Origin of the sequence: Rhodococcus opacus (assembly GCF_012396235.1) — a bacterium.
Lineage (GTDB): Bacteria > Actinomycetota > Actinomycetes > Mycobacteriales > Mycobacteriaceae > Rhodococcus_F > Rhodococcus_F opacus.
The window spans coordinates 1-57,671 of the sequence record NZ_JAAXPA010000011.1 but is presented as its reverse complement, the minus strand read 5'-3'; the positions used below and the strand labels follow the sequence as shown (position 1 = coordinate 57,671).

Annotated in this window: 52 protein-coding genes and 2 pseudogenes (1 of these 54 running past the window's edge); 27 read left to right on the top strand and 27 right to left on the bottom strand. The window is 68.9% G+C overall.

The features are described from left to right. The 5 genes from HGB39_RS16685 to HGB39_RS16665 form a co-directional block, all read left to right on the top strand. A protein-coding gene (locus HGB39_RS16685; protein ID WP_009480507.1) for a GuaB1 family IMP dehydrogenase-related protein crosses the window boundary here: on the top strand, nt 1–431 show its 3' end. The gene continues 1,006 nt to the left of window position 1, outside the view; only the last 431 of its 1,437 coding nucleotides appear in the window; the start codon falls outside the window, past its left edge; its stop codon occupies nt 429–431. 306 nt (nt 432–737) lie between these two features. Next, nucleotides 738–2,108 (top strand): hemolysin family protein, encoded by a 1,371-nt coding sequence (locus HGB39_RS16680; RefSeq protein WP_005566225.1) that lies wholly within the window; start codon nt 738–740, stop codon nt 2,106–2,108. After that, a complete protein-coding gene (locus tag HGB39_RS16675; protein ID WP_005566222.1) occupies nt 2,101–3,189 on the top strand; it encodes a hemolysin family protein in 1,089 nt (362 codons plus the stop codon). The genes HGB39_RS16680 and HGB39_RS16675 overlap by 8 nt, the downstream gene beginning before the upstream one ends. Before the next feature lie 4 nt (nt 3,190–3,193). Next, nucleotides 3,194–4,054, top strand: coding sequence for a hypothetical protein (locus HGB39_RS16670; protein ID WP_005566221.1), 861 nt, complete (start codon nt 3,194–3,196; stop codon nt 4,052–4,054). After that, nucleotides 4,051–5,388 carry a CoA transferase gene (locus HGB39_RS16665; RefSeq protein ID WP_064080641.1) on the top strand — a complete coding sequence of 446 codons (1,338 nt, stop codon included), beginning with the start codon at nt 4,051–4,053 and terminating at the stop codon, nt 5,386–5,388. Before HGB39_RS16670 ends, HGB39_RS16665 begins: the two co-directional genes overlap by 4 nt. Here the strand turns inward: HGB39_RS16665 and HGB39_RS16660 are convergent. Then, nucleotides 5,372–6,001: a maleylpyruvate isomerase family mycothiol-dependent enzyme gene (locus tag HGB39_RS16660; protein WP_005571008.1), complete on the bottom strand. Its 630-nt coding sequence runs from the start codon at nt 5,999–6,001 to the stop codon at nt 5,372–5,374. The two genes, HGB39_RS16665 and HGB39_RS16660, sit on opposite strands and share 17 nt — an antisense overlap. 90 nt (nt 6,002–6,091) lie before the next feature. Between HGB39_RS16660 and HGB39_RS16655 the strand changes: the two genes are divergently transcribed. Together HGB39_RS16655 and HGB39_RS16650 are read left to right on the top strand one after the other, a co-directional pair. Then, on the top strand, nt 6,092–6,559 hold the full coding sequence (locus HGB39_RS16655) for an OsmC family protein (protein ID WP_007300684.1): 468 nt from the start codon (nt 6,092–6,094) through the stop codon (nt 6,557–6,559). Then, nucleotides 6,556–7,587 carry a nucleoside hydrolase gene (locus HGB39_RS16650; RefSeq protein ID WP_005571017.1) on the top strand — a complete coding sequence of 344 codons (1,032 nt, stop codon included), beginning with the start codon at nt 6,556–6,558 and terminating at the stop codon, nt 7,585–7,587. Before HGB39_RS16655 ends, HGB39_RS16650 begins: the two co-directional genes overlap by 4 nt. On the opposite strand, the gene meaB is transcribed toward HGB39_RS16650, so the two are convergent. Genes meaB through mutA form a run of 3 tightly spaced genes read right to left on the bottom strand, consistent with a single transcriptional unit; the run spans nt 7,576 to nt 12,759 of the window. Continuing rightward, on the bottom strand, nt 7,576–8,580 hold the full coding sequence (meaB, locus tag HGB39_RS16645) for a methylmalonyl Co-A mutase-associated GTPase MeaB (RefSeq protein WP_005255064.1): 1,005 nt from the start codon (nt 8,578–8,580) through the stop codon (nt 7,576–7,578). The two genes, HGB39_RS16650 and meaB, sit on opposite strands and share 12 nt — an antisense overlap. 1 nt (nt 8,581) lies before the next feature. Then, nucleotides 8,582–10,846: a methylmalonyl-CoA mutase gene (gene scpA / locus HGB39_RS16640; protein WP_005571018.1), complete on the bottom strand. Its 2,265-nt coding sequence runs from the start codon at nt 10,844–10,846 to the stop codon at nt 8,582–8,584. Next, nucleotides 10,843–12,759: a methylmalonyl-CoA mutase small subunit gene (gene mutA / locus HGB39_RS16635; protein ID WP_064080642.1), complete on the bottom strand. Its 1,917-nt coding sequence runs from the start codon at nt 12,757–12,759 to the stop codon at nt 10,843–10,845. Before mutA ends, scpA begins: the two co-directional genes overlap by 4 nt. Nucleotides 12,760–12,876: 117 nt before the next feature. On the opposite strand from mutA, the gene HGB39_RS16630 reads away from it, so the two are divergent. The 6 genes from HGB39_RS16630 to HGB39_RS38730 all read left to right on the top strand — a co-directional run bounded on the left by HGB39_RS16630 (nt 12,877) and on the right by HGB39_RS38730 (nt 16,555). Beyond that, a complete protein-coding gene (locus HGB39_RS16630; protein WP_005255060.1) occupies nt 12,877–13,698 on the top strand; it encodes a PaaI family thioesterase in 822 nt (273 codons plus the stop codon). A 49-nt stretch (nt 13,699–13,747) separates the two neighbouring features. Further along, the gene (locus HGB39_RS16625) at nt 13,748–14,458 is read left to right on the top strand and encodes a TVP38/TMEM64 family protein (protein WP_248949883.1); all 711 of its coding nucleotides are present in this window, start codon (nt 13,748–13,750) and stop codon (nt 14,456–14,458) included. A gap of 59 nt (nt 14,459–14,517) precedes the next feature. Beyond that, nucleotides 14,518–15,099, top strand: coding sequence for a hypothetical protein (locus HGB39_RS16620; RefSeq protein ID WP_005255056.1), 582 nt, complete (start codon nt 14,518–14,520; stop codon nt 15,097–15,099). Then, nucleotides 15,096–15,623: a hypothetical protein gene (locus HGB39_RS16615; RefSeq protein WP_064080644.1), complete on the top strand. Its 528-nt coding sequence runs from the start codon at nt 15,096–15,098 to the stop codon at nt 15,621–15,623. Before HGB39_RS16620 ends, HGB39_RS16615 begins: the two co-directional genes overlap by 4 nt. Nucleotides 15,624–15,790: 167 nt before the next feature. Further along, the gene (locus HGB39_RS38735) at nt 15,791–16,378 is read left to right on the top strand and encodes an acyl carrier protein (RefSeq protein WP_064080645.1); all 588 of its coding nucleotides are present in this window, start codon (nt 15,791–15,793) and stop codon (nt 16,376–16,378) included. A gap of 12 nt (nt 16,379–16,390) precedes the next feature. Beyond that, nucleotides 16,391–16,555, top strand: a complete 165-nt coding sequence (locus HGB39_RS38730) for a hypothetical protein (RefSeq protein WP_064080646.1) — start codon at nt 16,391–16,393, stop codon at nt 16,553–16,555. A 56-nt stretch (nt 16,556–16,611) separates the two neighbouring features. Here the strand turns inward: HGB39_RS38730 and HGB39_RS16605 are convergent. Beyond that, nucleotides 16,612–18,413, bottom strand: a pseudogene (locus HGB39_RS16605) (transposase). Between the two features lie 464 nt (nt 18,414–18,877). Here HGB39_RS16605 and HGB39_RS16600 point away from each other — a divergent pair. The 3 genes and pseudogenes from HGB39_RS16600 to HGB39_RS16590 all read left to right on the top strand — a co-directional run bounded on the left by HGB39_RS16600 (nt 18,878) and on the right by HGB39_RS16590 (nt 21,664). Then, a pseudogene (locus HGB39_RS16600) lies at nt 18,878–19,911 on the top strand (transposase). Between the two features lie 405 nt (nt 19,912–20,316). Next, on the top strand, nt 20,317–20,922 hold the full coding sequence (locus HGB39_RS16595; RefSeq protein WP_267204546.1) for an aminotransferase class I/II-fold pyridoxal phosphate-dependent enzyme: 606 nt from the start codon (nt 20,317–20,319) through the stop codon (nt 20,920–20,922). Nucleotides 20,923–20,926: 4 nt separating this feature from the next. Continuing rightward, nucleotides 20,927–21,664 (top strand): thioesterase II family protein, encoded by a 738-nt coding sequence (locus tag HGB39_RS16590; protein ID WP_064080648.1) that lies wholly within the window; start codon nt 20,927–20,929, stop codon nt 21,662–21,664. On the opposite strand, the gene HGB39_RS16585 is transcribed toward HGB39_RS16590, so the two are convergent. From HGB39_RS16585 to HGB39_RS16575, 3 genes are read right to left on the bottom strand one after another with little or no spacing between them, the layout of a single operon-like run. Then, nucleotides 21,645–22,847, bottom strand: a complete 1,203-nt coding sequence (locus tag HGB39_RS16585; protein WP_005571979.1) for an SPFH domain-containing protein — start codon at nt 22,845–22,847, stop codon at nt 21,645–21,647. The two genes, HGB39_RS16590 and HGB39_RS16585, sit on opposite strands and share 20 nt — an antisense overlap. Beyond that, on the bottom strand, nt 22,848–23,279 hold the full coding sequence (locus tag HGB39_RS16580; protein WP_043792851.1) for an NfeD family protein: 432 nt from the start codon (nt 23,277–23,279) through the stop codon (nt 22,848–22,850). An 8-nt stretch (nt 23,280–23,287) separates the two neighbouring features. After that, entirely contained in the window at nt 23,288–24,127 is an 840-nt protein-coding gene (locus tag HGB39_RS16575) for a DUF3097 domain-containing protein (protein ID WP_039952851.1), read from the bottom strand. A gap of 67 nt (nt 24,128–24,194) precedes the next feature. Here HGB39_RS16575 and HGB39_RS16570 point away from each other — a divergent pair, with 67 nt between their 5' ends. After that, a complete protein-coding gene (locus HGB39_RS16570; RefSeq protein WP_005571991.1) occupies nt 24,195–25,004 on the top strand; it encodes an Rv1486c family protein in 810 nt (269 codons plus the stop codon). Here the strand turns inward: HGB39_RS16570 and HGB39_RS16565 are convergent. From HGB39_RS16565 to HGB39_RS16530, 8 genes are all read right to left on the bottom strand, one after another. Continuing rightward, nucleotides 24,970–26,073 carry a ferrochelatase gene (locus tag HGB39_RS16565; RefSeq protein ID WP_064080649.1) on the bottom strand — a complete coding sequence of 368 codons (1,104 nt, stop codon included), beginning with the start codon at nt 26,071–26,073 and terminating at the stop codon, nt 24,970–24,972. The genes HGB39_RS16570 and HGB39_RS16565 overlap by 35 nt on opposite strands. 41 nt (nt 26,074–26,114) lie before the next feature. After that, nucleotides 26,115–26,912, bottom strand: a complete 798-nt coding sequence (gene inhA, locus HGB39_RS16560) for an NADH-dependent enoyl-ACP reductase InhA (RefSeq protein ID WP_005241845.1) — start codon at nt 26,910–26,912, stop codon at nt 26,115–26,117. A gap of 48 nt (nt 26,913–26,960) precedes the next feature. Continuing rightward, a complete protein-coding gene (gene fabG1, locus HGB39_RS16555; RefSeq protein ID WP_050998704.1) occupies nt 26,961–27,710 on the bottom strand; it encodes a 3-oxoacyl-ACP reductase FabG1 in 750 nt (249 codons plus the stop codon). 63 nt (nt 27,711–27,773) lie between these two features. Continuing rightward, nucleotides 27,774–28,754 carry a VWA domain-containing protein gene (locus HGB39_RS16550; RefSeq protein ID WP_005255039.1) on the bottom strand — a complete coding sequence of 327 codons (981 nt, stop codon included), beginning with the start codon at nt 28,752–28,754 and terminating at the stop codon, nt 27,774–27,776. Next, nucleotides 28,751–29,725 (bottom strand): DUF58 domain-containing protein, encoded by a 975-nt coding sequence (locus tag HGB39_RS16545; RefSeq protein WP_054248890.1) that lies wholly within the window; start codon nt 29,723–29,725, stop codon nt 28,751–28,753. The genes HGB39_RS16550 and HGB39_RS16545 overlap by 4 nt, the downstream gene beginning before the upstream one ends. Then, nucleotides 29,722–30,897 (bottom strand): AAA family ATPase, encoded by a 1,176-nt coding sequence (locus HGB39_RS16540; protein WP_005565743.1) that lies wholly within the window; start codon nt 30,895–30,897, stop codon nt 29,722–29,724. Before HGB39_RS16540 ends, HGB39_RS16545 begins: the two co-directional genes overlap by 4 nt. Nucleotides 30,898–31,101: 204 nt before the next feature. Then, on the bottom strand, nt 31,102–32,601 hold the full coding sequence (locus HGB39_RS16535; protein ID WP_211281171.1) for an NlpC/P60 family protein: 1,500 nt from the start codon (nt 32,599–32,601) through the stop codon (nt 31,102–31,104). A 381-nt stretch (nt 32,602–32,982) separates the two neighbouring features. After that, complete coding sequence (locus HGB39_RS16530) at nt 32,983–33,588, bottom strand: Rv1476 family membrane protein (protein WP_005565745.1); 606 nt, start codon at nt 33,586–33,588, stop codon at nt 32,983–32,985. A gap of 306 nt (nt 33,589–33,894) precedes the next feature. On the opposite strand from HGB39_RS16530, the gene acnA reads away from it, so the two are divergent. Continuing rightward, nucleotides 33,895–36,699 carry an aconitate hydratase AcnA gene (gene acnA, locus HGB39_RS16525; protein WP_005565746.1) on the top strand — a complete coding sequence of 935 codons (2,805 nt, stop codon included), beginning with the start codon at nt 33,895–33,897 and terminating at the stop codon, nt 36,697–36,699. A 207-nt stretch (nt 36,700–36,906) separates the two neighbouring features. Continuing rightward, the gene (locus tag HGB39_RS16520) at nt 36,907–37,473 is read left to right on the top strand and encodes a TetR/AcrR family transcriptional regulator (protein WP_005241827.1); all 567 of its coding nucleotides are present in this window, start codon (nt 36,907–36,909) and stop codon (nt 37,471–37,473) included. Between the two features lie 25 nt (nt 37,474–37,498). Here the strand turns inward: HGB39_RS16520 and HGB39_RS16515 are convergent, their stop codons facing one another. Further along, nucleotides 37,499–37,714, bottom strand: a complete 216-nt coding sequence (locus HGB39_RS16515; protein ID WP_005255033.1) for a helix-turn-helix domain-containing protein — start codon at nt 37,712–37,714, stop codon at nt 37,499–37,501. Between the two features lie 73 nt (nt 37,715–37,787). Continuing rightward, entirely contained in the window at nt 37,788–39,419 is a 1,632-nt protein-coding gene (locus HGB39_RS16510; protein ID WP_005565747.1) for an ABC-F family ATP-binding cassette domain-containing protein, read from the bottom strand. Nucleotides 39,420–40,052: 633 nt separating this feature from the next. Here HGB39_RS16510 and HGB39_RS16505 point away from each other — a divergent pair. After that, a complete protein-coding gene (locus HGB39_RS16505; protein WP_005565748.1) occupies nt 40,053–41,201 on the top strand; it encodes a lycopene cyclase family protein in 1,149 nt (382 codons plus the stop codon). A 40-nt stretch (nt 41,202–41,241) separates the two neighbouring features. Further along, entirely contained in the window at nt 41,242–42,129 is an 888-nt protein-coding gene (ku, locus tag HGB39_RS16500; RefSeq protein WP_443706314.1) for a non-homologous end joining protein Ku, read from the top strand. Between the two features lie 65 nt (nt 42,130–42,194). Here the strand turns inward: ku and HGB39_RS16495 are convergent, their stop codons facing one another. From HGB39_RS16495 to HGB39_RS16465, 7 genes are all read right to left on the bottom strand, one after another. Continuing rightward, complete coding sequence (locus HGB39_RS16495; protein WP_005565751.1) at nt 42,195–42,614, bottom strand: metal-sulfur cluster assembly factor; 420 nt, start codon at nt 42,612–42,614, stop codon at nt 42,195–42,197. Then, nucleotides 42,611–43,126, bottom strand: a complete 516-nt coding sequence (gene sufU, locus HGB39_RS16490) for a Fe-S cluster assembly sulfur transfer protein SufU (protein WP_043789308.1) — start codon at nt 43,124–43,126, stop codon at nt 42,611–42,613. Before sufU ends, HGB39_RS16495 begins: the two co-directional genes overlap by 4 nt. Then, nucleotides 43,123–44,382: a cysteine desulfurase gene (locus tag HGB39_RS16485; protein WP_005565753.1), complete on the bottom strand. Its 1,260-nt coding sequence runs from the start codon at nt 44,380–44,382 to the stop codon at nt 43,123–43,125. Before HGB39_RS16485 ends, sufU begins: the two co-directional genes overlap by 4 nt. 6 nt (nt 44,383–44,388) lie before the next feature. Further along, nucleotides 44,389–45,198 carry a Fe-S cluster assembly ATPase SufC gene (gene sufC / locus HGB39_RS16480; protein WP_005255023.1) on the bottom strand — a complete coding sequence of 270 codons (810 nt, stop codon included), beginning with the start codon at nt 45,196–45,198 and terminating at the stop codon, nt 44,389–44,391. A 45-nt stretch (nt 45,199–45,243) separates the two neighbouring features. Next, nucleotides 45,244–46,473, bottom strand: coding sequence for a Fe-S cluster assembly protein SufD (sufD, locus tag HGB39_RS16475; protein WP_005565754.1), 1,230 nt, complete (start codon nt 46,471–46,473; stop codon nt 45,244–45,246). Continuing rightward, complete coding sequence (gene sufB, locus HGB39_RS16470; RefSeq protein ID WP_005565756.1) at nt 46,473–47,933, bottom strand: Fe-S cluster assembly protein SufB; 1,461 nt, start codon at nt 47,931–47,933, stop codon at nt 46,473–46,475. The genes sufD and sufB overlap by 1 nt, the downstream gene beginning before the upstream one ends. A gap of 95 nt (nt 47,934–48,028) precedes the next feature. Beyond that, on the bottom strand, nt 48,029–48,778 hold the full coding sequence (locus HGB39_RS16465) for a helix-turn-helix transcriptional regulator (protein ID WP_269591226.1): 750 nt from the start codon (nt 48,776–48,778) through the stop codon (nt 48,029–48,031). Between the two features lie 132 nt (nt 48,779–48,910). On the opposite strand from HGB39_RS16465, the gene mptB reads away from it, so the two are divergent. From mptB to HGB39_RS16440, 5 genes are all read left to right on the top strand, one after another. Continuing rightward, the gene (gene mptB, locus HGB39_RS16460; RefSeq protein ID WP_005565761.1) at nt 48,911–50,695 is read left to right on the top strand and encodes a polyprenol phosphomannose-dependent alpha 1,6 mannosyltransferase MptB; all 1,785 of its coding nucleotides are present in this window, start codon (nt 48,911–48,913) and stop codon (nt 50,693–50,695) included. A gap of 6 nt (nt 50,696–50,701) precedes the next feature. Continuing rightward, nucleotides 50,702–51,646, top strand: a complete 945-nt coding sequence (locus HGB39_RS16455; protein WP_037203409.1) for an ABC transporter ATP-binding protein — start codon at nt 50,702–50,704, stop codon at nt 51,644–51,646. Continuing rightward, on the top strand, nt 51,643–52,443 hold the full coding sequence (locus HGB39_RS16450; RefSeq protein WP_005565765.1) for an ABC transporter permease: 801 nt from the start codon (nt 51,643–51,645) through the stop codon (nt 52,441–52,443). The genes HGB39_RS16455 and HGB39_RS16450 overlap by 4 nt, the downstream gene beginning before the upstream one ends. Further along, the gene (locus tag HGB39_RS16445; RefSeq protein ID WP_005565767.1) at nt 52,440–53,885 is read left to right on the top strand and encodes a hypothetical protein; all 1,446 of its coding nucleotides are present in this window, start codon (nt 52,440–52,442) and stop codon (nt 53,883–53,885) included. The genes HGB39_RS16450 and HGB39_RS16445 overlap by 4 nt, the downstream gene beginning before the upstream one ends. A 69-nt stretch (nt 53,886–53,954) precedes the next feature. Continuing rightward, nucleotides 53,955–54,917 (top strand): COX15/CtaA family protein, encoded by a 963-nt coding sequence (locus tag HGB39_RS16440; RefSeq protein ID WP_005565769.1) that lies wholly within the window; start codon nt 53,955–53,957, stop codon nt 54,915–54,917. On the opposite strand, the gene HGB39_RS16435 is transcribed toward HGB39_RS16440, so the two are convergent. Continuing rightward, complete coding sequence (locus HGB39_RS16435) at nt 54,914–55,279, bottom strand: hypothetical protein (RefSeq protein ID WP_005565772.1); 366 nt, start codon at nt 55,277–55,279, stop codon at nt 54,914–54,916. The two genes, HGB39_RS16440 and HGB39_RS16435, sit on opposite strands and share 4 nt — an antisense overlap. Before the next feature lie 80 nt (nt 55,280–55,359). On the opposite strand from HGB39_RS16435, the gene HGB39_RS16430 reads away from it, so the two are divergent. Then, nucleotides 55,360–56,325: a quinone oxidoreductase family protein gene (locus tag HGB39_RS16430; protein ID WP_005565774.1), complete on the top strand. Its 966-nt coding sequence runs from the start codon at nt 55,360–55,362 to the stop codon at nt 56,323–56,325. Between the two features lie 34 nt (nt 56,326–56,359). Here the strand turns inward: HGB39_RS16430 and HGB39_RS16425 are convergent, their stop codons facing one another. Then, the gene (locus HGB39_RS16425) at nt 56,360–57,343 is read right to left on the bottom strand and encodes a heme o synthase (RefSeq protein ID WP_005255013.1); all 984 of its coding nucleotides are present in this window, start codon (nt 57,341–57,343) and stop codon (nt 56,360–56,362) included. Nucleotides 57,344–57,671: the final 328 nt, after the last annotated feature.

Sequence of the window (57,671 nt, the reverse complement as noted above, 5' to 3'; positions counted from 1 at the left end):
GAGGCGTCCGTCACCCCCGCGACGTCGCCCTCGCCCTCGCCGCCGGCGCGTCGAACGTGATGATCGGGTCGTGGTTCGCGGGCACCTACGAGTCCCCCGGCGACCTGCGGGTGGACCAGTCCGGCAACGCGTACAAGGAAAGCTTCGGCATGGCCTCCAAGCGTGCGGTCGCGGCGCGCACCGCCACGGACACCGCGTTCGACCGGGCCAGGAAAGGCCTGTTCGAGGAGGGTATCTCGAGTTCCCGGATGCGCCTGGACCCGGAACGCCCCGGCGTCGAGGACCTGATCGACCACATCTGTTCGGGTGTGCGCAGCACCTGCACGTACGCGGGCGCGCGGACGCTGGCGGAACTGCACGAGCGGGCCGTTCTCGGTGTGCAGTCCGCCGCCGGGTTCGCCGAGGGCCGCCCGCTGCCGGCCGGCTGGTGACGACCGCATCCTGATGTGCCGGTGGGTGTCCTGTTCCACGGAACCGGACATCCACCGGTATCATGGGTCGCTCAACCACACCAGTTCTCGGCGCCGGACCCGTCCGGGCCGTCGAGGCCGAACGAGAGGACTCCGGTGCCCGCGGCACCCACACACGAAGCAAGCGCCCCACCCGCCGTCTCCGGGAGTGCCGTCGCCTCCTGCTCCGTGGAATCGGATTCCGATTCCGCCGGTTCGGAGGGCTCCTCTAGCGAGCCGGGTGACAAACCCGGCGACCCCCGTTCCTCAGCTCGGCGGCGTTGACACATGGACATCGCGCTCAGCATTCTCGCTCTGCTCGGCTTTCTCGCCCTGACCGCGGGCACCGCGTTGTTCGTGGCGGCCGAGTTCTCCCTCACCGCCCTCGAACGCAGCACTGTCGACTCGCACGCCCGCGACGGTGACCGCCGGGCCCGGCAAGTGCAGCACGCCCACCGCACGCTGTCCTTCCAGCTGTCCGGGGCGCAGCTCGGCATCACCATCACCACGCTGATCACCGGCTACCTGTCCGAGCCGGTCCTCGCCCGGTTCATCACCCCGGTGCTGTCCGCGATCGGGTTCAGTGAATCCGCTGCCGCGGCAACGTCGTTGGTGATCGCACTCGTCCTCGCGACCTCCTTCTCGATGGTGTTCGGCGAGCTCGTGCCGAAGAACCTCGCCATCGCCCACCCCCTGCCCACGGCACGTGCGACGGCCGGCATGCAGGCGGCGTTCTCGCTCATCTTCAAGTGGGCCATCAACGGGCTCAACGGATCCGCGAACTGGCTGGTGCGACGCCTCGGCATCGAACCGGCCGAGGAGCTGCGGTCGGCGCGGTCCCCGCAGGAACTCGGGTCGCTCGTGCGGACGTCCGCGCAGCGCGGCGCCATCGACAAGGGCACGGCGCTGCTGGTGAACCGATCGTTGCGGTTCGGGGAACGCACCGCGGAGGAACTGATGACCCCGCGCGTGAAGATCGAGACCCTGTCCACCACGGACACCGTCGCCGACCTGATCGACACCGCCTCCCGCACCGGGTTCTCCCGCTTCCCCGTCGTCGACGGGGACCTGGACGACGCCGTCGGCGTCGTCCACATCAAGCATGCGTTCGCGGTGCCCGCCCACCGTCGGCGCACCGCCCGCCTCAACTCGCTGGCCCAGAAGGTCCCGGTGGTGCCCTCCAGCCTGGACGGTGACGCCCTGATGGAGCGGATCCGGTCCGACGGCATGCAGGTCGCGTTCGTCGTCGACGAATACGGCGGCACCGCCGGGATGGTCACCATGGAGGACCTGATCGAGGAGATCGTCGGCGACGTCCGCGACGAGCACGACGAATCCGAGATCGACGTCCAGCGGGTCGGTGACGGCTGGTCCTGCTCCGGGCTGCTCCGCGTCGACGAGGTCTCCGACACGACCGGCTACACCGCACCCGAGGGTGAGTACGAAACCCTCGGCGGACTCGTCCTCACCGAACTCGGGCGGATACCCGACGAGGGCGACGAGGTGGAACTGCCACTGCCCGAGGGCGCGCACGACCCCGGCGGCCGGTGGGTCGCCACCGTCACCCACATGGACGGCCGGCGCATCGACCGGGTGCTGCTCACCCCCAAGCCCGACGAGACCGGCGACACCGACAGCGAGGAGGACGACGATGAGTGACCTCTTCGGTGTGCTGCTCACCTTCGTGCTGCTGGGAGGCAACGCCTTCTTCGTCGGCGCCGAGTTCGCGCTGATCTCGGCCCGCCGCGACCGGCTCGAGGCCCTGGAGTCGCAGGGCAAGAAACGCGCCCGCACCGTGATCACGGCGGGCGAGAACCTGTCGCTGATGCTCGCGGCCGCGCAGCTCGGCATCACCATCTGCTCGATCCTGCTCGGCAAGGTCGCCGAACCGGCGATCGCGCATCTCCTCGAGGTCCCGCTCCACGCGGTCGGCCTGCCCGCCGGGCTGCTGCACCCGGTGGCGTTCACGATCTCGCTGGCGCTGGTCGTGGTGCTGCACATCCTGCTGGGTGAAATGGTGCCGAAGAACATCGCGCTCGCGGGCCCGGAGCGGACGGCGATGCTGCTGGTCCCGGTGCACCTGCTGTTCATCAAGCTGGCCCGCCCGCTGATCTCCTTCTACAACCTGTGCGCCAACCTGACGCTGCGGTTGCTGCGGGTGGAGCCGAAGGACGAACTCGACGTCACCGTGTCGGCGGTGGAACTGTCCGAGATGATCGGCGAGTCCCGGTCCGAGGGACTGATCGACGCGGAAGAACACCGTCGGCTCACCCAGGCGCTGGAGACCACCGACCGCACGGTCAGCGAGGTGATGATCCCCCTCGACAAGGCCCGGACCATACCCCTGTCGGAGGGCGGAACCCGGCTCGGCGCCATCGAGCAGGCCGTCGTCGAGACCGGGTACTCCCGGTACCCGGTGCGCGCCGACGACGGCTCACTGGTCGGGTACCTGCACCTCAAGGACGTGCTCGACGACATCCTCGACGAGGAGGCCGGACCCGACACCGTGATCCCGCGGTCGGACATCCGTCCGCTGCCGTGCATGTCGACCACCACCCCGCTCGCGGAGGCCCTGGCGAGTCTGCGCCGCGCCAGCTCCCATCTGGGGGCGGCAGCGGACCCGTCCGGGCAGATCGTCGGCATCGTCGCCCTCGAGGACCTCGTCGAGGAATACGTGGGCACCGTCCGCGACGGCACCCACCGCGTCAACGGCGTCAATCCGGGACAGCGATCGAGCTGATCGGATGGACGTTCTGGATGCGTCGGAGTGGATCCCTCGCCGCGACCGGCACCGGGCGAGGGTGTCCGCCCTGATCGGACCGCACCTGGAGCGCCGGGAACGCGGCGAGACCCACCCGGTGATCGACTTCCTCTTCACCTATTACAGCTACCGGCCGAATCAGCTGCTGCGCTGGCACCCTGGGTGGGGAACGGTCCTCGCCGGCGGGGACGAGTACGCCGAACTCCGCGGGTATCACCGCACCGACGCCGGGGTCACCGTCGACCCGGAGTTCCTGAAGCGCCGCTCGGACACGGTCTCCTTCACCACACGACTGATGGAGGCGACCGCCGCGCGTCCCACCCACCTGTCCTGCTTCGGCCTGCACGAGTGGGCGATGGTCTACCGATCGGACGAGGTTCGGCACGACAGCATCCCGCTGCGGCTCGGGCCGGGCGGCACCGACTCCGTCGTGGAGTCGCTGCACCTGCGCTGCACCCACTACGACGCGTTTCGGTTCTTCACCCCCGCCGCCGAACCGCGGAACAGTGAGCCGTTGACCCGCGAAGACCAGCTCGGGCGGGAACAGCCCGGGTGCCTGCACGCGTCCATGGATTTGTACAAGTACTGCTACAAGCTGGCGCCGATGATCGACTCGGACCTGACCGTCGACTGCTTCGAGCTGGCGCTCGCCGCACGGGAACTCGACATGCGGGCCAGCCCGTACGACCTGACCGCCTACGGGTACACCCCGATCCCGATCGAGACCCCGCACGGCCGCGCCGAGTACGTCCGGGAGCAGTCGGCGCTGGCCGCCCGCGCCGCACCGCTTCGTGCCGCACTGCGTGACCGGTGCCGCCGGTTGCTCGCTACCGTGAGCCCATGACTCTCCCGGGCTACGACCGCTACTGTGCCGAGATCGTCACGCAGACCGAACTCCCCGGTGATTACCTGGCGGCCCGCCTCCCCGTCCTCACGTTGGCGGCCGGTTCGGTAGCCGCGCTCACCGGTGCCGTCGACCGGTTCGACAGCGCGGTGGGCCGCGACCCCCGGCCGTGGCGGCTCGATCCCGAGCGGATCGCCGCCTCGTTCGCGAGCGACCGGCTGCTGCGGGTGTCGGGCGCCCCGGTGTCCGGTTTCGCGGAGCTGTCGGGGTTCTTTGCGGCCGCGGACGGCTGGGTGCGGACCCACGCCAACTACCCGCATCACCGCGCGAGACTGCTGGCGGCACTCGACCTCCCCGAGGACGCCGGCCGCGACTCGGTGGCCGCCCGGGTCGGGAACCTGACCGCCGCCGACGTCGAGGACCGTGCCGCCGCGGCGCAGGCCATCGCCGTGCGCGTGCGGACCGCGGCGGAGTGGGCGGCGAGCCCGCAGGGTGCGGCCGCGGCGTCCGGCGACCTCGTGTCCACCGTCGTGCACGCCGCGAGCTCCCGTCCCGGGACACGGCAACGCTCCCGCCGGGAATCCGCCCGGGGGCCGTTGGCGGGGGTGAAGGTCCTCGACCTGACCCGGGTGATCGCCGGTCCGGTCGCCACCCGCACGCTGGCGCTGCTCGGCGCCGACGTGCTGCGGATCGATCCGCCGGCGATCCCCGAGATCGTCGTGCAGCACCTCGACACCGGGCAGGGCAAGCGGTCCGCGCTGCTCGATCTGCGGTCCGCCGACGGCAGGCTGGTGTGGGACAGCCTGCTCGCCGAGGCGGACGTCGTCGTCACCGGGTACCGGCCGGGCGCGCTGGACGGTCTACTCGACGATGCCCCCGACCATCTGGTGCGGGGACGGGTGTGCGCGTGGGGCGGCTCCGGCCCCTGGGCGCACCGCCGCGGCTTCGACAGCATCGTCCAGGCGGCGTCGGGGATCGCGACGATCGAGGGCGGCGACGACACCCCGGGCGCGCTGCCCGCGCAGGCACTCGACCACGCGACCGGCTATCTGCTCGCCGCCGGCATCGTCGACGCCCTCGCCGCGGGGCACGTCGACGGGCGCGGCCGCTCCGTCGACGTGTCACTCGCCCGCACCGGCGCGTGGCTGCTGGCCGCGGACGGCCGATCCGAGGATCCGCCGCCGGCCGCGGTGCCCGGGCCCCGGTGCCTCACCGCGCACGGCGACGTGGTGACAGCCCGTCCCGCCCTGGCCGACTTCGACGACTACCCGTTCCCGGCCCGGCCCTGGGGTGGCGACACCCCCGGCTGGTTCGGTGTCACACCGTCGCCGTGAACCGCGGGCTCGGTTCCCCGGTCAGATGTCCCGGCGGCAACCGGCGTCCGCACAGCACGAGGAGCAGGTCCTGGGCGGAACCGCGCAGCGGCGCGCCCGCACCGTAGGTCCAGGCTCGGTCGTCCGCCGTCAGCTGCACGCCCGCCAGGTCGGTGCCGAAGTACTTGACGTGCTTCGGGCCGACGCCGCCGAGGACCCGGTCGAGGCGGTCGTCCGGGACCCGCCTGCCCAGGCCGAGCGCCACCGACACGTCGAGACCGTGGATCACGTCGTGGGACAGTGCCCCCTCCAAGCCGCCGCCCGGCGGCTTCCACGGGTGCGCGACGTTCTCCTCCAGGGTGTGCAGCAGCGCGTCGGCGGTCAGGGTCCGTGCGTCCTCGCGGGCCTGCGCGTCCGACATCCGGTTGAAGTTGCCGCGCGCCTTCACCATCTTCAGCAGGATCCGCGGCGTCGACAGGCGGTACGGCATGGTGATGTGCGCGATCACCTCCCGGCTGCGCCACCCCGCGCACAGCGACGGCGCGTCCCATTGCTCCGGCGTCAGTCGCGCCAGCATCGACGCCAGGTCGCGCCGCTCCCCTGCGACCCAGTCCGGTGCCGTGTCCCGTGCCATGTCCGTCTCCTCCGGTCGCCGTGTCGTGCTCTACGTAGGCAGACCGTGCCCGCCGGCGAAACTCATCGCGCAGCCGTGAAGAATGGTCGGGTGAGCACACACGACTACACGCTGACGGTCACCTGGACCGGCAACCGCGGCGCGGGAACGTCGGGCCCGGACGCCTACGACCGCGACCACGTGATCGCGGCGGCCGGGAAACCCGATCTGCCGGGCAGCGCGGACCCGTCGTTCCGCGGCGACGCCACCCGCTGGAATCCGGAGGAACTGCTCGTCGCGTCGCTGTCGCAGTGCCACATGCTCTGGTATCTGGGCCTGGCCGCCGCGGCCGGTGTGGTCGTCGTCGACTACCGGGACGACCCGACGGGCACGATGGTCGAACACCCGGACGGGGCGGGCGAGTTCACCGAGGTCGTGCTGCATCCCACGGTGACCGTCGCGGATACGGCGATGGCCGCGCGCGCCGAGTCGCTGCACGCCCGGGCGCACGCGAGGTGCTTCATCGCCCGGTCGGTCGCGTTCCCCGTGCACCACCGGCCGACGGTGGTGACGGCGTGAGCAGGCAGCGGCTGATCGTGGACGTCGACACCGGCATCGACGACTCCCTCGCGCTGCTGTACCTGCTGGCCAGTCCCGAGGCGGAGATCGCCGGCATCGCCAGCACCGCGGGGAACGTGCCCGTCGAACAGGTCGCGGCGAACAACCTGAACTGGCTCGCCCTGTGCGGCGCACCCGACATCGAGGTGGCGCTCGGCGCCCGGGTGCCACTGGACTGCCCGCTGCGCACCACCGAGGACACGCACGGACCCCAGGGCATCGGGTACGCCGTCCTCCCCCCGTCCGGGCGGTCGCTGTCGGAGCGGGACGCCACCACCTTGTGGGTCGACCTGGTCCGCACCCACCCCGGCGAGCTGACCGGGTTGGTGACCGGGCCGCTGACGAACCTGGCCCTCGCGATCCGCGAGGAACCCGCACTGCCCCGGTTGCTGCGGCGACTGGTCGTGATGGGTGGGGCGTTCAACCACCCCGGCAACACCACCCCCACCGGTGAATGGAACGTGTCGGTGGATCCGGAGGCGGCCAAGGAGGTGTTCGACGCGTTCTCCGGGCTGCCGGAGGGCCGGCGTCCGATCCTGTGCGGACTGGACGTCACCGAGACGATCGAGATGACACCGGACCACGTCCGGCGGCTGGCGGAGGCGGCGGGAAGCGCACCCGCCGAGATCATCTCCCCCGACGACGGACCGCAGGTGCGCTCGACCGCCTCCAACCCGGTGATCCGGCACCTGTCCGACGCCATCCGGTTCTACATGGACTTTCACCGCACCCACGACCAGGGTTTCCTGGCGCACATGCACGACCCGTTCGCGGCGGCGGTGGCGTTGAACCCGGCGATCGCCCGCACCCGACCCGCTACGGTCGACGTCGAACTGCACGGCCGGCTCACCCGGGGCGCCACGGTCGCCGACTGGGTGGGTCACTGGAACCGGGAACCCAACGTCGACATCGCGGTGAGCACCGACCCGGCCGCGTTCTTCGACGATCTCGTCGACCGGGTCGGGCGCTTCGCGAAATCAGTCGGCTGACGCGTCCGGGCCGTCGAACGCGTCGAGGATCTCGGCGGCGGCCAGGGCCGCCGTCAGGGAACCGTCCCGCACCCGCTGTTCGATCTCGCCGCGGATCGCCTTGACCCGGGTGTTGGACGCGAGCCGGCGCAGCAGCTGGTCGTTGACCATCGTCCACGTCCAGTCCACCTGCTGGCGGCGCCGGTTCTCCTCGAACTGCCCGGCCGCGGTCAGCACCTCACGGTGCCGGCAGACGGTGTTCCAGAAGTCCTCGAGACCGACACCCTCGAGACCGCTCATCGTGATCACCGGCGGCGTCCAGACGGCGTCGTGCGGGTAGATCAGCCGCAGCGCACCCGCGAGTTCCCGGGCGGCGCCCTTCGCCTCCCGCTCGTGTTTGCCGTCCGCCTTGTTCACGGCGACGAGGTCGGCGAGTTCGAGGACACCCTTCTTGATGCCCTGCAACTGGTCGCCGGTGCGGGCCAGGGTGAGGAAGCAGAAGCAGTCCACCATGTTCGCGACCGTCACCTCGGACTGCCCGACACCCACCGTCTCGACGAGGATCACGTCGAATCCGGCGGCCTCGAGCAGCACGATCGTCTCGCGGGTCGCCTTCGCGACACCGCCGAGGGTGCCCGACGTCGGTGACGGCCGGATGTAGGCGTCCTTCTCGACGGTCAGACGCGCCATCCGCGTCTTGTCGCCGAGGATCGACCCGCCCGTGCGCGTCGACGACGGGTCGACGGCCAGGACCGCCACCCGGTGCCCCTGCCCGATCAGGTGCATCCCGAGCGCGTCGATGAACGTGGACTTCCCGACGCCGGGCACACCGGTGATCCCGACCCGGTGCGCCTTCCCCGATTCCGGCAGCAGCTCGAGCAGCAGCCGCTGCGCCGCCTCCCGGTGGTCGGTGCGGGTGGACTCGACCAGGGTGATGGCCTTCGCCAGGCCGGCGCGCTGATTGGCGCGCACGGCCTGGGCGAGCGCATCGATGTCGACTGGAGGCCGCCCCATGTTATTCCGGGGTGCCCGTCAGGTCGTGGCCGAGCTGCGCGGCCAGCTTCTCGAGCAGGCCGCTGGCGGCGTCCGCGATGACCGTCCCGGGTGGGAAGATCGCGGCGGCACCCGCCTCGTACAGTTCGGCGAAGTCGCCGGGCGGGATGACGCCCCCGACCACGATCATGATGTCGGGACGTCCCACTGCGGCGAGGGCTTCCCGGAGCGCAGGCACCAGCGTGAGGTGACCTGCGGCCAACGACGACACACCGACCACGTGGACGTCGTTGTCGGCCGCCTGGTTGGCGACCTCCTCCGGGGTCTGGAACAGCGGTCCCACGTCCACGTCGAATCCGATGTCCGCGAAGGCCGTGGCGATCACCTTCTGGCCGCGGTCGTGGCCGTCCTGCCCCATCTTGGCGATGAGGACACGGGGACGCCGGCCCTCCTCCTCCGCGAACTTCTCGACGAGTTCCGTTGCCTTGTTGATGTTGTCGACCTTTCCGGCCTCGTCCCGGTACACACCGCTGATGGTCCGGATCTCGGCCTGGTGACGCCCGTACACCTTCTCGAGCGCCTCGGAGATCTCGCCGACCGTCGCGTTCGCGCGGGCCGCATCGATCGCCAGGGCCAGCAGGTTGTTCTCCATGCCGCCCTCCGTGGTGGCCGCGGCGCGGCTCAGTTCGGCGAGCGCCGCCTCGACGGCGTCCGAGTCGCGGTCGGCGCGCAGCCGGTCCAGCTTCTCGAGCTGCTCCTTGCGGACCCGCGAGTTCTCGACCTTGAGGACCTCGATCTCGTCGGCCTCGTCCGGCACGTACTTGTTGACGCCGACCAGCGGCTGCCGGCCGGAGTCGATGCGGGCCTGCGTGCGGGCCGCGGCCTCCTCGATCCGCAGCTTCGGGATGCCCTCGCTGATCGCCTGCGCCATGCCGCCGGCCTCTTCGACCTCGGCGATGTGTGCGCGGGCCCGGTTCGCCAGCTGGTGGGTGAGCCACTCGACGTAATGCGATCCGCCCCAGGGGTCGATGGGACGGACGGTCCCCGACTCCTGCTGCAGCAGCAGCTGGGTGTTGCGGGCGATGCGGGCGGAGAAGTCCGTCGGCAGCGCGAGGGCCTCGTCGAGGGCGTTGGTGTGCAGCGACTGGGTGTGCCCCTGCGTCGCCGCCATCGCCTCGACACATGTGCGGGCCACGTTGTTGTAGACGTCCTGCGCGGTCAGCGACCAGCCCGACGTCTGCGAGTGGGTGCGCAGCGACAACGATTTCGCGGACTTCGGTTCGAACTTCGCGACCAGTTCACTCCACAGCAGGCGACCCGCCCGCAGCTTCGCGACCTCCATGAAGAAGTTCATGCCGATCGCCCAGAAGAACGACAACCGGGGCGCGAACTTGTCGATCTCCATGCCGGCGTCGAGACCCGCACGGATGTACTCGACACCGTCCGCGAGGGTGTACGCCAGCTCCAGGTCGGCGGTGGCCCCGGCCTCCTGGATGTGGTAGCCGGAGATGGAGATCGAGTTGAACTTCGGCATCTTCGCGCTGGTGTACGCGAAGATGTCGGAGATGATCCGCATCGACGGCTTCGGCGGATAGATGTAGGTGTTGCGGACCATGAACTCCTTCAGAATGTCGTTCTGAATGGTTCCGGCCAACTGCTCCGGGGCGACACCCTGCTCCTCGGCGGCCACGACATACAGCGCGAGGATCGGCAGCACCGCACCGTTCATGGTCATCGAGACGCTGACGCTGTCGAGCGGGATGTGGTCGAACAGCTGACGCATGTCCAGAATCGAGTCGATCGCCACCCCGGCCATGCCGACGTCACCCTGCACCCGTGGATGGTCGGAGTCGTAGCCGCGGTGCGTCGCCAGGTCGAACGCCACCGACAGACCCTTCTGCCCGGCCGCGAGGTTGCGGCGGTAGAAGGCGTTGGATTCGGCGGCGGTGGAGAAGCCCGCGTACTGGCGGATCGTCCACGGCTGGTTCACATACATGGTGGGGTACGGTCCGCGCACGAACGGTGCGGCGCCCGGGAAACTGCCCACCGGGTAGCCATCGGCCTCGGCGGCGTCGCGGTCGGCCTTGGTGAAGACGGGTTTGACGTCGATGCCCTCGGGGGTGGACCACACCACCTGTTCGGGGCTGTAGTGGTTGGCGGCCGCGGCGGATGCGATCAGCTCGTCCGTCTGCTCCGGGGTCGGGGCGGGCGGCTGCGGAAACTGCGGATCCTCCAGTGGCACGTCGGCGAAGCTGCCGATCGCGTGCTTGACCTCGCGAGTAGTCACTTCTTGCTCCCTGTGTCGCCCGAGGAGTCACTCGAGCTCTCGATGGTGTCGAGCAGGCCGGACAGGACCGAGACTGCGTCGATACGGGCGGTGACGAATCCGTCGGGCCGGGCGGAGCCGTCCGCGTCGGCGACGACCTTCTCCGGGCCGGCGAGCAGCACGGTGCCGACACCGGCCGCGCGCAGTTCCTCCACCGCGGCGGTGGCTTCGGCGGCGTACCGCTTGTCGGTACCGCAGATCACCGCGATACCGGCGCCGGAGTCCTTCGCGGCGGCGGCGATGCTGCCGTCACCGATGGCGAGGGGACCGGGATTGCGGGCCTCGATGCCGCCCGACGCCAGCAGGTTCGTGCTGAACGTGGTCCGCACGTTGTGCTCGGCGACGGGGCCGAGCGGGGCCAGGAAGACGGCGGGTCGCGCCCCGTGCGCCGCCAGGTAGGCGTCGGAGCGGTCCCGCAGCGCCTCGAACGCCGCGGCGTACCGGGCGACGCTCCCGGTCTCGGCGGCGCCCGCGGGCAGCGGGGCTTCCGCGAGGTTCGGGAACTCGTTGACCCCGGTGACGGTGGTCTTGCGGTGCGCGATGTCCGAATCACGTTGGGCGCGGGTGGACGCGATCCGGTCGCCGATCAGACCGGCATCGAGCGCGGCGACGTAGCCGCCCGCCGCCTCGATCTGCTGGAAGAACTCCCACGCCTTGGCCGCTACCTGCTGGGTGAGGTCCTCGACGTACCACGACCCGGACGCCGGGTCGAGCACCCGGCCGAGATGCGACTCCTCGAGCAGCAGCAGCTGGGTGTTGCGGGCGACGCGGGCGGCGAAGGTCTTCGACACACCCAGCGCCCCGGCGGGCAGTGCAGCGTCGAACGGCAGCACCGTGACGGCGTCCGCGCCGCCGACACCGGCACCGAACGCGGCGAGCGTCGTGCGGAGCATGTTCACCCACGGATCGCGTTGCGCCATCATCGCGGCCGAGGTGACCGCGTGCTGGGGGGCGCCGCCGAAGTCGGAGGCGCCGCACACCTGGGCGATCCGCGCCCACACCAGCCGCGCCGCACGGAACTTGGCGATGGTCTGGAACTGGTCGTCGGTGGCCGAGAACCGGAAACCGAGCTGCCCGAGCGCCTGCCCGATGGTCAGGCCGCTCTCGGTGAGGGCCCGCAGATATTCGAGGCCCGCCGCGATCGCCGCACCGAGTTCCTCGGCGTCGGACGCGCCGGCGTTGTGAAACACGGTGCCGTCCACGGTGATTGCCCGCACGCTCTCCGAACGCGCCGCGGACTCGGCCGCGAGGGCCACCGCATCGCCGAGTTCGACGTCGGCGGCACCGGAGAACGCGCTCGTGAGCGGGGCGGTCCCGAGGTCGACGCGGACTGCGGTGCGGTCGGTGACCCCGTCACCCGCCGCGGCACGCGCGTCGAGCAGCGCGAACAGTGCCCGCCCCGCGAGCGGTGCGTCCGTTCCGGCGTCGAGGGTCAGCGGGGCCAGGTCGAGGAGCACCCCGTCGAGCGCCGTCTCCAGCGACCGGACCGGAAGGTCGGCGCCTCCGACGGCGAGCCACAGCGCGCTGACACCGTTCTCCAGGGCGTCGAGGACGGAGCGGTTGACGTCCGCCGCGTCCGCGCCCTCGCCGAAGCGGGCGCTGACCAGCCAGCCCGCGTTCACGTCCCGGGTGGCGTCCGCGCCACGCACGTAGGGGAAGGTGCCGGGCAGGGGCTGCTCCGGACGCTCGTCGCGCGGGCTGTACAGCGGCGCGACGGTGACACCGTCGTAGGTGACGGTCTCGAGGAGCTTCTGGGGTTCCGGACCGAGTTCCGCGGCGTCGATCCGACGCGACTTCGCGAGGACTCCGGCCACGGAGTGCTGCCAGTCGGCATACGCCCGCGCAGCTTCCTCGGCTTCTGAAGCTAATGACACGGTGTCGGCTTCCTCTCCCTGATGAGCGATCGATCAATACATTGTGTGACTGTGATGCTAGCCGCAGTTCGGCGCCCCCTATCGTGAGGATCACCACACGATGCATAACCTCAGGTCATGAGCATTGCGCAGGAACCGGTGGTCACCGATCGCACCGCCACGCAGCGGTTGTTCGGCCTCGGCGCGCCGACCCGGGACGTCGACGACCGCGGCGAACCCCTCAATCGTATGAGCATGGACATCGGCGCGCTCGCCCCGAATACCGCCCGGACCGCCTACGGCGGCGTCCTCGCCGTGCTGCTCGACGATCTCCTGGGATTCACCGTCTGGGACCGGCGCGGAACACGCGACGGCCTGGTCTCGGCCGAGCTGTCGGTGGACGTCGTGACACCCCGGCGGTGGCAGGGACCGACGCTGCAGGCCGAGAGCCGGCTCCTCGCACTCACCGCGGACGGCGGCACCTCGACCGCCCGCGTCCACGACTCGGCGGGCACCCTGATCGCCACCGGCACCCTGTGGGGCAACTTCGTGGACCTGCCGGCGCCGGGCGCGGACGGGTCGGCCCTCCCCGACTTCCCGGAACCGGGGGTCGCGCCGCTCGACTGGATCGGCGGGCGGATCGAGGACGGACCCGACGTGCGGGTCGTGGTGCCGGCCAACCCGCTGGTCGCGAACAAACTCGGGTTCATGCACGGCGGCGTCCAAGGCTGCGCGATGGACCTCGCGGCGAACGCGGCCCTGAGCCGGGCCGGCGCGGATATGGACACGGCGTCCGTGCGGATCAACTATTTCCGTCCGATTCCCCTCGATCGCGACACGACGTTCACCGCGGACGTGGTCAGGGCGGGCCGCTCGGTGGCGGTGGCCCGGGTGGCCGGGACCTCGGGCGGGCGGATCTGCGTCGAGGCGACCGTGACCGGGCGCCGACGCCTGTCCTGACCGGCGCTCACGGCGCCCCGCCCCGGTCACCCGGGTAGCCTGATGCCCTGTGAAGAGACGCCTCGGGGACCGCAGGGTGATCGGCGTCGCCGTACTGGCAGTCGCGCTGGTCGTCGTGGCGCTGCTGGCCCCGCACCCGTCCGTGCTGCAGGTGCGGGAATGGGCGCGGTCGGTCGGGCCGGCCTTCCCGCTCGCCTTCTTCGCCGTGCACGCGCTGGTGACGGTGTTCCCGTTCCCACGCACGGTGTTCACGTTGAGTGCCGGTCTGCTGTTCGGTGCGTGGCTGGGCATCGCGATCGCAGTGCTGGCATCGACGGTGAGTGCGGTGCTCGCCCTCTACCTGGTGCGCGCCGTCGGCCGGGACGTGGTGTGGCAGCGCATCTCCAATCCGACGATCCGCCGGGTGGACGAGCGGATCGCCCGGCGCGGCTGGCTCGCCGTCGGTTCACTGCGACTGATCGCGTTCGTCCCGTTCTCCGTGGTGAACTACTGCGCAGGGGTGTCCTCGATCCGGCTGGTCCCGTACGTGCTGGCCACGGTGGTCGGTGTGCTGCCGGGGACCGTCGGCATCGTCGTTCTCGGCGACGCCCTCACCGGGGAGACGAAGCCGGGACTTCTCGTGCTGTCCGCGGTGTGCATCGTCATCGGAATCGCCGGGCTGGTGGTGGACTCCCGGCGGCCGCTGGACGGTTCCGGCGACACGATGCCGGACGTGGCCGTCGACCGCCCCGCCGAGGACGAGTCAATAGCCCAGCCTTGAACCCAGCTAGTCAAGCTTTGAGTCTTGACATATTAATATCCAGTTTCTAACCTTGACCCATGTTCGTGTTGACGGTCGACCAGCGCGGAAGCCGCCGCGACGTCGACCGCGTCGCCCAACTCCTCACCGAATTCGCGAACCGTGACCTCGTCCGCCCGTTCCAGCGGACCGCCGGCGACGAGGTCCAGGCCGTCGTCGCGGACCCGGCCACCGTCGTCGACCTCGCACTCGACCTCGTCGGACGCGAACACTGGAGCATCGGCATCGGCGCCGGACCCGTCGAAGAACCCCTCCCCGCCGAGACCCGGGCCGGTCGCGGCCCCGCGTTCGAATCCGCACGGGTCGCCGTCGACCGCGCCAAGAGCGCCCCCGGGCGGGTGGCCGTCGAAGGCTCCGACCCCGAGAGCGCCGCCGACGCCGACACCGCCCTCACCCTCGTCGCGGTCCTCGTCGCGCGCCGCACCGAGGAGGGCCGCGAGGCCGTCGAACAGATGCGGCACGGATCCACCCAGACCGAGGCGGCCCGTGCGCTGGGCATCAGCAAACAAGCGGTCTCCCAACGACTCTCCACCGCCGGCTGGCACGTCGAGACCGCCGGACGACGACTGGCCGAACGACTCCTACGCAAGGCGGACACGTGACGACCCTCGCACTCATCGCGCTCGGCGTCGCCGCCGTCGCACCCCTGGCCCTCGCGGCGCCCCGCAGCCCCCGCTGGATGTCGCAGTGGGCGGCGCCGATCGTGGTCGCGCTCGCCCTGGCCGTCGCCGCGCTCGCCGCCTCCGCCACCACCCCGGTCACGGGCTTCGCGCTCGCCGCGACCCTCGTACTGTGCGTCGCGGCCGCCACCACCGGCGGGGCACCCCTCGTGCTCGCCGCGTTCCGCATCGCGCGCCGCCAACCGGACGCCGGATCCGACCAGCGGCCCGACGCCGGGCCGCTGCGCGGCGGACGGATCATCGGACTCCTCGAGCGTGCCGCCGTCGCGGCCTCGATCCTCGCGGGCTGGCCGGAGGGCATCGCCGTCGTCCTGGCGGTCAAGGGACTGGCCCGCTACCCCGAGCTGCGCGAACCGCACGCGTCGGAACAATTCATCATCGGCACGTTCACCAGCGTGCTCTGGGCGATCGCGGTGTGCGGAACGGGACGTGCCCTCATCACCTAGCCGTCCCCGGGCGACATCCACGAGCCGGGTGCCCGAGTCCGCCGACGGCTCAGCGGATACGAGTTCGCGACTACCGCCCGCTTCTGGATACCTGACGACGCACCCACGGCCGCGCCGACCCCGCACCTGCCCACACGACGCCCGACGCCCGACCTGGAGACACCACCATGGAACAACTGATCGCGCTCTTCCGGGAACAGGCCGCCGTCCTCGCTGCTGCCGCCAACGGCGTTCCCGCAGTAGCCCTCCCCGTGCCGGCGGCGACGCCAACGCCGGGCCGGGTCCCCGCTACACCGGTCGGCGACGTCGCGACGAGGGTGCGCGCGGAAGTCGCCCGGGTCAGAGGATTCCCGGCAGCGGCGCTGAAGGCGATGCAGACGCTCGTCGGCGACCTCGGATTCAACTCGATCATGATCACCGACCTGGTCGGCGGGGTGAGCCGCGCATTCCCCGGTCTCGTCGTCGAACCGCACTGGTTCTCACCTAGCCGCACTCTCGGCGATGTCATCGCGCACGTGACCTCGCACCACGCACCCGTGTCCCCCACGGCCAGAACCGTCGGTCCGCAGGAACCGGAGGCCCTACGCACCGCGGTCGCACCCGAGTTCCGCATCGCGGGGTTCCTGGAGGTTCAGGCGCTCGCCGCACGGCTGAACACGGCCGAGGGGCTCGCAACCCGTACTTCCTCGTCAAACCGCGCCACGCGCGACACGTCGATCATCTGGGGCGCGGAGGTCGACAACTTCTCCAGCTAGAACTACCTCGGCATGTCCGGGCACCCCGCCGTCGTGTCGGCGGTGCAGGACACGGTCGCCCGCGACGGCACTTCCCGCTCGGCCAGTCGGCTGCTGTCCGAGGAGAAGCCGGTACACCGCGAACTCAAAGCCGAATTGGCCAGCCCGCTCGGCACCGAGGACGGATCGCCCTCGTGAGCGGACACGCCACCAACGTCACGGTCATCCTGCTGCCTGGTCATCCACGACATCGTCTACGTAGATCTCATGTCCTTTGCCGCTTGCGTGGCGGGCGGGGAGATAGACGTGTGTCACGGCTACCCGCCTCATCGTGCGGTGGTGTGGGTTTGACCGTGTCCCACACCGACGCTTGTGGTGCAGGAACATGCTGTTTCGGATTCACCCCCATCCGCGGTGTCACGGTGGGCAGGCTGTGGCGGACCCGGCGGTGCCATGGTCTGCTCGGGGTGGGACCTTTCTTGTCCCGGCACTGCCGCACCGGCGCGTGTTCGGCGACCCGGATCGCGGGTAACTGCTCACGCCGCCGGGTGGTTTTGTTCTTGCCGAGCAGCGCGCGTTTGGCCAGGTTCACCCCCGCCAGGTGGTTGCGGTTACCGCCGACCCGGCAGGGTGAACACCATGCGGCGTGGTAGCCGCCGGGGCGTGCAAGTGGTTCGTCGCAGCCCGGGCACTGTGCGGACGATCCCCGGGCCGGCACGGAGACCACGGTGATGCCGATACCGGCGGCGGTGTGGGCGAGGGCGGCGACGGCTTGGCGGCGGGCGGACTGCGCGGCCCGGTTGTTGTTGACGCGTCCGTGTCCGCGAGTCTCGAGGGTGGTGAGATCTTCCACTGCAATCAGCTGCGCCTGGGCGTCGGCGGCGTAGCCGGTGACCTGGCGGGCGAAGTGGAACGCCAGTTCCCGGTTGATCTTTCCCCGTTTGACGCCGACAGCGGTTCGGTGCCCGTCGAGGACGGCGATCTTCGCGTCGAGTTGTGCTCGGACCTCGGGGGGGTGCGGTCGCGGCCAGTTGGGCCAACCGGGCGGCTTGCGGTGCAGCAGTTGACCTTCGGTTTGCAGGCGGGCAAGTTTGATTCCGAGGCCGCGGTCGTCGTAGGTCCAGCCCCGGTAGTCCGACACCAGCCCGTCCGGGTTGGCGGCGGTGATGGCGGCGGCACCCAGAGTCGACGGCGACCAGTCCACCCCGACCGCGACGGCGGCCGAGTCCAGGTCGTCTGCCGGGACGAGTTCGGTCGCCGCGCATCGCCACAACAGACCTCGACGGTCGAGGACGAGGGTCGGCAGGTGCCAGTCGGTGATCGCCCGGCCGTGCAGGTGCTCAGGGATGGCCGCGGTGAGCCGCACCCGCCGCCACTGCGCCCGCCCCGTGGGAGTGGGGCAGGTCGGCAACTTCACCGTCAGCACCAGCTCATCACCGATTACGGCAAGCTGCGCGAGCTGCCGGTCGGCGGCCGACAAACGGGCCATCGCGCTCGTCTGCGGTGGTTCCTGCAGGTCGGTGATCCGCAGCCGGCCGGCCGGTGCCCCCACCACCGCGGGCGCGGGCGGCGAGCTGACGTCGCACACCCCGGGCAAAGCCGGGCGGCACGTAGTCCGGTGACCCGGTCTCCGGTGCCACAGCGCCGGTGGCCGGGTCGAATCGCTGAGAGAGTGCCGTGATCGCGGTGTCCCGATACGTCAGGGTCCGCAAGGTGGCCATCACCTGCGCGGTCACCACCCGCGTGACCCGTGACGGCACATAAACCCGTCCGGATAGGTTGGGTTCCAGCCGAGGCGGGCCGCGGCGACATGACCCTGCGCGGGCAGCCTGCGGTCTTGGCGGTCCAGGCCGGCGGCGAGCACATCGAACGTTGCCAGCTTCCACAGCCGCGACACCAACTCGCCGCCGGCCGCGGCGATCAGGTCGAGCAGCCACCTCACCCGGATGTCGACGTCGTCGAGGCCGATCGGCTCGCCGGTCACGGCGTCGACCGCCACATGGGCGCGGGTGGTGAACGCGAACTGCCGCGGCACGGTCGATCCCGGCCCGGTCATGCCGGGCCCAATTCATGAGCGGCGAGCACCGTTGTAGTCCGAGACGACTCGCGATCGCCCGCCATGCTCACCGTCCCGGCGCCGCCCCACAGCCGGTGGTGATTCCGTGTCGACCGCAGCGCAGAGAACCGACCGGACAACGATGCTGGCACCGCCCTGACGTCATCCATCAACCCTCCCACCAGCACATGTGGCACCCTTTGTCTCGCAGGACATGACTGTAACGCCGACCTCCGACATTTAGCCTCGGAGGGAGTCCGCAGGCGGGCCGAACGTCCGACCGGCATACCTGGTGATCCCTGGCTTTTGAGTGGTCGTCTGCGGGCTCGGTGTCTGGTCGAGCGGTGTCCTTGTTCGGGAACTTGGAGCCGGCCGGTAGGCGTGGACTCCTGCTTAGAGAATGTCTGGGCCGTGGCCGCGATGGTCAGTCACCTGGTGAACAGGGATGTGGACCGACAGGAGCAATGACGATGGCATTGACGTTGGGGATCGACGTGGCTGTCTGGGCGGAGCATCAGGCGACGCGGGCCCGTGATGGTGCCACGGTATGGCGTGGCCGGAAGTTCTGGACACGGCTGGCCTATCTGGAACGGATGTGGGCGGACTTGGACCTGCCCGATCCGGCTGAGCTGACTGCGGTGGTCGAGCCGACCCGGAACGCGTGGATCGTGCTGGCGGAGTGGTTCCGTCGCCACGGTGCACGCGTGGTGATGGTCACGACCGCCCAGTCGGCCGACCTGCGTAAGTACTACTCCAAGCACACCAAGAACGACCGGATCGACTCCGAATTGCTCGCCCGACTGCCCTTGCCGGCCTTCGCCGAGCTCGCTGAGGACATCGCCCACGAAGCCGAACAGGCACTGTTCCTGACCCGTCAGATCAAGCAGATCGACGAGCGAGTCGCGAACCTCTACGCCGACGCCGACCCGGCCGGCATCGTTGCCTCTGCTCCCGGCGTGGGGGCGGTGATCAGCGCGGTCATCGCTGGACGGATCGGCGACCCGCACCGGTTCACGTCCCTGGCCGCGATCCGCGCGTATACCGGTCTGGTTCCCAAGGTCAGCCAGTCCGGGGTGTGCAAGGTCGAGTCCTCGATCACCAAGGCCGGGATCCGCTGTTGCGTGAGATGCTGTGCACCGCTGCCGACCAGGCTCGCAGGGTCGATCCCCAGTTCGCGGCGAAGTGCCAGCGGTTGATGGTCGGCGACCGGCATGACGAGTCTGCGATCTGTCATCTGGTCACCCGGATCGCCGCCTGCATGCGTACCGGCCAACCGTACGCCTTGCGGGACGTCGACGACACGCCGATCACCGAGGCCGAGGGCCGGGCGATCGTCAAGGCGCGCTACAAGATCGACCCGCGGCGGCGCGAAAATGTCCGTTACAAGCGGATGCGTGAGCGCCGCAAGCAGGCGGCGGGCCAGGAGTCCCAGGAGTCGCGATGGTCTCCAACAGCCCAGCCCGCCATGGCCAAGCCTACGAGCCGCCAGGTGGCTTGACCTCCGTCAGGAACTCAATCACCGCCCGAACCACGCCACCGGCGAACCGGCCCTCGGGCGCGCCGTCGAGCATCCGGCTCAACCCCGCCTGCTGCCCCCCGAACTCGAATCGCGATCCATGCATACCTCGATACACCGCACCAGAAGTGCTGTCCCGCAACATCTTTTCGGATCGACCAGCGACGCCCCTTACCCTGTCGAGCCAGACATCCGGCAATACACTGCCACCACCCGCTCCGGCGTCGCTCCCACACACTCCCATCCGGGCCTGCCCAGATCAGAATCGAGCTCCGCGCGGTCAAAGATTCGGTCACCCGGACCTGTGCGCCGAGAAGGCCACCGGCCCACCCATGCCGCCTTGCACAGCCCAACCACCGACATCCCCGACGGCCCGCGATGATCGCGGTGAAGAAGAAGTATCAGGCACTGATGATGATCGACGAGGCGCACAGCATCGGGGTGCTCGGCGCCACCGGCGGGGGCATCGGCGAGCACTTCGCCGTCGACCGCGACGACGTCGAACTGTGGTCCGGCACCATGTCGAAGGCCCTGGCCGGCTGCGGCGGCTACGTCGCGGGCAGCGCCGCGCTCATCCGCTACCTGAAGTACACGACACCCGGTTTCGTCTACAGCGTCGGGATGACGCCGATGAATGCCGCGGCGTCCCTGGCCGCGATCCGACAGATGCGCGCCGAACCCGAGGCGCTCGACCGGTTGCGTCGCAACTCCCGGCTCTTCCTGCAGCTCGCCACGGACTCCGGAATCGATACCAAGGACACCGAGGACACCCCGGTCATCCCGTGCATCGTCGGGGATTCACTCCGCACCCTCGCACTGTCCAAGGCCCTGCTCCGGCGCGGCATCAACGTGAACCCGATCCTCTACCCGGCCGTGCCCGAAGACCTCGCGCGGTTGCGCTTCTTCGTCACCTCGTGCCACACGGAGGACCAGATCCGGTCCACGGTGGCCGCTCTCGCCGAAGAACTCGCCACGCTCGTCGCGGCGGCGTAGCGCCGTGCCCGGCCCCCTCCGGCTGTTCTGCTTCCCTCACGCCGGCGGCGGATCCTCGACGTACCGCCACTGGCACCGCGCCCTGAGCCCGCACGTGTCGGTGTGGCCCGTGCAGCTGCCCGGACGGGAGCGCCGTGCCGGCGAGGCCGGGTTCACCGACGTCGAGTCCCTCGTCACCGCACTCGACTCCGAACTCGCCGAACACCTCACGGAGCCGCACGTCTTCTTCGGGCACAGCATGGGTGCGCTGGTGGCGTACCGGCTCGCGTGCCGCCGGCGCGCGGCCGGGCAGCCGCTCCCACGGGCGCTGCTGCTCTCCGGGTACTCGGCGCCGCACCTACCCTCGCCGCTGCCACCGGTCGACGACCTGGACGACGCGCCACTGATCGAGTTGCTGCGCATCACGGGCGGTCTGCCCGCCGACCTCCAGGCCCGGCCGGCGTGGCGGGACCGCTGCCTCCCCGCGCTGCGGGACGATCTCCGCCTCTGCACCGGCTACCGCGATCCGGGCGACCCGCCGCTTTCCTGTCCGGTGCATGTGCTCGGCGCGGACGCCGATCCGCTGGTCGGCGAGCGGGATCTGCACGCCTGGGAGCGGCACACCACCCGGCTGCGCGAGGTGCACATCATGCCGGGCGATCACTTCTACCTCGAGCACACACCCGAACACCTCTTCGGCGTGCTCCGCCCGTTACTGCGTCGCTACGCCGTGTCGGAGTCGGTCAGTGAGTCGGCGGGGTGACGGGCGGCGGCAGCTGCCCGGGCGCTCCCCCCGGATCCAGCGGCGCATGCTCGTCGGCGCCACCGGACGTCGCGAGCGGTCCCGGACCGTCGACTGGACGACGGGCCTCGACCTCCGCGGCCCGGACGGCCTGCGCGATCGCCGGGTCGGACTTGGTCTCGAACCAGTCGGCGACCTCTTCCGAATCGTCCTCGGGCTTGGGCAGATCCTCCTCCGTGGTGGACGGCTCGTACCGGAACACCCCGTCCTGCCCCTGCGCGCCGAGGGTCTTCGCGAACCCCTTGAGGGCGTCACCGAAGTCGCTGGGCACCAGCCACACCTTGTTCGCGTCGCCCTGCGCCATCTGCGGCAGCGTCTGCAGATACTGGTAGGCGAGGAGTTCGGGGGTGGGCTTGCCGGATTTGATTGCGGCGAACACCTTTTCGATCGCCTTCGCCTGGCCCTGCGCCTGCAGGTACTTCGCGGCACGGTCGCCCTGCGCCCGCAGGATGCGGGACTGCCGCTCACCCTCCGCGGTGAGGATCGACGCCTGCTTCGCGCCCTCCGCGGCGAGGATGCGGGACTGCTTGTCGCCCTCCGCCGTCTTGATCGCCGACTCCCGATGCCCCTCGGCGGTGAGGATGGTGGCCCGCTTCTCGCGGTCCGCCTTCATCTGCTTCTCCATCGACTCCTGAATCGACGGCGGCGGATCGATGCTCTTGAGTTCGACCCGGGCGACGCGCAGACCCCACCGGCCGGTGGCCTCGTCCAGCACACCGCGCAGCTGCCCGTTGATGGAGTCACGCGAGGTGAGCGTCTCCTCCAGCGTCATGCCGCCGACGACGTTGCGCAGCGTGGTGGTGGTCAACTGCTCGACACCGACGATGTAGTTGCTGATTTCGTACACCGCGGCCTGCGGGTTGGTGACCTGGAAGTACACGACGGTGTCGATGTTCAGCGTCAGGTTGTCCTGGGTGATCACCGGCTGCGGCGGGAACGACACCACCCGTTCACGCAGATCCACCTTCGCCCGGATACGGTCCGCGAAGGGGATCAGGAACGTCAGCTGGCCCGACACGGTCCGCGCGTACCGGCCGAGTCGCTCGATCACCGCGGCCTCGGCCTGCGGCACCAGCGCCACCGATTTGGCCACCACCAGGGCGACGAACAACACGAGCACGATCAACACGATGAGCGCTGCCATCTACGGTCCCCTCCATACGACGGCGGTCGCGCCGTCAATTTGCATTACCGTCACGGTCGTGCCCGGTGGATACACTTCCGTGCTGTCGAGCGGGCGGGCCGTCCAGACGTCGCCGCCGAGCTTGATCTGCCCTGCGTGTTCGGCGACCTCCTCGAGCACCAGGGCCTGCTTGCCGGTCAGCGCCTCGATCCCGGTCGGGGTCGGTGGCGGGCTCTCGAACTTACGCAACAACACCGGCCGCACCCCGAGGATCAGGGCGAGGGACAGCACGCCGAAGATCACCGCGTCGACCCAGACCGGGAAGTCGGTGATCGCGGTAACCCCGGCCGTGGCCAGCGCACCGCCCGCCAGCATGAGGAGGAAGAAGTCCCCCGTCAACGCTTCCGCGGCGGCGAGCAGCACCCCCGCTACCAGCCAAATCAATGCAGCCACAACACCATCTAACCAGAATCTCCGGAACCGACGGTGACGAAGTCGACCAGCTGTTCGACCGCCCCGATCAGTGGTGCCTCGAGGTCGCGGAACGAGTTGACGGCCGAGTAGACCCGGCGCCAGCCGTCGCGCGGTGTCCCCCACCCCAATTCGCGGCACACCCCGGTCTTCCAGTCCTCACCGCGCGGGATCTTCGGCCACGCCTCGATGCCCACCGCCGATGGGCGGACCGCCTCCCACACGTCGATGAACGGGTGCCCGGTCACGAGCACGTTCGGCCCGAGCCCCTGGGTCAGCTGCGTCTCCTTCGATCCGGTGACGAGGTGATCGACGAGGACACCGACGCGCCGTCCGGGGCCGGGCCGGAACTCGGCGAGCCGTTCCCCGAGATTGTCGAGACCCTCGAGGTGCTCGACGACGACACCTTCGACGCGCAGGTCGTGCCCCCACACCCGTTCCACGAGGGCGGCGTCGTGCACGCCCTCCACCCAGATCCGGCTCGCCAGCGCCGTCCGGGCCCGCAGCCCCTCCACCTTGGTGGATCCCGACGCCGATCGGGTGGTCACCGGTCCGGCGGGCTTGGCCGCCGGGCGGATCAGGGTGACCGGTTTCCCGTCGATGAGGAACGCCGCCTCCCGCATCGCGAACAACCGGGTGCGCCGCGCCCCGTCCTCGAGGCGGACGAAATCGCCGTCGTAGGTGCGCTCGAACCCCACCACCGCCCCGCAGAAACCGGTGCCCGCGTCCTCGACCACCAGGTCCCGCTCGGCCGGGACCGTGGGCGTCACGGGCTTCCTCGCGCGTGGGTGTCCGGAAAAGATGTCGCCGTATCTGTCGCCTCCGCTCACGGGCGCTGACGCTATGCCAGCGGCGCCGTTACGCACACGCCGCCACGCCGACATATGCTCGTTTATCGTGACTTCACCCAGCGCCACTCTCACCGTGTGGGCCAGTTCCTGGCTCGCCGGGAACAGTGCACCCGACGACGTCATCGACGCCCTCCACGCGTGGGCGCCGATGCATCTGGCCTGCGCCGAGGACGAGGGGACGGCCGGCCGCACCGGGCTGCCGTGGCCCCACCCGCAGGACGCCGGGGTGACGGCGCTGCTCCAGACGATGCGCCGCTCCGTGTCGCAACCCGAGACCGAGATCCGGCTGGTCCTGCCCGGGCCGGGCGACGTGCGTGGGCTTCCCGCGGGCACCGAGTTCGCGTCCGCCGCGATCAGCGCGGGCGAGGGTGTGCTCGTCGGACCGCCCGGCCGGTCCGGAACGGGGCTGGTCCCGCACGTCGAGGGTCCGGACGTGCTGCGCTGGACGGTGTCGACGATCGAGCGGCTTCCCCTCGACGCCCACCACACCGGACTGGGTGAGGCCGAGTTCACGATGCGGCAGGCGGTGCGGGACGCTGCAGCTGCGCTCGAGGCGCTGCACATGCTCGATTCCGGTTTCGGCGCCGACCCGCGCGCGCTGATCGCCGACGCGCTGGCGCAGTCCGCACGGCACCGGTATCCGGCGACGATCGCCCCGCGGGCGCTGCGGATCCTGGACTCGGCCGATCAGGTGGCTGCGATCCTCACGGTCGCCGAGCAGATGGCCCCCGCGCGCACCGTGTCCGCATCGAGTGCGGCCACGCTCGAGGATCTGCTGCGACCCCTGCGTTCGGCGGTGCGCTCGGCGCGCACCGCCGCCGTCAACGCGTGTGCGCGGGACGGCCTGACGGCCTGACCACGGCCTTGCAGCAGTCGACCGCGCAGGACCGACCGTCCAGGGTCGAACCGAGCAGCGGCTCGGAACCGAGCCGCGCGGCGGGTGTGCCGGCCAGTTGCTCGGCCACGAGTGCGACGACGAGTTCGGCGAACCGCCGATCCGTTCCGGGGGTGGCCGCGCGTACGAAGTCGATGCCGAGTTCGGCCGCCTTGTCCCGGGCCTCGGTGTCGAGATCCCACACCACCTCGAGGTGGTCGGACACGAATCCCACCGGGCACACGATCACCGCGCCCACACCGCGGCCGGCGAGGGCGTCCAGGTGGTCACAGATGTCCGGTTCGAGCCACGGCACCTGGGGTGGCCCGGACCGGGACTGCCACACCAGGTCGAAGTCGTCGAAGCCGGCGGCGTGGGCGGTGAGCCGGGCCGCCTCGGCCACCTGCCGGCTGTAGAGACGACCACCCTCCGCGGGCGGTCCCGCGTTGACGTCAGCGGACACCGGCACGGAATGCGCGGTGAACACCAGGCGCGCCCGGCACCCGGCGGGGAGCTGCACCGCGGCCTCGCGGACGGCGTCGGCGAACGCCCCGATCAGCAGCGGGTGGTCGTAGTACTGGCGCAGCTTCAGCAGGTGCGGAGCCCCCTCCCCGGCTGCGGCCCGCGCCCGCGCGACGTCCTCGTGGTACTGCCTGCAGCCCGAGTACCCGCCCCACGCCGACGTCGGGAACACGAGGGCCGACCGCACCCCGTCCTCACCCATCCGGGCGACGGTGTCCTCGACCATCGGGTGCCAGTTCCGGTTACCGAAATAGACGGGCAGATCCATTCCAGCGCTTACCAATTCGGATTCGACGCGGGAGATGATGTCGCGATTCAGAGCGTTGATCGGCGACACGCCCCCGAAATGCAGGTAGTGCTCGGCGACCGCGTCCAGACGTTCGGGCGGCACCCCCCTGCCCCGGGTCACGTTCTCCAGGAACGGGCGCACGTCGGCGGGCTGCTCCGGACCCCCGAACGACAACACGAGAAGGGCATCGAACCGGGAACCGGAACCGTCCGTCGAATTCGCAGCGATCATGATCCCCATCTTCCGTGGTGCCGTTCGGGGCGCACTCCCCGGGTAGTGCCCTAGCCGGCCATCGCGTGGGCGCCACCGTCGACGTAGATGATCGACGCGGTGGTGCCGGGCAGCCAGTCGGACAGCACGGTGCACACGGTCTTCGCGACCGGCTCCGGGTCGTCGACGTTCCAGCCGATGGGCGCCCGCTCGTCCCACGCCGTGTTGAGTTCGTTCATCTGCTTGGCGTCGTCGGTGGCGGTGCCGGCGATGGCCTTGGCGGCGAGGGTCTTGATCGGGCCCGCCGCGACGAGGTTGGAGCGGATACCGCGTTCGCCGACCTCCTTGGCGACATACCGGTTCACCGACTCGAGGGTCGCCTTGGCGACACCCATCCAGTTGTAGAACGGCACCGCGCGGGCGGGATCGAAGTCCATGCCGACGATCGACGCGTTGTCGTTCAGCACCGGCAGCAGCGCCTTCGACAGCGACGCGTACGAGTAGGCGGAGACCTCGAACGCCACTCCCACATCGGACCACGGTGCGTCGAAGAACGGGCTGCCCAGGCAGGACCGCGGCGCGAACGCGATGGAGTGCACGACGCCGTCGACGCCCTCGGGTGCGATCTCCCGGATGCGGTCGGCGAGGCTGGCGAGGTGCTCCGGGTTCTGCACGTCGAGTTCGAGCGCGGGCGGCACCGGCTGCGGCAGGCGCTGCGCGATGCGGTCGATCAGCCGGAGACGGTCGAAGCCGGTGATGATCACCTTGGCGCCCTGTTCCTGGGCGACCTTGGCGACGTGGAACGCGATGGACGCGTCCGTGATGATGCCGGTGACGAGAATGGTCTTACCTTCGAGCAATCCGCCCATGAGGTGTCCTCCTGTGAAGAAAAAGTCCGGGAAGTGGAGTGGGGAGAGCTAGTGGCCCATGCCGAGGCCGCCGTCGACGGGGATCACCGCGCCGGAGACGTAGGCGGAATCGTCGGAGGCCAGGAAGCTCACCACCGCGGCGACCTCCTCGGGCTTGCCCTGCCGCTGCAGCGGGACGGCGCCGGTGATCATGTCCTTGTACTTCTCGTCGAGTACCGCGGTCATGTCGGTGTCGATGAATCCCGGGGCCACCACGTTCGCGGTGATCGAACGGGAACCGAGTTCACGGGTCAGCGACCGCGCGATACCGACCACGCCGGCCTTCGACGCCGCGTAGTTCACCTGGCCGGGACCACCGGCCAGACCGACGACCGACCCGAGGAACACGAACCGGCCGAACCGCGCCCGCAGCATCGACCGTGTCGCCCGCTTCGCGACGCGGAACGCGCCGGTCAGGTTGGCGTCGACGACGGAGGTGAACTGTTCCTCGGTCATCCGCATGATCAGCGTGTCGTCGGTGATGCCGGCGTTCGCGACGAGAACCTCGACGGGACCCTGGTGCGCTTCGACCTCCTTGAAGGCGCGGTCGACCGACTCGGTGTCGGTGACGTCGCACTGGACGCCGAACAGGCCGTCGGGCACACCCGAACCGCGGTGCGTGACCGCGACTTTGTGGCCGTCCGCCGCGAGGCGCTGCGCGACAGCGAGGCCGATCCCGCGGTTGCCGCCGGTGACGAGCACCGACCGAGGAGTGGACACCGTCCCAACTGACGCGTCAGTAGTTTGTGGGGTAGACATGGGGATCAACCTATCTGTTCAGATGTGCAGGAGTGGAAGCGCGGGGCCGCGGTGGAACGCAGATCACGGCAGCCGTTGACGCAGGACCAGCGCGAGGATCAGCCCCGCCGTGGCGGACAGGACCCCCAGCACGAGCCAGGGGCGGCTGGCGTCGCCGCGGGTGGTCTCGAACCCGATCTGCTCCTCGAGGGTGTCGTAGACGTCGCGCAGTTCCTCCAGGCTCGAGGCCGTGAAGAAGCTGCCCCCGGAGAGATCCGCGATCTCCCGCAGTGACGGATCGTCGACGGGCACGGGGATGCGTTCGTCCTCGATCTCGACCTTGCCGTAGCTGGTGCCGAACGAGATCGTCGAGATGGGGACGTCCTTGTCCTTCGCCTGCCGGGCCGCGGTGAACCCGCCGCGCGGATCGTCCGGGTTCTCGGGCACCGTCTGCTTGCCGTCCGAGAGCAGCACGATGCGGGCGGGCGGCGCCTGATCACTGCCGCCGAGCACCGCGGCCAGCGTGTCGATCGACTGCAGCGACGTGAAGATCGCCTCACCGGTGGCGGTCCGCTCGCTCAGCTGCAGATTGTCGATCGCGACCTTCGACGCCTCCCGGTTGGTGGTCGGCGACACCAGCACCGAGGCCGTGCCGGCGAACGCGACGAGACCGAGGTTGATGCCGGGGGTGAGCCCGTCGGCGAACGACTTCGCGGCGTCCTGCGCGGCGGCCAGCCGGGTCGGTTCCACGTCGGTCGCCTTCATCGACAACGACACGTCGATGACGAGGATCACGGTCGCCCGGTTCCGTGGAACCCGCTTGTCCTCCGTCGGTCCGGCCAGCGCCACACTGAAGAACACCAGCGCCAGCACCATCAGCAGCGCCGGAATGTGCCGGGCCCGGCCAGGCCTCGACGGCGCGACCTTCTCGAGGAGCGCGAAGTTGGTGAACCGGAGGGTGTGCTTCTGCCGCTGACGCTGCACCCACACGTATCCCGCGACCAGTGCCACGACGATCAGGAGGAAGAGCAGCCACCACGGCGAGGTGAACTGGGAAAGGCTCACCGGCGGGACCTCTGGTTCGTCGCGGTCCCGTAACTGTGCTTCCGGGCGGACACGAACCGCACGACGTCCGAGATCCAGTCCCGGTCGGTCCGCAGACTGAGCAGCGGTGCGCCGCAACGCCGCAACGACTGCTCCACCTGCAGGCGGTGCTCGTCGGCGGCCCGCGCGAAGTCGGCGCGCAGTTGCGGTGTGGTCGTGAACTCGCGGGTCCGTCCGGACTCCGGATCGTGCAGCACTACATCCCCTATGTCGGGTAATTCCAGATCTCGCGGGTCGAGCACCTCGACACCGAGTACGTCGTGGCGGCCCGAGATCGCCCGCAGCGACCGCTCCCAGTCGATTGGTCCGAGGAAGTCACTGATGACGACGGCCAGACCGCGGCGACGCTGGGGTCGGCGCAACGACTCCACCGCACCCTGCAGGTCTCCCCGCACCCCGTCCGGGGCGTGCGGGGTGGTCGCGATCTGACGCAGCATCGCCTGCGCGTGGATGCGGCCTCCGCGGGCCGGGATCCGGGTGGTCTGGGCGCCGGTCGAGACGATCGCCCCGATCCGGTTCCCGCCGCCACTGGTCAGGTGCGTGACGGCGGCGGCAGCGGCCACCACGAGGTCCCGCTTCTCGCAGTCGGCGGTACCGAAGTCGAGGCTCGACGACAGATCGACGACGAGCCACGTCTCGAGTTCCCGGTCGGCCACCGACTGCCGGACGTGCGGGTGCGTCGTCCGGGCGGTCACCGACCAGTCCATCTGACGCACGTCGTCGCCCGGCTGGTACTCGCGCGCATCACCCGGTTCGGAGCCCGGTCCCGGGATCAGGCCCAGGTGGTCGCCGTGCAGCACGCCGTCGAGCCGGCGGCGGACGGTCAGTTCCAGCGTCCGCAGCGCCGCGGACAGTTTGGGATCACGGAGTTCGCCGGAGCGAAACGACGGCGGCGGGCCGGAGCTCTGCGCACCGGCGGTACGCGCACTCACCGTGGCTGGCTCATCGCCGTCGGTCCGGGCACCGACGTGGACGGGACCGGCGGTCCGTGGTGACCGGCGGGAGCGGCCGGGACCGTCGTCGGCTGTGCGGCGATCTGCGGCAGACCCACGGTCTGCAGCACGCGGGAGATGACGTCGTCCGGGCTGACCTCGTCGGCGAGAGCGTCATAGGACAGCACGAGACGGTGACGCAGCACGTCCGGGATCACCTCGAGCACGTCCTGCGGCACCACGTAGTCACGCCCACGCAGCAACGCCAGCGCCCGGGCCGAGGAGATGATGCCCAGCGTCGCGCGCGGAGACGCGCCGTACGCGATCCAGCCGTCGACCTCGGGGAGACCGAATTCGGCCGGCGTGCGTGTGGCCGCGATGACCCGGACCACGTAGTCGACGAGCGCATGGTGCACGAAGACACCGCTCGCGACCTTCTGCAGGCGGACGAGCTCCTCGGGATCGAGGACCTGGTGAGGTTCCGGCGCATCGACACCCATCCGGTAGACGATCTCGCGCTCCTCCTCCACCGTCGGGTAGTCGACGAGGATCTTGAACAGGAAGCGGTCGCGCTGCGCCTCCGGCAGCGGGTACACACCCTCGTTCTCGATCGGGTTCTGCGTCGCCATCACCAGGAACGGGTCGGGCATGTGGTACCGCTTGCCGCCGATCGAGACGTGCCGCTCGGCCATCACCTCGAGCAGCGCCGACTGCACCTTCGCCGGCGCGCGGTTGATCTCGTCGGCGAGCACGAAGTTCGCGACGACGGGACCGAGTTCGGTGTCGAACTCCTCGCGCCCCTGCCGGTAGATGCGCGTACCGATCAGGTCGGTGGGCACCAGGTCGGGGGTGAACTGGACACGCGAGAAGGATCCGCCGACCACCTTCGCGAACGTCTCGACGGCCAGGGTCTTCGCGACACCCGGCACACCCTCGAGCAGCACGTGCCCTTTCGCGAGCAGACCGACCAGGATCCGCTCCACGAGCCGGTCCTGCCCGACGATCACGCGCTTGACCTCGTAGATCGCGCGTTCCAGCGTCTGGACGTCGGCGGCGAGACTGGGCGCGACAGTCTTCGCCGTCGCGCTCTGCGTGCCCGTGTTCTGTGAGGGTGCATTCGGCGCGGTGACGTTCTGGGGACCCGATCCGTTGGCCGCACCCCCGTTCTTCACACCTTCGGGAGCGGCCTTCGCGGGCGACTCCTTCCGGGCTGCACCCTCCGATACCGCATCATCACGTGAGGTCACCAAGAATCCACCGCTTTCACCTAGATCGTTCCGCCCGTTCACGTACTTGCTCAACTATTCCAGGTGCAAGCAACCCCCGCCGCAACCAAGCACGATCCGCACTGCGGACTACTTCATCGACATCATGGATCACGACACCATACGGACAGCGTAAGGGGTCATGCCGTCCCATCGCACCGGGGAGATCTTGACGACGTCCCCCGACTCGGGGGCCTCGAGCATCTGGTCGTCTCCGAGATACAGGGCGACGTGCTGGCTGGCGTTCGGGCCCCAGAAGATCATGTCGCCGCGCTGCATCTCCTCCGAGGGAACCTGCTCGCCCGCGGTGTATTGATACCCGGTGTAGTGCGGCAGGGAGATGCCGATCCCGGCGAACGCGTAGATCATCAGACCGGAGCAGTCGAAACCGACCTTGTTGAAGTCGCCGTAACTGTCGGCGACACCGCCGTCACGGATGCCGAGGGTGGGGCCGTTCTCGTCGCCGCCGCCCCACGCGTACTCCACACCTATCTGGGACAGTCCCCGATCGATGACGGTCTCGATGGCCTCGCTGCCGGTCAGGTCCTCACCGCTGGTCGACGGCTTCGATTTGGGGGTGGACTTCGGCGTGGTCGTCCCGCCGTCGGCCGAGGAGTCGGAGTCCTCGTCTTCCGAGTCCTCCTCGATCGTGGTGTGCGCGCGCTGCCCCGCGGCGAGTTCCGCGGCGCGCTGTCGAGCCGCCTCGTTGGCGGCCACCCGCGCCGCGGCCTGCGTCGCGGCCTCCCGGGCCGCGGCGGCGATGGCAGCCTTCTGCGCGTCCTCGGCGCGTTTCTGGTCCTCCCACGTCGCGTATGCCTCACGCTGCCCCTGCAACCCCGCGACGTTCCCGCGGGCGGCGTCGAGCTGGGCCTGGGCGGCGGCGCGGTTGCTCTCGATCTGCGCCTTCTTGGCCGCCTGGTCCTGCAGCGCCGACCGAGCGATCGCGATCGCCTGCTCCGCCAGCGACCTCTTCGACGCGGCCTGATCGGCGGCCACGTCCGCCTGCTGCTTCGCCTCGCGGGCCGCGGAATCCTTGTTGGCCTGCGCGGTCCGTGCCCGCTGCAGACCCTCGAGCACTACATTCTGGCTGGTGGCCAGGAGTTTCAGAACCTGCGCCCGATCCAGGACGTCGCCGGGCCCCTGGGCGCCCAGGTAGGTCGAGATCGACGAGACGTTGGTGCCCTGCGTGTAGCTCGACCGGGCGTACTTGTCGAAGTCCTTCTGCGCGAGTTCGATCTGCGCGCCGGCGTCGCGCAGCGCCTGCTGTGAGGCCCCGACCACGCCGGCCGCCAGATCGGCGGCGCTGCGGGCGTTCTGCAGATCGACCAGGGCCCGGTTCACGTCCTCACGCTTGATGGCGACCTCGTTGTCGAGCTGAGCGAGTTGCTGATCCGCGGAGGCGACCTGGTTGATCAGTTCGCTGACCTGCCCGAGGCCCGCCGACACCTGGGTCTGGGCCTGCGCGATGTCGTTGTCGGACGGATTCGGCGGCGGGGGTGGCACCGCCGCGGCCAGGCCGGGCGTGCTGGTGATCAGGGCTCCGACGATGCCCAATCCGATCAGGAGTCGCGCCGTGCGAGTGCGCCCGCGGGAGAAGCTACGGTGCCCCACTCCAGCTCGTGCTTGTCGCTTCACAACTCTCTCCCTCGGTTCTGCACCGATCACGCACACCGCGCCGTGCTCGTCGTGGGGAGAAATTTGCGGCAGCCACACCTTCCCGCGCTTCGGCGACACCGATATACACCGGATCGCCGTCACTTTGGACGTCAATCACCAGCCTGCGACACTTCTTCCCCAAGAGCGCCAAATGCACCGTACGACACTTCCGGACTCTATGGAAACTTTAGTCACAAATAACACATGAGTAATTTGACCAGCGGAAATGTCGAACTGTGAATCGTCGGCGCTATTTACGCGCATCGACGCAGGCAGCGGCCACGCGTGGGCGAATCGTGAAATTGCCGCCGAGTTATCCCGGGAATTCGGGAGGAGTCAGGGCTTCGGCCGCTCGTACGACGTGCCGGCCCCCGAAGCGCTGTCGCGCTTTTCTGCCGTGTCGTCACGGGATACGGACGCCCGGCGCGATTTCGCGAAGAACGTGGCAGCCGACGCGATCACGACGATCGCGACGATGACGGCCGTGAACAAGGCCCACGGCGGTCCCGGCTCGATCACCTCGTCGACGAAGTGATTCGCGGAGACCACCGCATCGCCGGTGTAGGTGCGGTCCTGACCCGATTCGAGCAGGACCCGGCTGATCGAATCGCTGTACGTGCCGACCCAGCTGGGACTCAGCACCAGAACGGTGCCACCCTCTTCCGCCCCGACCTCGGTCGCGAGGTCGCGCAGCTGCGAATCGCGGCCGGGATCCTCGTCCAGCACCACGATGCTCAGCTTGATCCCGTGCTCGGCCGCGCGGTCGACCACGGCGGCGAGTTCACTCGCCTCGTCGGACGGCGCCGACACGCCGTCGTCGGACACGTCCGCGACCACGTCGGAGACGTCGATGTCTTCCGGAAGGTCCGTCGACAACGGGAGGGCCGAATGGACGGGGAGCGTGACACTGGCAGGAAGTGCGGTGGCGATAGGGGCAGGCATCTCTCATCCGGGTTTGCTGTAGGAACGTAAAGCCTCGCGTGAACACTACGTGAGGAGTCCCCGAAGTTCCGTTCCGTCCGCGCGCGTCCCGCGTCGGGATCGAGGAGAATCGCCGAGGGGTACACGCTCGATTCCCCCCGAATTCTCACAGGACAAGCGTACTGTTAGACTATCGGAGGTACCGCGGTATGGGCCGATTCCGTCATCGCTAGCACGACAGCGCACACGGATCAGTCGTGCCCGCAGTGCCTGCAGCCGTCGACACAGCCCCGTCGGCGGCGACCCTCATAGACGAGTGGAGCTGACGTGAGCACGAGTATTGATTCGTTCGGCGCCAAAGGCACCCTCGAGGTCGGTGAGAACTCCTACGAGATCTTCCGCCTCTCGGCCGTGCCCGGCACCGAAAAATTGCCCTATGCACTGAAGGTTCTCGCCGAGAACCTGCTTCGCACCGAGGACGGCGCGAACATCACCGCCGACCACATTCGCGCCATCGCGAGCTGGGATCCCTCGGCCGACCCGAACGTCGAGATCCAGTTCACGCCTGCCCGCGTGATCATGCAGGACTTCACCGGCGTCCCCTGCATCGTGGACCTCGCCACCATGCGTGAAGCGGTCACCGCACTCGGCGGCGACCCGAACAAGGTGAACCCCCTCGCACCCGCCGAAATGGTCATCGACCACTCGGTCATCATCGACGTCGCCGGCCGCGCCGACGCCTTCGAGCGCAACGTCGAGATCGAGTACTCCCGCAACGGTGAGCGCTACCAGTTCCTCCGCTGGGGCCAGGGCGCGTTCGACGACTTCAAGGTCGTCCCCCCGGGCACCGGCATCGTCCACCAGGTCAACATCGAGCACCTGGCCCGGACGATCATGGTCCGTAACGGCCAGGCGTACCCCGACACCTGCGTCGGCACCGACTCGCACACCACCATGGTCAACGGCCTGGGCGTGCTGGGCTGGGGCGTCGGCGGCATCGAGGCCGAGGCCGCCATGCTCGGCCAGCCCGTCTCCATGCTGATCCCGCGCGTCGTCGGTTTCAAGCTGACCGGTGAGATCAAGCCCGGCGTCACCGCCACCGACGTGGTCCTCACCGTCACCGACATGCTGCGCAAGCACGGCGTCGTCGGTAAGTTCGTCGAGTTCTACGGCAAGGGTGTCGCCGAGGTTCCGCTGGCCAACCGCGCGACGCTCGGCAACATGAGCCCCGAGTTCGGTTCCACCGCCGCGATCTTCCCGATCGACGCCGAGACCGTCAGCTACCTTCGCCTGACCGGCCGCTCCGAGGAGCAGCTCGCACTCGTCGAGGCGTACGCGAAGGAACAGGGCCTCTGGCACGACGCCGACCACGAGCCCGAGTACTCCGAGTACCTCGAACTCGACCTCGGTGACGTGGTTCCGTCCATCGCAGGCCCGAAGCGCCCGCAGGACCGAATCCTGTTGTCGGACTCGAAGAACGCGTTCCGCAAGGACATCCACAACTACGTGGAGGAGCACCACCCCGCGGGTCACTCGCAGCTCGACGAGGCCGTCGAGGAGTCGTTCCCCGCGAGCGATCCCGCCGCCCTGTCGTTCGCCGACGACGGCGCAGTCGACGTGCAGTCGGCCGCCAACGGATCCGAGGGCCGCCCGACCAAGCCGGTCAAGGTTCTGTCCGAGGACAAGGGCGAGTTCATCCTCGACCACGGTGCCGTCGTGATCGCGTCGATCACCTCCTGCACCAACACGTCCAACCCGTCGGTCATGCTCGGCGCCGCCCTGCTCGCCCGCAACGCCGTCGAGAAGGGCCTGTCCGCCAAGCCGTGGGTCAAGACCTCCATGGCACCCGGTTCGCAGGTCGTCACCGACTACTACAACAAGTCCGGCCTCTGGCCGTACCTGGAGAAGCTCGGCTTCTACCTCGTCGGCTACGGCTGCGCCACCTGCATCGGCAACTCCGGCCCGCTGGACGAGCAGATCTCGCAGGCCATCCAGGACAACGACCTCACCGCCACCGCGGTGCTGTCGGGTAACCGCAACTTCGAGGGACGCATCTCCCCCGACGTGAAGATGAACTACCTGGCCTCCCCGCCGCTGGTCATCGCGTACGCCCTCGCAGGCACGATGGACTTCGACTTCGAGCACGACGCCCTCGGCACCGACGCCGACGGCAACGACGTGTTCCTGAAGGACATCTGGCCCTCTCCCCAGGAGATCCAGGAGACCATCAACTCCTCGATCAGCCAGGAGATGTACGTCAAGGGCTACGCCGACGTCTTCAAGGGCGACGAGCGCTGGCGCGGACTGCCCACCCCGGAGGGCAAGACCTTCGAGTGGGACGCCAACTCCACCTACGTGCGGAAGCCACCCTACTTCGACGGCATGCCGAAGGAGCCGACCCCGGTCAGCGACATCAAGGGCGCCCGCGTCCTCGCGCTGCTCGGCGACTCGGTCACCACGGACCACATCTCCCCGGCCGGCAACATCAAGGCTGGCACGCCCGCGTCGCAGTACCTGGACGCGAACGGCATCGACCGCAAGGACTACAACTCCTACGGCTCGCGTCGCGGTAACCACGAGGTGATGATCCGCGGCACGTTCGCGAACATCCGTCTGCGCAACCAGCTCCTCGACGACGTCTCCGGCGGCTACACCCGTGACTTCACCCAGGACGGCGGACCGCAGGCGTTCATCTACGACGCGTCGCAGAACTACCAGAAGGCCGGCATCCCGCTGGTCGTGCTGGGCGGCAAGGAGTACGGCTCCGGATCGTCCCGTGACTGGGCCGCCAAGGGCACCAGCCTCCTCGGCGTCAAGGCCGTCATCACCGAGTCGTTCGAGCGCATCCACCGCTCCAACCTCATCGGCATGGGCGTCGTGCCGCTGCAGTTCCCGGCCGGCGAGTCCGCTGCGTCGCTGAAGCTGGACGGCACCGAGGTCTTCGACATCGAAGGCGTCGAGAAGCTCAACGAGGGTGTCACGCCGAAGACCGTCAAGGTCACGGCAACCCGCGAGAACGGTGAGAAGATCGTCTTCGACGCGGTCGTGCGCATCGACACGCCCGGCGAGGCCGACTACTACCGCAACGGCGGCATCCTGCAGTACGTGCTCCGCAACATGATCAAGGGCTAGGCGCTACCGCGCCTGTGCGAGCTTTCGGCCCACAGACGCTACGCACCTGTGAGTGTTTTCGGCCATGACAGGCACGAAGCGCGCACGACCAGTTTCAGGGGAGCTTCGCCGCTGTCCCGATCGAGGTGGTCGTGCGCGCTTCGCGCTTTCGGTGGCCCTCACATGTCGAGGGCCGAAAAACACTCACAGGCCGACGAAGGAGGCACTTTGCCCAAGGTCAGTGAAGACCATCTCGCGGCACGGCGCAGTCAGATCCTCAGCGGCGCCCGCCGTTGCTTTGCCGAATACGGCTACGACGGCGCCACCGTCCGCCGGCTCGAAGAAGTGACCGGACTGTCACGTGGGGCGATCTTCCATCACTTCAAGGACAAGGACGGCTTGTTCCTGGCGCTCGCCCACGAGGACGCGACCAGGATGGCCGACGTGGTCGCACACGAGGGCCTCGTCCAGGTGATGCGGGACATGCTCGCCCAGCCCGAACAGTTCGACTGGCTGGGAACCCGGCTCGAAATCGCCCGACGGCTGCGGAACGATCCCGACTTCCGCAGAAGCTGGTCACAACGGTCGGCGGAACTCACCGAGGCGACCATGGCGCGTCTCGCGCGGCAGAAGTCCGCGGGCCGCCTCCGCGACGACGTCCCGACCGACGTGCTGATCGGCTACCTGGACCTGGTTCTGGACGGCCTCGTCGCACGCATCGCCTCCGGGCACGCCGGCGACAACCTGTCGGCCGTCCTCGACCTCGTCGAGGAATCCGTCCGACGCCGCGACTGACACCGCACTCCCCCACCGACACCGGTCAGGTCTTGCGACGGTGAGCTCCGCCTCGTCCGCGGAGCTCCACCTCGGATTCCGCGAGGATGTTGCGGACGAATCCGTACGATCTCCCCATTTCCCGGGCAAGGGAACGGATACTCGCACCGGCCTGGTAGCGCTCCTTCAGCTCCGCCTGCAGATCGGCGCGCGACGGTCCCGTGATCCGAGCGCTCTTGGCGAAGACCCCGATGTCAGCCATGAACTCCTCCAGTCGGCGAGCGACGGTGGTTTCCACGGTAGAGCCCCGTGACGGCGATATCTACGCGCAGTACTCAGGCGAGCTGGATCAGTTCCAGGTAGTCCTGCGACCAGTGGTCCTCCGTGCCGTCGGGCAGGAGAATGACCCGTTCCGGGTCGAGGGCCTCGGCCGCGCCCGGGTCGTGCGTCACCAGCACCACGGCACCGGTGTAGCTGCGGAGCGCATCGAGCACCTGCTCGCGGGAGACGGGATCGAGGTTGTTCGTCGGCTCGTCGAGCAGCAGGACGTTCGCCGCTGACGACACGAGACCCGCCAGCGCGAGGCGCGTCTTCTCACCACCGGACAACGTGCCTGCGGGCTGCTCGAGCTGCGGGCCGGTGAACATGAACGCACCGAGCAGCGAACGCAGCTCCTGCTCCCCCGTGTCCGGCGCCGCGTGACGAATGTTCTCCCACACCGACGCGTTGTCGTCGAGGGTGTCGTGCTCCTGCGCGAAATAGCCGATCTTCAGCCCGTGACCGGGGACGAGCCCGCCTGCGTCCGGCGTCTCGACACCGCCGAGAATGCGCAGCAGCGTCGTCTTACCGGCACCGTTGAGACCGAGCACCACGACCCGTGACCCACGGTCGATCGCCAGATCCACTCCGGTGAAGATCTCGAGCGAACCGTAAACCTTGGTCAGGTTCTCCGCCATCAGCGGAGTCTTGCCACACGCGGCAGGCTCGGGGAACCGGATCCGGGCCACCTTGTCGGACACTCGTTCCGCGTCCAGGTCCGACATCAGCTTGTCGGCGCGCTTCGCCATGTTCTGTGCCGCCACCGCCTTGGTGGCCTTCGCGCCGAGCTTCGCGGCCTGCGTGCGCAGAGCTCCGGCCTTCTTCTCCGCATTGGCGCGCTCACGGCGGCGACGCTGCTCGTCGGTCGCGCGGGCGTCGAGGTACTTCTTCCAGCTCATGTTGTACACGTCGGCCTCGCCGCGCACGGCGTCGAGGAACCACACCCGGTTCACGACGTCGTTGAGCAGATCGACGTCGTGGCTGATCACGATCAGACCACCCTCGTGGTTCTGCAGGAATCCCCGCAGCCAGGTGATCGAGTCGGCGTCGAGGTGGTTGGTCGGCTCGTCGAGCAGAAGGGTCGTGTCCGACCGTCCGCCGCTACCGTCCGACGCCGCGAAGAGGATGCGCGCCAGTTCGACACGGCGACGCTGACCACCCGACAGGGTGTGCAGCTGCTGACCGAGGATGCGGTCTGCCAGTCCGAGGCTGTTGCAGATGCGCGCCGCTTCGCTCTCGGCCTCGTACCCGCCGAGTGCGGAGAAGCGGTCCTCGAGATTGCCGTACTTGCGCACGGCCTTGTCGCGCTCGGCGTCGTCGACGACTTCCGACATCAGGATCTGCTGCTTCTCCATGTCCCGCAGCAGCGAGTCGAGTCCGCGCGCGGACAACACTCGGTCCTTCGCGAGGACGTCGAGGTCGCCTTCCTTCGGGTCCTGCGGGAGGTACCCGAGATCGCCGGTGCGCACCACGGCACCGGCGTACGCCTCCCCCTCCCCCGCGAGGATGCGGAGGGTCGTCGTCTTGCCGGCACCGTTACGGCCGACCAGCCCGATGCGGTCGCCGGGCTGTACCCGCAAAGCCGGTCCGGGCGCGGACAGCAACGTCCGCACTCCAGCTCGAACTTCCAGGTCGGTAGCGGTGATCAACAAGACTCCTAGGAAAATGACGCTCGCGTTGAATGAGAAAAACTGCGCAAAGAACACACGAACCAGCAATTTTACCCGACCGTCGGCGACTCGGAACACGCCTGCCGGTGATCCCGCTAACGTTCGCCGCCGTATCCGACCCGCAGGAAGCTCTCCGGCCCCTGTGCAGGTGCTTGATGGAAGGTGAGTTGCGTGGTGGTGAGATGCGCAATTGTGGCGAGCCCGTCGGATGGACGACTGATCGCCACGGTGATTATTCGGGAAACTATGGTGTTCCGTCACTGCCCGACTCAGTACCTTGCTGACAACCTGGTGGACTTGGAAGCCCAGCCGACACCCTTCGCGGCATCGCAGGCGCATCGGGTTCCCCCACCCCACGCAACTGCGCCCCGTTCGGCGCGCACGCTCCCCCGCAGCCGGCCGAGCCGGCCGCGGCGCCCCGCTCCCCTTGGTCCGGGACTGCCGTGGTGGGTAATCGAGATCGGGACCAGTGATGGTGGAGTCACCACTACCCCGGGACAGCCAGGACCGTACCTCGACAGATTCGGTAAACCTCACAGTTCCGTCCGGGTCCGAGTCTGGAACTGGGTCTCGTTCCAGATGAGCACTCGGCCGCCGTGACAGGCTGGCGATGTGACAATTCCCCCCCGTCCAGCGATCTGGGACGTCGCGATCGTCGGCCTCGGGCCTGCCGGCCGCGCCCTCGCCCACCGGGCCACGGCTCTCGGTTCGACAGTCGTCTCGGTCGACCCGCTCCCCCGCAGATCGTGGACCGCGACGTACGCGGCCTGGGAAGACGAGCTCCCCGACTGGCTCCCTCGGGACGCCGTCGTGACGAGAACTCGTCGCCCGACAGCCTGGACGACACGTCGCCACACCATCGACCGCACATATTGTGTTTTGAATACATCGTCACTGCAATCAATACTCGGCAGCGAATGCGGAACCGTTCTCGCAGGTAGAGCCGTAGACCTCTCCCCCACTTCCGTCCAACTGGACGACGGCTCGACGCTGAAGGCGCACGTCGTCGTCGATGCCCGCGGCACCGGCGACAGCCCCGACCTCGCCCAGCAGACGGCATACGGCGTCGTGGTGGACCCCGACACGGCCGCACATGCGCTCGCCGGCGAGGCCGCGGTGTTCATGGACTGGCGCCGCGACAACGGCACATCCCCCTCGGACACTCCGTCGTTCCTCTACGGGGTCCCGCTCGCGCAGGACCGGTTCCTGCTCGAAGAGACCTGCCTGGTCGGTCGCCCCCCACTCCCGATCTCGGAACTCGCCACCCGACTCCACGACCGACTCCGACAGCGGGGCGTCACCGTGCCGTCCCATTCGGACGTCGAGAGGGTCAGATTCGCCGTCGAGCCACCACCCGAGGCCGGTCGTGCCCACAGCTCGGATCAGGTGCGTTTCGGAGCCCGCGCCGGATTGATGCACCCCGGAACGGGCTACAGCGTCGCGGCGTCGCTCCTGTGCGCAGATGTTCTGGCCCGCGATCTTCGTGACGGTTCGAACGCCCGACTGTGGCCGTGGAAGGCCCGCACCGTCGCGTCGCTGCGATCGGTCGGCCTACGCGTCCTCCTGAATCTGGATTCCGAACACGTCCCCGAATTCTTCGAGCATTTCTTCGATCTGCCGCCACAACTCCAGGCGGCATATCTCTCCGAGCGGTCGAATCCGCGCGGAACCCTGTCCGCAATGGGGCGGATGTTTCGGGCATCCTCCGCCGATATCCGCAGTGTGATTCTCCGTTCGACGCTTCGCCGGGAAGTTCGATGAACTGTCGCGCGAACGCGAAAAGGAGACCATCATGGAACGCATGCGGTCGATATGGAAGGGCTCGATAGCGTTCGGACTCGTGAATGTGCCGGTCAAGGTCTATTCGGCAACCGAGGATCACGACATCAGGTTTCACCAGGTCCATGCCAAGGACGGCGGCCGGATCAAATACAACCGCGTCTGCTCCGAATGCGGCAACGTCGTCCAATACGCCGATATCGACAAGGCCTACGACTCCGACGACGGCGTGCGCGTGGTGTTGACGGACGATGACTTCGGGAAACTGCCCGCCGCCGAGAAACACGAGATTCCCGTTCTGCAGTTCGTCCCGACCGAACAGATCGACCCCATTCTGTTCGAGAAGAGTTACTTCCTCGAACCGGATTCCAGCTCTCCGAAGGCCTATGTCCTACTCGCGACAGCCCTCGAGAACAGCGACCGAACAGCCCTCGTCCACTTCACCCTCCGACAGCGCACCCGACTGGCCGCGATGCGTTCACGGGACGGGGTGCTGGTGATCCAGACGCTGCTGTGGCCGGATGAGGTACGGGCCGCGGAATTCTCCTCACTCGATGGCGTCGACAAGCCGAAGGCGAAGGAACTCGCGATGGCCGAGACACTCGTCGACAGTATGGCCGACGACTTCGACCCCACCGAATTCACCGACGACTACCAGGTGCAGTTGCGTGAACTGCTCGACGAGATGATCGAATCCGGCGGCAAGAAGGTCATCCCCGTCGCCGAGGTCGAGAAGAGCGGCGAGGACGCCGAAGTGGTGGATCTCGTGGCCGCACTGCAGCGCAGCGTAGACGCCGCCGGGAAGAAGGCCGCACCCGCCAAGAAGAAGCCGGCGAAGAAGGCTCCGGCCAAGACCGCCGCGAAGAAGGCCACCTCCAAGTCGTCCACCTCGGAACGCAAACGCGCCTGAACCGACACGGAGGGGCTCGGCGAGATGGTTCTCGCCGAGCCCCTCCGTGTCACCAGTGGTGGTGGTCAGACCGTGAAACCGAGCGCGCGCAACTGCTCGCGGCCGTCCTCGGTGATCTTGTCGGGGCCCCACGGCGGGAGCCACACCCAGTTGATCTTCAGTTCGTTGCACAGACCGCTGCGCACGAGCGCACCCCGCGACTGGTCCTCGATGACATCGGTCAGCGGGCAGGCCGCCGACGTGAGCGTCATGTCGAGGGTCACGACGTCCTCTTCCTCGGTGATCCCGTACACGAGACCGAGGTCTACGACGTTGATGCCGAGTTCGGGGTCGACGACGTCACGCATCGCCTCCTCGAGTTCCTCGAGGCGTTTCGGGTCGGTAATCGCACTCGACGATGCAGTAGCGGTCTCGCCGCCCTGGTCGGCCGGCGCCTGCTCCGGTACGGCCGTGGCGTCCGCCTCCGGCGTCTGCGTCTCGCTCATGATGCCTGTCCTCCGATTCGAGCTGGTTCGCCGTCTGCTGTCGGAACGGCCGAATCCCGTACGTCCACGACCCGGTCGTCCACTATCTGAACAACCGCGTCCTTGAATGCCATCCATCCCAGCAACGCGCATTTCACGCGGGCCGGGTATTTCGAGACGCCGACGAAGGCGATGCCGTCCCCGAGGACGTCCTCGTCCCCCTCGACGGTACCGCGGCTGCTCACCATCTCGTTGAATGCGGCAACCGTCTGCAGTGCCTTCTCGACCGGCATCCCCACCACCTGATCGGTGAGCACCGACGTCGACGCCTGGCTGATGGAGCAGCCCTGGCCGTCGTACGACACATCCACCACGGTGCCGTCGTCGGCGAGCTGCACGCGCAGCGTCACTTCGTCACCGCACGTGGGATTGACGTGGTGGACTTCGGCGCCGAACGGTTCGCGCAGGCCGCGGCCGTGAGGATGCTTGTAGTGGTCCAGGATCACTTCCTGGTACATCTGTTCCATTCTCATGCAGGAACCTCCCCGAAGAACTCCTGTGCGCGCCGCACCGCTGCCGCGAGAGCGTCGACCTCGTCGACCGTGTTGTACAGCGCGAACGACGCCCTCGCCGTGGCCGCGACACCGAAACGACGGTGCAGGGGCCAGGCGCAGTGGTGGCCGACGCGGATGGCGACCCCCTCGTCGTCGAGGATCTGACCGAGATCGTGGGCGTGGATTCCGTCGACCACGAACGACACGGCACCGCCGCGGTCCTCGGCGGTCGTCGGTCCGATGATGCGCACGCCGTCGATGGCACCGAGCGCTGTCAGTGCGGCCTCGACCAGGGTGTGCTCGTGCGCCGCCACCGCGTCCATCCCGATCTCCTCGAGATACCGGACCGCGGCACCGAGCCCGACCACCTGCGATGTCATCGGAACGCCCGCCTCGAACCGCTGCGGCGGCGGCGCGTAGGTGGTGCGTTCCATCGTGACGGTCTCGATCATCGATCCACCCGTGATGAACGGAGGCATCGCGTTCAGCAGTTCCCGGCGCCCGTACAGGACACCCACGCCGGACGGGCCGAGCATCTTGTGCCCCGAGAAGGCCGCGTAGTCCACACCGAGTGCGTGGAAGTCCACCGCCATGTGCGGTACGGACTGGCATGCGTCGAGCACCACCAGCGCGCCGACCGCGCGGGCGCGACGCACCAACTCCTCGACGGGTGCCACCGCTCCGGTCACGTTGGACTGGTGGGTGAACGCCACGACCTTGACGGCGTCGGTCAGCTCGAGCGAATCGAGGTCGATCCGGCCCTCGTCGGTGACGCCGTACCAGCGCAACGTGGCACCCGTGCTGCGCGCGAGTTCCTGCCACGGCACGAGATTGGCGTGATGCTCGAGTTCGGTGATGACGATCTCGTCACCGGGGCCGAGGTGCCGCTCGAAGCGATCGTCGCCGAGGACGTGGGTGACGAGGTTCAGGGACTCGGTCGCGTTCTTGGTGAACACGAGTTCGTCGCTGTCGGCACCGACGAACGCGGCGATCGTCGCACGCGCGTTCTCGTACGCGTCCGTGGCCTCTTCGGCAAGCTGGTGAGCGCCTCGATGCACGGCCGCGTTACAGGTGGTGAGGAACTCCCTCTCGGCGTCGAGCACCTGGTTCGGGCGCTGCGACGTCGCGCCCGAATCGAGGTACACCAGCGGTTTTCCGTCGCGGACCGTACGCGCCAGGATCGGGAAGTCCTCCCGGATCCGGGTGACGTCGAATACGCGCACCGAGGTGGTCATCTGCGTTTATGCTCCTTGCGTTGCTGCAGCCTGAGTGAAGCGCTCGTAGCCGTTCGCCTCGAGTTCGTCGGCCAGTTCCGGTCCGCCCGACTCGACCACACGACCGCCGACGAACACGTGGACGTATTCCGGCTTGATGTACCGGAGGATGCGCGTGTAGTGCGTGATCAGCAGGATTCCGCCGTGCTCGCGTTCCTTGTACTTGTTCACGCCCTCGGAGACGACGCGCAGGGCGTCGACGTCGAGACCGGAGTCGGTCTCGTCGAGGATCGCGATCTTCGGCTTCAGGAGACCGAGCTGCAGGATCTCGTGGCGCTTCTTCTCACCGCCGGAGAAACCTTCGTTGACACTGCGCTCGCCGAAGGAGGGGTCGATGTCCAGCTCGGTCAGCGCTTCCTTGACTTCCTTCACCCAGTGGCGAAGCTTCGGGGCCTCGCCACGGACTGCGGTGGCCGCGGTGCGCAGGAAGTTGGACATGGAGACGCCGGGAACCTCGACGGGGTACTGCATCGCCAGGAACAGTCCCGCGCGGGCACGCTCGTCGACGCTCATCTCGAGGACGTCCTCACCGTTGAGGGTGATGGATCCCGAGGTGATCTGGTACTTGGGGTGACCCGCGATGGCGTACGACAGCGTCGACTTGCCGGACCCGTTGGGTCCCATGATCGCGTGGGTCTCGCCGGAACGAACCGTCAGGTTCACACCCTTGAGGATGTTGATCGGTTCGGCGTTCTCGTCGGTGTTCGCGACGTCGACGTGCAGGTCCTTGATTTCCAGGACCGAGGTTTCGGGGGTGGAAGCGTCAGGGGTAGACATTGTGATCCTTCGAAGAAATGGGAAGTAGTGGTCCGGCGGCGCGGGTCACACGCCGACTGCGGCGAGTTCGGCCTCGACAGCCGCCTCGAGGCGCTCGCGAATCTCGGCGACGGCGATCTTGTTGATGATCTCGTGGAAGAACCCGCGCACGACGAGTCGCCGTGCCGCGTCCTCGGGGATTCCGCGGGCGCGCAGGTAGAACAACTGCTCGTCGTCGAATCGACCCGTGGCACTGGCGTGGCCGGCACCCACGATCTCACCGGTCTCGATCTCCAGGTTCGGAACCGAGTCCGCGCGTGCACCGTCCGTGAGGACGAGGTTGCGGTTCAGCTCGAACGTGTCGGTGCCTTCGGCCGCGGCGCGGATCAGCACGTCGCCGATCCACACGGTGTGGGCGTCGGGCTTTCCCGAATTCGGATCACCCTGCAGGGCGCCCTTGTAGACCACGTTGGACTTGCAGTGCGGCTGCGAGTGATCCACCAGCAGTCGCTGCTCGAAGTGCTGTCCGGCGTCGGCGAAGTACAGGCCCAGCAGTTCGGCGTCGCCGCCGGGACCGTCGTACTTGACGGTCGCGGACAGGCGGACGAGGTCGCCGCCGAGGCTGACCGCGTTGTGCCGCAGCACCGCATCGCGGCCCAGCCGCGCGTGATGCGACGCGACGTGCACGGTGTCGTCCGCCCAGTCCTGGACGGCGACCACGGTGAGGCGCGCGCTGTCGCCGAGAACGAATTCGACGTTCTCGGCGAATGTGCCGCTGCCGCGCTGGTCGATGACGACGGTCGCCTTGGCGAAGGCTTCGAGCCGGATCTGCAGGTGCCCGAAGGCGACCTTGTCCTCGCCCGGGCCGGTGACCGTGATGTTGATCGTCTCGGCGACCTCGACCTCACGGCCGACGGTCACGACGGTGGCCGTCTCGAAACCCGAGTAGGCCTGTGCGGCCACCCGGTCGGCGGGCACGCCGGCCTTGCCCAGCCGGTCGTCGTCACGCCCGACGGTCTCGACCTGGACGGAGTCCGGACCGGCGACGTCGACGGTGACCGTGCCGTTCGCGACGGCCGTTCCGTCGTGCAGTCCGCGGAGTCGGCGCAGCGGGGTGAACCGCCAGACCTCGTCGCGACCACCCGGGATCTCGAACGCGTTGACGTCGAACGAGGTGAAGACCTCACCCTTGTTCTTGATCGGCGAACCGGTGGCGGTCCGCGCTATCCGCGGATTCTCGCCGGCGACGGCTCCCGCGACTCCGAGATTCTGGACACCAGTTTCTGGCGTGGTCACTAACCCACCGCCCCTTCCATCTGCAGTTCGATCAGGCGGTTCAGTTCCAGGGCGTACTCCATCGGGAGTTCCTTGGCGATCGGCTCGACGAAGCCGCGCACGACCGTGGCCATGGCCTCGTCTTCGGTGAGCCCGCGGCTCATCAGGTAGAACAGCTGGTCGTCGCTCACCTTCGAGACGGTGGCCTCGTGGCCCATGGTCACGTCGTCCTCGCGGATGTCGACGTACGGGTAGGTGTCCGAGCGGCTGATCTGATCGACCAGCAGCGCGTCGCACTTGACCGTCGACTTGGAACCGTGGGCACCCTTGTTGACCTGGACGAGTCCGCGGTAGGACGCGCGTCCACCGCCACGGGCCACCGACTTGCTGATGATGGTCGACGACGTGTGCGGCGCGAGGTGCAGCATCTTGGCACCGGTGTCCTGGTGCTGTCCCTCACCGGCGAATGCCACGGAGAGAACCTCGCCGCGAGCGTGCTCGCCCATCATCCAGACGGCCGGGTACTTCATGGTGACCTTGGACCCGATGTTGCCGTCGATCCACTCCATGGATCCGCCGGCTTCGACCTTGGTGCGCTTGGTGACCAGGTTGTAGACGTTGTTCGACCAGTTCTGGATCGTCGTGTAGCGGCAGTGGCCGCCCTTCTTCACGATGATCTCGACGACCGCGGAGTGCAGGGAGTCCGACTTGTAGATCGGCGCCGTGCAGCCCTCGACGTAGTGCACCGAGGCGCCCTCGTCGACGATGATCAAAGTCCGCTCGAACTGGCCCATGTTCTCCGTGTTGATGCGGAAGTAGGCCTGCAGCGGGATGTCGACGTGCACGCCCGGCGGGACGTAGATGAAGGAGCCACCCGACCACACCGCGGTGTTCAGCGCGGAGAACTTGTTGTCGCCGGCCGGGATGACCGTGCCGAAGTACTCCCGGAACAGCTCGGGATGCTGCTTCAGGCCGGTATCGGTGTCGAGGAAGATGACGCCCTGCGCCTCGAGGTCCTCACGGATCGAGTGGTACACCACCTCGGACTCGTACTGAGCCGCGACACCGGCGACGAGGCGCTGCTTCTCGGCCTCGGGGATGCCCAGCTTGTCGTACGTGTTCTTGATGTCCTCGGGCAGGTCTTCCCAGCTCTCGGCCTGCTTCTCGCTCGAGCGCACGAAGTACTTGATGTTGTCGAAGTCGATGCCCTCGAGGTTCGAACCCCAGTTCGGCATCGGCTTCTTGTCGAAGGTCTTCAGCGCGCGCAGGCGGATGTCGAGCATCCAGTCCGGCTCGCTCTTCTTCGCCGAGATGTCGCGCACGACGTCTTCGGACAGACCGCGCTGCGCACTGGCACCGGCCTCGTCGGAATCGGACCAGCCGTACCCGTAATGCCCGAGTGACGCGATGGTCTCTTCCTGCGTGAGCGGCTCGGCGTTGGCCGACGCAGTGGATGTCACCTGGTCTGATGTGACGGTCATGCGAGCTCCTTCCGGAGTCTTGTTACGAGACCGGCGAGGGCTGGTCGCCGGTGGAAAACAGGTTGCTGACTAGGGGGTCTATCGGGAAAGCGTTGTTATTTGGGACCGGACGGCGGGACGAGTGGAACGTGAGTGGTGCATGCGCAGTCACCGTTCGCGATGGTCGCGAGCCGCTGGACGTGGGTGCCGAGAAGTTGGGCGAACGCTTCCTGCTCGGCTTCGCACAGTTCCGGGAACTCCTCGGCCACGTGCGAGACCGGGCAGTGGTGCTGGCAGATCTGGACGCCGTTGCCGACCGGGCGCGTCGATGCCGCGAATCCTGCGGTGGTGAACGCGTCGGCGATGGCGTCGGCGGTGGTTTCGAGGCCCTCGGCGCTGTGATCGCCTGCCGGGGTCACGTTTCCGACGATCGCCTGGACTCGGCGACGAGCGAAATCGGTGATCGCGGCGTCTCCCCCGACCTCCCGCAGTTGACGCATCGCCGCGCCGGCGAGGTCGTCGTACGCGTGGCCGAGCCGGCCGCGGCCCTTGGCGGTGATCTGGAAGTATTTGGCGGGTCGTCCCCGCCCGCGGTGACGCACGGCGACGGAGGACGCCTCGCGCGCCTCGCCGGAGTCCAGGAGCGCGTCGAGGTGACGACGGACACCGGCGGCACTCAGACCGAGGCGGGTTCCGATTTCCGACGCGGTGATCGGCCCCTCCTCGAGGAGGAGCTTCACGACGGCAGCTCGGGTGTGGCCTTCGTGGCCGACGGCGACGGGTGACGCGGTTTCGACAGGCGCCGCCGAGGAAGGCGCGTGAACTGCGCTTTCCTTCGTTGCACGTGGTGTCGTTTCCGTTTTCACAACACCAGTGTGACGGAATTCGGATCGCAGGTCTACTAAGGGTGCCCTGCCTTACACCTGTGATTATGTGCGGCTCGGGCCCGGGAATACTGGCTGAACCGACTGTGTTCGGCGCACCGCTACGCTGCCTGTGTGCCGCAGACCCCCGAGAACCCGGAGCCGACCCGCGCGGAGCCGACCTTCACGGCTCGCGCCGCTCTTCGACATCCGGCCGAGCTCGCCCGGCGGGCGCTGGGCATCGACGGCCGCTCCCCGCGACCCTCGGTGGCGGCCGCGCTGCACGGCGACGAGCCGGAAACCGCGGGCCTGAACGAGCAGGAGACCGCGCAGCTCCGCGGGATCCGCCGGTTCGGTGCGACCGGAGCCGTCCTGATGGCGGTGGGTGCGCTGGGCGCAGGCGCCCAGCCGGTACTGCAGAACCCTGTCCAGGGTCTTCGCGTCATCGGTCTGCCCGCCCGGATCCCCAGTGTGGCGTTGACGCTGACCATGACCGGCACCGTGATGATCGTGCTCGCGTGGCTCCTCCTCGGACGGTTCGCGATCGGCAGTCTGCAGTCGGGGGCGGTGCGTCGCCTCAACCGCTCCCAGCTCGACCGCACCCTGCTGCTGTGGATCATCCCGCTGTCGGTCGCGCCGCCGATGTTCAGCAAGGACGTGTACTCATACCTCGCGCAGAGCGAGATCGCGGCCCGTGGGCTCGATCCCTACGCCATCGGTCCCGCGGGTGCGCTCGGCGTCGATCACGTCCTGACCCGGACCGTGCCGACGATCTGGCGCGACACGCCGGCGCCGTACGGTCCGCTGTTCCTCTGGATGGGGCGCGGTATCAGCTGGCTGACCGGCGAGAACATCGTCGCGGGGATCTTCCTGCACCGGCTGCTGGCCCTCGCCGGTGTGGCCATGATCGTGTGGGCGCTCCCCCGGCTGGCGCGACGCTGCGGCGTCGCCGAGGTCAGCGCCCTCTGGCTGGGCGCCGCCAACCCCCTGCTGCTGTTCCACCTGGTCGCGGGGATTCACAACGAGGCGCTCATGCTCGGCCTCATGCTGGCCGGGATCGAGCTGGCGCTGCGGGCCGTCGAACGGTCGGAGCCGATCCGCGGGCAGTCCCTGCTCCTGTTGCTGTCGGGGGCGGCGCTCATCGCCCTGTCGTCGACGATCAAGATCCCCTCCCTCCTCGCACTGGGATTCGTCGGAATGGCGCTGGCCCGGAGGTGGGGCGGAACCCCGAAGGCCGTGCTCACGGCGGCCGCCCTGCTCGGCGGGGTGGCCCTGGCGGTCACCCTCGTCATCAGCACGTCCAGCGGACTCGGCATCGGCTGGGTACACACCCTCGGCACCGCGAACGCGGTCCGCAGCTGGATGTCCATCCCCACGCTCCTCGGACTGGGCACCGGACTGGCCGGGGTCCTCCTGGGCCTCGGCGACCACACGACGGCGGTGCTGAGCCTGACCCGGCCGATCGCGGCCGTCGCTGCGGCGTTCATCACACTGCGGATGCTCGTCGCCACGCTCGTCGGCCGCATCCACGCGGTCGGCGCGCTGGGGCTGTCCCTCGGCGCGGTCGTCCTCCTCTTCCCCGTGGTGCAGCCCTGGTATCTGCTGTGGGCGGTCCTGCCGCTCGCGGCGTGGGCCACAGCACCCGCCTTCCGCGTCCCCGCCATCGTCTTCTCGTCCATCGTCAGCGTCATCCTGATGCCGAACGGCGGCGAGTACCAGCCGTTCGTCATCGTGCAGGCCGCCATCGCCACCATCTTCACAGCCGGAACGCTGATCGTGATCACCCGCAACCGGCTGCCGTGGCGGGTCGGTTCGGAGCAGCAGCCGACCGTGCCGGACACCCAGGATCCGCCCCGGGACGACGCCGACGCGGAAAGCCGGGGCACCGGCCGGGTCACACCAGGCCAGGGCTTACGCTGATTCCCCGTGACCTCGCGAACGCCCGGATCGGCGCAACCTGCTGTACGCCTGGAAGGCGTGGTGAAGACCTTCGACGGTGTGAGGGCCGTCGACGGACTCGATCTCACCGTCGAACCGGCACAGGTGGTCGCGTTGCTCGGCCCCAACGGCGCGGGTAAGACCACCACCGTCGAAATGTGCGAGGGCTTCGTCCGCCCGGACAGCGGCACCGTCCGCGTCCTCGGACTCGACCCCGTCGCGGACGCCGGCGCCGTCCGGGCCCGGATCGGCGTGATGCTGCAGGGCGGTGGCGCCTACCCCGGTTCCCGCGCCGGTGAGATGCTCGACCTCGTCGCGGCCTATTCGGCCGACCCCCTCGACCCCGACTGGTTGCTGCGCAGCCTCGGACTCGAGGATTCCCGTCGCACCCCCTACCGCAGGCTGTCGGGCGGGCAGCAGCAGCGCCTGTCCCTGGCCTGCGCGCTGGTCGGCCGGCCGGAACTGGTCTTCCTCGACGAACCCACCGCCGGACTCGACGCCCAGGCCCGCCTGCTGGTGTGGGAACTGATCGACGCCCTGCGCCGCGACGGCGTCAGTGTGCTGCTGACGACGCACCTGATGGACGAGGCCGAGGAACTCGCGGACCGACTCGTCATCATCGACCACGGGTCGATCGTCGCTGCGGGTACGCCGGCGGAGGTCACCAGCCGCGGCGCCGAAGGCCAGTTGCGGCTCAGCGCGCCCGCCGGTCTGGACACCGAGCCCCTCGCGAGAGCCCTCCCCGACGGTTTCCGGGTCGCCGAGTCCGGACCGGGCACCTATCTCGTCGAAGGGCCGATCGATCCGAAGGTGGTGGCGTCGGTCGCGTCGTGGTGCGCCGATCTGGACGCCCTGATCAGCGACATCCGCGTCGACCAGCGCAGCCTCGAGGACGTGTTCCTCGAACTCACCGGCCGGGAACTGAGGGGATGACGATGAGCACCAATGACCGTCTGACGGAGAATCGTTTCGCCCCGGGCACGTTCGCACCCGACCCTCGCCCGAGCGGCGCGGCGGTCATGTTGCGGGCGCAGACCGCGCTCGAACTCAAACTGCTCCTGCGCAACGGCGAACAGCTGCTACTGACCATGTTCATCCCGATCACGCTGCTGATCGGCCTGTGCCTGCTGCCCATCGGCGACCTCGGAACGTCGCGGGTCGACAAGGTGGTGCCCGCCGTCATGATGGTGGCGGTGATGTCCACCGCGTTCACCGGCCAGGCCATCGCGGTCGGTTTCGACCGCCGGTACGGGGCCCTCAAACGGCTCGGCGCCACTCCCCTGCCGACGTGGGGAATCATCGCCGGGAAGAGCGCCGCGGTGGTCATCGTCGTCGCCCTGCAATCGGTGCTCCTCGGTTCCATAGGACTGGCGCTCGGCTGGCGTCCGAGTGCGTGGGGACTCGTCCTCGGCGCCGTGATCATCGCCCTGGGCACCGTGACGTTCGCGGCGATGGGACTGCTGCTCGGCGGCACCCTCCGCGCCGACATCGTCCTCGCGCTGGCCAACATCCTGTGGTTCGTCATGGTCGGCGTCGGCAGCGTGGTGTTCGCCACCGGCGACCTGCCCTGGCTCCTGCACACCGGGGCCCGGCTGATTCCGTCCGGTGCGCTCGCACACGCGCTCGACGCCGCACTGTCGGGGTCGGTGGACCTGCTCAGCGTCGTGGTCCTCGTCGTCTGGGGTGCGGCCGCGGGAGCCCTGGCGTCCCGGACGTTCCGATTCACGTGAGCCGCCGACACGCAGCCCGCCGCGCCCGCACCGTCGGCACCGTTCTGGCAGTCCTGCTCGCCGTTCTCGGCTGCGGCACCCTGCCCGCGGGCGCCGCACCGCAGTGGGGACCACCGGCCGCGCCGAACCCGTTCCTCGGACCCGCAGGCACGTCCACGATGCACGGCGACGCCGGGTCCACCGACGTCACTCCGCTGCCCGGTCCCGGCACCGGCCCGCTCACCCTGTCCGCGTACCCGTTGGTGTCGGCGTGCCCGACCCTCCTGCAGGGTTCCGACCGGCTCGTCGTCGCCTTGTGCACGTCCGTGGCCGGCCAGGTCCCGACGGTGCACCTGATCGACCCCGCCGCCCCCGCGGCCCCGTTCGGCGCCTCGCTCGCCACGTTCGCACTGGCGAAGGGCAGCCTCCTGGGCGGCGTGTACGCGTTCCTCGACAACGACAACAGACTGGTCGCGGTGGACGGCAACCGTCAGCTACTGCGCCTCGGGCATTCGCGGGACCCCGACGGCCGCTGGCGGATCACCGTCGACTCGCGCGTCGACCTGTCCGGCAGTGTTCCGCCGGGCGACAACGTGACCGGGCTGACGCCGGACTGGCAGGGCAACGTCTGGTTCGCAACGGGCGGCGGCGTCGTCGGGGCGGTGGATCGCGCCGGCGTCGCGCACAGCCTGCCGCTGGCCGCGGGCGAACAGGTCCAGAACAGCATCTCCACCTCGCCCGCCGGCACCGCGGTCGCGACGACGCACGCCCTGTACCAGTTCACGCTCCGCGACGGCGCGGTGCGTGTGGACTGGCGGCGGGAATACGACCGCGGTCCGGACCGTAAACCCGGGCAACTCAGCCGCGGCACCGGCTCCACCCCCACCTACTTCGGGCCGTCGACCGGCAGCGATTTCGTCGCGATCGTCGACAACGCCGACCCGCAGGTGAGTCTTCGGGTCTTCCGCGCCGATTCCGGTGACGAGATCTGCTCCCTCCCCGTGCTCGGCAACCCGGGCGGCAGCGAGAACTCGCCGATCGGCATCGCCAATTCGGTGTACGTCGCCGGGACGTACGGCTACCCGTATCCCGCCGTCCCGGACGGCGCGGGCGATGCGGTTCCGACGAACGCCCCCTTCACCGGCGGCATGACCCGTGTCGACATCGACCCGATCGGCTGCCACCAGGTGTGGAGCAACGACGTCCGCAGCGCGGCGGTGCCCCACCTCTCGACCGGTGACGGGTTGCTGTACACCGTGATCCGTCAGGGATTCGACGTCACGACACCCCTCGACGGCTTCTCGTTCGCGGTGATCGATCCGGCGGACGGCTCGGTCGAGCACACCAGCCCACTCCCCGGCACCGCGGTCAACGACACCCTCCAGATGTCCGGACTCGTCACCGACACCGGCGACTTCTGGCAAGGTACGGTGACCGGCATCCTGCGGATTCGCGGCGAGTAGCACGGAGTCGAGCGCGCCGCCACCAGCCCAACGACACGCTGTAGTTGACGGCCCTCTACCATCGACGTCGTGCTGTATCGCGGGTTTCTGAGCCTGGTAGACCGTCTCCCCCTTCCGTCGCTGACCGTGCAGCGTGTCATCGCATTCGCGGTGATCCTCACGCAGGGCGGAATCGCCGTCACCGGAGCCGTCGTGCGGGTGACCGCGTCCGGCCTCGGCTGCCCCACCTGGCCGCAGTGCTTCCCCGGCAGCTTCGTGCCGGTCGGGCACGGCGAGGTCGCCGTCATCCACCAGGCCGTCGAATTCGGCAACCGGTTGCTCACGTTCGTCGTCGTCGTGGCCGCGGCCCTGATCGTCCTCGCGGTCACCCGCGCCCGCCGCCGTAAAGAGGTCCTCGTCTACGCGTGGATGATGCCCCTCGGCACCGTCGTGCAGGCCGTCATCGGCGGTGTCACGGTGCTCACCGGACTGCTGTGGTGGACGGTCGCGGTACACCTGCTCGCGTCGATGGCGATGGTGTGGCTGGCGACCGTGATGTACGTGAAGATCTGCGAACCCGACGACGCACCGGCAATCGACGTGATCCCCGCCCCTCTGCGGTGGCTCACCGCGCTGTCGGGTGTCGCGCTGGCGGGGGTGCTCGCCGCCGGAACGCTGGTCACGGGCGCCGGACCGCACGCGGGAGACAAGAGTCTCGACCGCGTGGTTCCCCGCCTCGAGGTGGAGATCGTCACGCTCGTGCACCTGCACGCCCAGCTGCTGGTGGGCTACCTGGCGTTGCTGGTCGGCCTGTGCTTCGGCCTGTACGCCGTGGACGCAACCCGCGCGGTGAAGATCCGCGTGCAGGTTCTGCTCGCGCTGGTGGTGGCGCAGGCGCTGATCGGACTCGTCCAGTTCTTCACGGACGTTCCCGCGGCCCTGGTGGCATTCCACGTTGCGGGGGCCGGGCTGTGCACCGCGGCCACCGCGGCGGTGTGGGCTGCGGGACGCACCCGCGAGTACGTCACGCAGCCGGACACCGCGAGCGTCTAGCGCTCGTTGCGGGCCTTCGGGAACCGCGTCTGCCGCGCGACCCAGCCGGCCATCTTCTGGAAGTGCCCCTTGCGGGGCGTGACGATGCTGGTGATCGCGCGGTCCCACTCCGAGACGGTGACGTCGTCGAAGGATGCGACGACGGCGTTGGCGGTGGCGAGATCCTTGACCACCTGGTCACCGAGGATGCCGTCGGCGCCGACGAGCGTGATGCGGACGCCGGCGAGTCCGATCGGCTGGATGACGGCGCTGGCGGAACCGCCGTGCTCGGCCACGAACTTCTTGATCGCGTCGACCGTGTGGGACGGCAGCGAGGGCGCCGGGCTCGCGGGCGCCTGATCCGCGTGGGTGTCGGTACTCATGACCCCGAGAATACTGGGCGGTAGTGGCGTCGTGTCCGCCAGGCTCGGAACGGCGGCACTCGCCGTGTAGAACTGAATCCATGCGCGCGATACAGGTTTCCCGTCTCGGTGGTCCCGACGTCCTCGAACCGGCGGAGGTTCCCGAACCCCGGATCGGAGCGACGGATCTTCTGGTTCGCACCGAGGCGATCGGCATCAACTTCATCGACACCTACTTCCGGACGGGGCTGTATCCGCGGCCGCTGCCCTACATCCCCGGAGACGAGGGCTCCGGAGTCGTGGAGGCCGTCGGCGGCGACGTGACCGGTATCGCTCCCGGCGACCGGGTGGCCTGGTGCTCCGCCCCCGGCAGTTACGCCGAGAAGGTGGTCGTCCCCGCGGCGGCCGCGATCGCCGTCCCCGACTCCGTGCCCGCCCCGCAGGCCGCTTCCGCTCTGCTGCAGGGAATGACGGCCCACTACCTGGCCCACTCGACCTACCCGATCCAGTCCGGCGACACCGTCCTCGTCCACGCCGGAGCGGGCGGAGTCGGCCTGCTGCTGACCCAGATGGCGACCACGCTGGGCGCGCGGGTGATCACCACCGTGTCCTCCGACGCCAAGGAACAATTGTCCCGCGACGCCGGCGCACACGAGGTGCTGCGATACGACGACGACATCGCCGCCCGGGTGCGAGAACTGACCGACGGCGAGGGCGTCGCAGCCGCCTACGACGGTGTCGGCGCGTCCACGTTCGAGGCCAGTCTCGCGTCGGTGCGGATCCGGGGGACGGTCGCGCTGTTCGGCGCGGCGAGCGGCCCGGTGCCGCCGTTCGATCCGCAACGGCTGAACCCGGCCGGTTCGCTGTTCCTCACCCGGCCCACACTCGCGCATCACATCCGCAACCGTGAGGAATTGACGTGGCGGGCGGGCGACGTGTTCTCCGCCCTGGCCGACGGTTCGCTGACGGTCCGGGTGGGCGCGGAGTACCCGCTCGAGCGGGCCGAGGACGCGCACCGCGACCTGGAGGCGCGTGCCACGACGGGATCGATCGTGCTGGTGCCCTGACGCGGAGCGTCAACTCCGGCCCTGACGCGGAGGATCAGCTCAGCAGGCTGCCGACGGTCTGCAGTCCCAGCACGGAGTCGACGGCGAGACCGACGAAGACGATGGCCAGATAGTTGTTGGACTGCAGGAACAGGCGGAGCGGTTTCACGGCCGCTCCGCCGCGGACGCTGCGGTACAGCTGATGGGCCATCAGCAGGAACCAGGCACCGGCGACGAGCGTCACGACGGCGTACACGACACCCGCGGCGGGGACGAGCACGAGGGACGTGATCACCATCGCCCAGCTGTACAGCAGGATCTGCTTGGTGACGTGCTCCTCGGTGGCGATCACCGGCAGCATCGGGACACCGGCCGCCTTGTAGTCCTCCTTGTAGCGCATGGCGAGGGCCCACGTGTGCGGCGGCGTCCAGAAGAAGATGACCAGGAACAGCACGATGGGCTGCCAGCTCAGCGACCCGGTGACCGCCGACCAGCCGACCATGACGGGCATGCAGCCCGCGGCGCCGCCCCAAACCACGTTCTGCCAGGTCCGGCGCTTGAGCACCATCGTGTACACGAGCACGTAGAACGCGATGGTCAGGACGACCAGGCAGCCGGCGAGCAAATTCGCCCGCCACCACAGCCACAGGAACGACGCGACACCGAGAGTCATCCCGAACACGAACGCGTGCGACGTCGGCACCGCGTCGCGGGCCAGCGGCCTGCGAGCGGTGCGTTTCATGACCTTGTCGATGTCGGCGTCGACGACGCAGTTGAGCGAGTTCGCGCTCGCCGCACCCATCCATCCGCCGAACAGCGTGCTGAGGATCAGCGCGATGTCGACGTTGCCGCGATCCGCCAGCAGCATTGCCGGGATGGTGGCGACCAGCAGCAGCTCGATCACCCGCGGCTTGGTCAATGCGATGTAGGCCAGGACCTTGCCCGTGACGCGACCCAGCACCGTACCGGTGTCGGTCGCGCGGGGGGCGGGGCTGGGGCTGCCGAAGCCGTGTCCGCTCGGCTGATGCCCTGTCCGCACGTTCTCTCCTCGCACCACGCGTAATTCCACATCCGAATGCCGGCGCCTGCTCCCGAAGTCCTTCGCGACGGCCGACCCTCTACTACAAACGATGGTAGACCGCCGTAATGCGCGAACCGAATCGACCCGGATACGACCGCACACTAGGCTGGAGTCGCACAAGAGGCCCACGCATCCTCAGGCTCCACGTTCACCCATGTCAGGAGACTTCTGCCCGTGTCGATCACAGACGACATCCACGTCCTCACGCAACCGGTTCACCCCGCCGACTGGACCGAACTGGACACCAAGGCCGTCGACACCATCCGGGTGCTCGCCGCGGACGCGG

Excerpts from the sequence above, each read along its gene's own strand:
- HGB39_RS16530 (WP_005565745.1), bottom strand. The coding sequence starts at position 33,588 with ATGCCTGCCCCTATCGCCACCGCACTTCCTGCCAGTGTCACGCTCCCC.
- HGB39_RS16435 (WP_005565772.1), bottom strand. The coding sequence starts at position 55,279 with ATGAGTACCGACACCCACGCGGATCAGGCGCCCGCGAGCCCGGCGCCC.
- HGB39_RS16515 (WP_005255033.1), bottom strand. The coding sequence starts at position 37,714 with ATGGCTGACATCGGGGTCTTCGCCAAGAGCGCTCGGATCACGGGACCG.
- HGB39_RS16495 (WP_005565751.1), bottom strand. The coding sequence starts at position 42,614 with ATGAGCGAGACGCAGACGCCGGAGGCGGACGCCACGGCCGTACCGGAG.
- HGB39_RS38735 (WP_064080645.1), top strand. The coding sequence starts at position 15,791 with ATGGAACAACTGATCGCGCTCTTCCGGGAACAGGCCGCCGTCCTCGCT.
- sufC (WP_005255023.1), bottom strand. The coding sequence starts at position 45,198 with ATGTCTACCCCTGACGCTTCCACCCCCGAAACCTCGGTCCTGGAAATC.
- sufU (WP_043789308.1), bottom strand. The coding sequence starts at position 43,126 with ATGAGAATGGAACAGATGTACCAGGAAGTGATCCTGGACCACTACAAG.
- HGB39_RS16675 (WP_005566222.1), top strand. The coding sequence starts at position 2,101 with ATGAGTGACCTCTTCGGTGTGCTGCTCACCTTCGTGCTGCTGGGAGGC.
- HGB39_RS16565 (WP_064080649.1), bottom strand. The coding sequence starts at position 26,073 with ATGGGGATCATGATCGCTGCGAATTCGACGGACGGTTCCGGTTCCCGG.
- HGB39_RS16660 (WP_005571008.1), bottom strand. The coding sequence starts at position 6,001 with ATGGCACGGGACACGGCACCGGACTGGGTCGCAGGGGAGCGGCGCGAC.
- HGB39_RS16620 (WP_005255056.1), top strand. The coding sequence starts at position 14,518 with ATGTTCGTGTTGACGGTCGACCAGCGCGGAAGCCGCCGCGACGTCGAC.
- sufB (WP_005565756.1), bottom strand. The coding sequence starts at position 47,933 with ATGACCGTCACATCAGACCAGGTGACATCCACTGCGTCGGCCAACGCC.
- HGB39_RS16665 (WP_064080641.1), top strand. The coding sequence starts at position 4,051 with ATGACTCTCCCGGGCTACGACCGCTACTGTGCCGAGATCGTCACGCAG.
- HGB39_RS16670 (WP_005566221.1), top strand. The coding sequence starts at position 3,194 with ATGGACGTTCTGGATGCGTCGGAGTGGATCCCTCGCCGCGACCGGCAC.
- HGB39_RS16430 (WP_005565774.1), top strand. The coding sequence starts at position 55,360 with ATGCGCGCGATACAGGTTTCCCGTCTCGGTGGTCCCGACGTCCTCGAA.
- HGB39_RS38730 (WP_064080646.1), top strand. The coding sequence starts at position 16,391 with ATGTCCGGGCACCCCGCCGTCGTGTCGGCGGTGCAGGACACGGTCGCC.
- HGB39_RS16585 (WP_005571979.1), bottom strand. The coding sequence starts at position 22,847 with ATGGCAGCGCTCATCGTGTTGATCGTGCTCGTGTTGTTCGTCGCCCTG.
- meaB (WP_005255064.1), bottom strand. The coding sequence starts at position 8,580 with ATGGGGCGGCCTCCAGTCGACATCGATGCGCTCGCCCAGGCCGTGCGC.
- HGB39_RS16485 (WP_005565753.1), bottom strand. The coding sequence starts at position 44,382 with ATGACCACCTCGGTGCGCGTATTCGACGTCACCCGGATCCGGGAGGAC.
- inhA (WP_005241845.1), bottom strand. The coding sequence starts at position 26,912 with ATGGGCGGATTGCTCGAAGGTAAGACCATTCTCGTCACCGGCATCATC.
- fabG1 (WP_050998704.1), bottom strand. The coding sequence starts at position 27,710 with ATGTCTACCCCACAAACTACTGACGCGTCAGTTGGGACGGTGTCCACT.
- HGB39_RS16450 (WP_005565765.1), top strand. The coding sequence starts at position 51,643 with ATGACGATGAGCACCAATGACCGTCTGACGGAGAATCGTTTCGCCCCG.
- HGB39_RS16680 (WP_005566225.1), top strand. The coding sequence starts at position 738 with ATGGACATCGCGCTCAGCATTCTCGCTCTGCTCGGCTTTCTCGCCCTG.
- ku (WP_443706314.1), top strand. The coding sequence starts at position 41,242 with ATGCGGTCGATATGGAAGGGCTCGATAGCGTTCGGACTCGTGAATGTG.
- HGB39_RS16630 (WP_005255060.1), top strand. The coding sequence starts at position 12,877 with ATGAGCATTGCGCAGGAACCGGTGGTCACCGATCGCACCGCCACGCAG.